Source organism: Parvimonas micra (assembly GCF_021300775.1).
In the GTDB taxonomy this organism is placed as follows: domain Bacteria; phylum Bacillota; class Clostridia; order Tissierellales; family Peptoniphilaceae; genus Parvimonas.
Window position 1 is genome coordinate 519044 of record NZ_JAJTJP010000001.1, and the last position, 57671, is coordinate 576714.

50 protein-coding genes (2 of these 50 running past the window's edge) are annotated in these 57671 nt (G+C 26.3%); 3 read left to right on the forward strand and 47 right to left on the reverse strand.

Going from position 1 to position 57671, the window contains the following annotated elements; all coding sequences use genetic code 11:
• A protein-coding gene (locus tag LW893_RS02565) for a S1 RNA-binding domain-containing protein (protein ID WP_233055658.1) crosses the window boundary here: on the reverse strand, positions 1 to 762 show its 5' portion. The gene continues 78 nt to the left of window position 1, outside the view; 762 of the gene's 840 nt are visible here — the first part of the coding sequence; its start codon is at positions 760 to 762; its stop codon lies off the left edge, out of view.
• A 235-nt stretch (positions 763 to 997) separates the two neighbouring features.
• On the opposite strand from LW893_RS02565, the gene LW893_RS02570 reads away from it, so the two are divergent.
• Positions 998 to 1834: a hypothetical protein gene (locus LW893_RS02570; RefSeq protein WP_233055659.1), complete on the forward strand. Its 837-nt coding sequence runs from the start codon at positions 998 to 1000 to the stop codon at positions 1832 to 1834.
• A gap of 75 nt (positions 1835 to 1909) precedes the next feature.
• On the opposite strand, the gene LW893_RS02575 is transcribed toward LW893_RS02570, so the two are convergent.
• The 3 genes from LW893_RS02575 to LW893_RS02585 all read right to left on the reverse strand — a co-directional run bounded on the left by LW893_RS02575 (position 1910) and on the right by LW893_RS02585 (position 3913).
• Complete coding sequence (locus LW893_RS02575) at positions 1910 to 2413, reverse strand: hypothetical protein (RefSeq protein WP_233055660.1); 504 nt, start codon at positions 2411 to 2413, stop codon at positions 1910 to 1912.
• A gap of 12 nt (positions 2414 to 2425) precedes the next feature.
• Entirely contained in the window at positions 2426 to 3409 is a 984-nt protein-coding gene (gene floA, locus LW893_RS02580; RefSeq protein ID WP_269836886.1) for a flotillin-like protein FloA, read from the reverse strand.
• Positions 3410 to 3511: 102 nt separating this feature from the next.
• Positions 3512 to 3913, reverse strand: a complete 402-nt coding sequence (locus tag LW893_RS02585; protein WP_233055661.1) for an ATP-binding protein — start codon at positions 3911 to 3913, stop codon at positions 3512 to 3514.
• A gap of 124 nt (positions 3914 to 4037) precedes the next feature.
• On the opposite strand from LW893_RS02585, the gene rodA reads away from it, so the two are divergent.
• The gene (gene rodA, locus LW893_RS02590) at positions 4038 to 5138 is read left to right on the forward strand and encodes a rod shape-determining protein RodA (RefSeq protein WP_233055662.1); all 1101 of its coding nucleotides are present in this window, start codon (positions 4038 to 4040) and stop codon (positions 5136 to 5138) included.
• A 64-nt stretch (positions 5139 to 5202) separates the two neighbouring features.
• Here rodA and alr read toward each other — a convergent pair whose 3' ends face one another.
• From alr to LW893_RS02765, 35 genes are all read right to left on the reverse strand, one after another.
• The gene (alr, locus tag LW893_RS02595; RefSeq protein ID WP_233055663.1) at positions 5203 to 6384 is read right to left on the reverse strand and encodes an alanine racemase; all 1182 of its coding nucleotides are present in this window, start codon (positions 6382 to 6384) and stop codon (positions 5203 to 5205) included.
• A gap of 4 nt (positions 6385 to 6388) precedes the next feature.
• Entirely contained in the window at positions 6389 to 7612 is a 1224-nt protein-coding gene (locus LW893_RS02600; protein WP_233055664.1) for an NAD(P)H-hydrate dehydratase, read from the reverse strand.
• The gene (locus tag LW893_RS02605) at positions 7612 to 8991 is read right to left on the reverse strand and encodes a GTP pyrophosphokinase (protein WP_233055665.1); all 1380 of its coding nucleotides are present in this window, start codon (positions 8989 to 8991) and stop codon (positions 7612 to 7614) included. Before LW893_RS02605 ends, LW893_RS02600 begins: the two co-directional genes overlap by 1 nt.
• Positions 8992 to 9085: 94 nt before the next feature.
• Positions 9086 to 10276: a MalY/PatB family protein gene (locus tag LW893_RS02610; protein WP_233055666.1), complete on the reverse strand. Its 1191-nt coding sequence runs from the start codon at positions 10274 to 10276 to the stop codon at positions 9086 to 9088.
• Positions 10277 to 10306: 30 nt separating this feature from the next.
• Positions 10307 to 11485 carry a methionine adenosyltransferase gene (gene metK, locus LW893_RS02615; RefSeq protein ID WP_233055667.1) on the reverse strand — a complete coding sequence of 393 codons (1179 nt, stop codon included), beginning with the start codon at positions 11483 to 11485 and terminating at the stop codon, positions 10307 to 10309.
• Between the two features lie 10 nt (positions 11486 to 11495).
• Positions 11496 to 11969 (reverse strand): 2-C-methyl-D-erythritol 2,4-cyclodiphosphate synthase, encoded by a 474-nt coding sequence (gene ispF, locus LW893_RS02620; RefSeq protein ID WP_269836887.1) that lies wholly within the window; start codon positions 11967 to 11969, stop codon positions 11496 to 11498.
• 2 nt (positions 11970 to 11971) lie between these two features.
• Entirely contained in the window at positions 11972 to 12658 is a 687-nt protein-coding gene (gene ispD / locus LW893_RS02625) for a 2-C-methyl-D-erythritol 4-phosphate cytidylyltransferase (protein ID WP_233055668.1), read from the reverse strand.
• Between the two features lie 155 nt (positions 12659 to 12813).
• Positions 12814 to 13224: a rhodanese-like domain-containing protein gene (locus tag LW893_RS02630; RefSeq protein ID WP_233055669.1), complete on the reverse strand. Its 411-nt coding sequence runs from the start codon at positions 13222 to 13224 to the stop codon at positions 12814 to 12816.
• A gap of 100 nt (positions 13225 to 13324) precedes the next feature.
• Positions 13325 to 14536, reverse strand: coding sequence for a glycosyltransferase family 4 protein (locus tag LW893_RS02635; protein ID WP_233055670.1), 1212 nt, complete (start codon positions 14534 to 14536; stop codon positions 13325 to 13327).
• Between the two features lie 161 nt (positions 14537 to 14697).
• Positions 14698 to 14970 (reverse strand): 30S ribosomal protein S20, encoded by a 273-nt coding sequence (rpsT, locus tag LW893_RS02640; RefSeq protein ID WP_233055671.1) that lies wholly within the window; start codon positions 14968 to 14970, stop codon positions 14698 to 14700.
• A gap of 133 nt (positions 14971 to 15103) precedes the next feature.
• Positions 15104 to 19399, reverse strand: a complete 4296-nt coding sequence (locus LW893_RS02645) for a PolC-type DNA polymerase III (RefSeq protein ID WP_233055672.1) — start codon at positions 19397 to 19399, stop codon at positions 15104 to 15106.
• Position 19400: 1 nt separating this feature from the next.
• Positions 19401 to 20456: a flavodoxin-dependent (E)-4-hydroxy-3-methylbut-2-enyl-diphosphate synthase gene (gene ispG / locus LW893_RS02650; protein WP_233055673.1), complete on the reverse strand. Its 1056-nt coding sequence runs from the start codon at positions 20454 to 20456 to the stop codon at positions 19401 to 19403.
• Positions 20456 to 21493, reverse strand: coding sequence for an RIP metalloprotease RseP (gene rseP, locus LW893_RS02655; RefSeq protein WP_233055674.1), 1038 nt, complete (start codon positions 21491 to 21493; stop codon positions 20456 to 20458). The genes ispG and rseP overlap by 1 nt, the downstream gene beginning before the upstream one ends.
• Positions 21493 to 22275 (reverse strand): phosphatidate cytidylyltransferase, encoded by a 783-nt coding sequence (locus tag LW893_RS02660; RefSeq protein ID WP_233055675.1) that lies wholly within the window; start codon positions 22273 to 22275, stop codon positions 21493 to 21495. The genes rseP and LW893_RS02660 overlap by 1 nt, the downstream gene beginning before the upstream one ends.
• Positions 22275 to 22991, reverse strand: coding sequence for an isoprenyl transferase (locus LW893_RS02665; protein ID WP_233055676.1), 717 nt, complete (start codon positions 22989 to 22991; stop codon positions 22275 to 22277). The genes LW893_RS02660 and LW893_RS02665 overlap by 1 nt, the downstream gene beginning before the upstream one ends.
• The gene (gene frr, locus LW893_RS02670; protein WP_233055677.1) at positions 22991 to 23548 is read right to left on the reverse strand and encodes a ribosome recycling factor; all 558 of its coding nucleotides are present in this window, start codon (positions 23546 to 23548) and stop codon (positions 22991 to 22993) included. The genes LW893_RS02665 and frr overlap by 1 nt, the downstream gene beginning before the upstream one ends.
• A gap of 2 nt (positions 23549 to 23550) precedes the next feature.
• A complete protein-coding gene (gene pyrH / locus LW893_RS02675; RefSeq protein WP_233055678.1) occupies positions 23551 to 24264 on the reverse strand; it encodes a UMP kinase in 714 nt (237 codons plus the stop codon).
• Between the two features lie 190 nt (positions 24265 to 24454).
• Positions 24455 to 25033, reverse strand: a complete 579-nt coding sequence (locus LW893_RS02680; RefSeq protein ID WP_233055679.1) for a hypothetical protein — start codon at positions 25031 to 25033, stop codon at positions 24455 to 24457.
• Positions 25034 to 25139: 106 nt separating this feature from the next.
• Positions 25140 to 27167, reverse strand: a complete 2028-nt coding sequence (gene recG, locus LW893_RS02685; RefSeq protein WP_233055680.1) for an ATP-dependent DNA helicase RecG — start codon at positions 27165 to 27167, stop codon at positions 25140 to 25142.
• 88 nt (positions 27168 to 27255) lie between these two features.
• Positions 27256 to 28878: a DAK2 domain-containing protein gene (locus LW893_RS02690; protein ID WP_233055681.1), complete on the reverse strand. Its 1623-nt coding sequence runs from the start codon at positions 28876 to 28878 to the stop codon at positions 27256 to 27258.
• A gap of 9 nt (positions 28879 to 28887) precedes the next feature.
• Positions 28888 to 29241: an Asp23/Gls24 family envelope stress response protein gene (locus tag LW893_RS02695; protein ID WP_233055682.1), complete on the reverse strand. Its 354-nt coding sequence runs from the start codon at positions 29239 to 29241 to the stop codon at positions 28888 to 28890.
• Positions 29242 to 29313: 72 nt separating this feature from the next.
• The gene (locus tag LW893_RS02700; protein ID WP_233055683.1) at positions 29314 to 30678 is read right to left on the reverse strand and encodes an MATE family efflux transporter; all 1365 of its coding nucleotides are present in this window, start codon (positions 30676 to 30678) and stop codon (positions 29314 to 29316) included.
• Positions 30679 to 30841: 163 nt separating this feature from the next.
• On the reverse strand, positions 30842 to 32860 hold the full coding sequence (locus LW893_RS02705; RefSeq protein WP_233055684.1) for a bifunctional 4-hydroxy-3-methylbut-2-enyl diphosphate reductase/30S ribosomal protein S1: 2019 nt from the start codon (positions 32858 to 32860) through the stop codon (positions 30842 to 30844).
• A complete protein-coding gene (locus LW893_RS02710) occupies positions 32841 to 33428 on the reverse strand; it encodes a lysophospholipid acyltransferase family protein (protein ID WP_233055685.1) in 588 nt (195 codons plus the stop codon). Before LW893_RS02710 ends, LW893_RS02705 begins: the two co-directional genes overlap by 20 nt.
• Entirely contained in the window at positions 33421 to 34077 is a 657-nt protein-coding gene (gene cmk / locus LW893_RS02715) for a (d)CMP kinase (protein WP_233055686.1), read from the reverse strand. Before cmk ends, LW893_RS02710 begins: the two co-directional genes overlap by 8 nt.
• 2 nt (positions 34078 to 34079) lie before the next feature.
• On the reverse strand, positions 34080 to 35300 hold the full coding sequence (locus LW893_RS02720; protein WP_332908903.1) for an NAD(P)/FAD-dependent oxidoreductase: 1221 nt from the start codon (positions 35298 to 35300) through the stop codon (positions 34080 to 34082).
• Positions 35301 to 35535: 235 nt separating this feature from the next.
• Entirely contained in the window at positions 35536 to 35742 is a 207-nt protein-coding gene (rpmB, locus tag LW893_RS02725) for a 50S ribosomal protein L28 (RefSeq protein WP_009372827.1), read from the reverse strand.
• 84 nt (positions 35743 to 35826) lie between these two features.
• Entirely contained in the window at positions 35827 to 36885 is a 1059-nt protein-coding gene (locus tag LW893_RS02730) for a hypothetical protein (RefSeq protein ID WP_233055688.1), read from the reverse strand.
• A gap of 17 nt (positions 36886 to 36902) precedes the next feature.
• Entirely contained in the window at positions 36903 to 38885 is a 1983-nt protein-coding gene (gene ligA, locus LW893_RS02735; RefSeq protein ID WP_233055689.1) for an NAD-dependent DNA ligase LigA, read from the reverse strand.
• 2 nt (positions 38886 to 38887) lie between these two features.
• On the reverse strand, positions 38888 to 41140 hold the full coding sequence (locus tag LW893_RS02740; RefSeq protein WP_233055690.1) for an ATP-dependent helicase: 2253 nt from the start codon (positions 41138 to 41140) through the stop codon (positions 38888 to 38890).
• A 57-nt stretch (positions 41141 to 41197) separates the two neighbouring features.
• Positions 41198 to 42442 (reverse strand): YbbR-like domain-containing protein, encoded by a 1245-nt coding sequence (locus tag LW893_RS02745; protein ID WP_233055809.1) that lies wholly within the window; start codon positions 42440 to 42442, stop codon positions 41198 to 41200.
• Positions 42423 to 43367, reverse strand: coding sequence for a diadenylate cyclase CdaA (cdaA, locus tag LW893_RS02750; protein WP_233055691.1), 945 nt, complete (start codon positions 43365 to 43367; stop codon positions 42423 to 42425). The genes LW893_RS02745 and cdaA overlap by 20 nt, the downstream gene beginning before the upstream one ends.
• Positions 43368 to 43473: 106 nt before the next feature.
• Entirely contained in the window at positions 43474 to 44418 is a 945-nt protein-coding gene (locus tag LW893_RS02755; RefSeq protein WP_233055692.1) for an ABC transporter ATP-binding protein, read from the reverse strand.
• On the reverse strand, positions 44390 to 46036 hold the full coding sequence (locus LW893_RS02760) for an ABC transporter permease (protein WP_233055693.1): 1647 nt from the start codon (positions 46034 to 46036) through the stop codon (positions 44390 to 44392). The genes LW893_RS02755 and LW893_RS02760 overlap by 29 nt, the downstream gene beginning before the upstream one ends.
• A gap of 41 nt (positions 46037 to 46077) precedes the next feature.
• Positions 46078 to 47124 (reverse strand): ABC transporter substrate-binding protein, encoded by a 1047-nt coding sequence (locus tag LW893_RS02765; RefSeq protein ID WP_233055694.1) that lies wholly within the window; start codon positions 47122 to 47124, stop codon positions 46078 to 46080.
• 219 nt (positions 47125 to 47343) lie between these two features.
• On the opposite strand from LW893_RS02765, the gene LW893_RS02770 reads away from it, so the two are divergent.
• Positions 47344 to 48738 (forward strand): MATE family efflux transporter, encoded by a 1395-nt coding sequence (locus LW893_RS02770; protein ID WP_233055695.1) that lies wholly within the window; start codon positions 47344 to 47346, stop codon positions 48736 to 48738.
• A 58-nt stretch (positions 48739 to 48796) separates the two neighbouring features.
• Here the strand turns inward: LW893_RS02770 and LW893_RS07185 are convergent, their stop codons facing one another.
• The 8 genes from LW893_RS07185 to LW893_RS02805 form a co-directional block, all read right to left on the reverse strand.
• The gene (locus LW893_RS07185; protein WP_420094853.1) at positions 48797 to 48901 is read right to left on the reverse strand and encodes an IS3 family transposase; all 105 of its coding nucleotides are present in this window, start codon (positions 48899 to 48901) and stop codon (positions 48797 to 48799) included.
• A 278-nt stretch (positions 48902 to 49179) separates the two neighbouring features.
• On the reverse strand, positions 49180 to 50250 hold the full coding sequence (gene tsf, locus LW893_RS02775; RefSeq protein ID WP_233055696.1) for a translation elongation factor Ts: 1071 nt from the start codon (positions 50248 to 50250) through the stop codon (positions 49180 to 49182).
• An 87-nt stretch (positions 50251 to 50337) separates the two neighbouring features.
• Positions 50338 to 51105, reverse strand: coding sequence for a 30S ribosomal protein S2 (gene rpsB / locus LW893_RS02780; protein WP_233055697.1), 768 nt, complete (start codon positions 51103 to 51105; stop codon positions 50338 to 50340).
• A gap of 196 nt (positions 51106 to 51301) precedes the next feature.
• Complete coding sequence (locus tag LW893_RS02785; RefSeq protein ID WP_004833235.1) at positions 51302 to 51580, reverse strand: HU family DNA-binding protein; 279 nt, start codon at positions 51578 to 51580, stop codon at positions 51302 to 51304.
• Between the two features lie 119 nt (positions 51581 to 51699).
• Positions 51700 to 52686, reverse strand: coding sequence for a peptidylprolyl isomerase (locus LW893_RS02790; RefSeq protein WP_233055698.1), 987 nt, complete (start codon positions 52684 to 52686; stop codon positions 51700 to 51702).
• Positions 52687 to 52761: 75 nt separating this feature from the next.
• Complete coding sequence (gene mfd / locus LW893_RS02795; RefSeq protein ID WP_233055699.1) at positions 52762 to 56268, reverse strand: transcription-repair coupling factor; 3507 nt, start codon at positions 56266 to 56268, stop codon at positions 52762 to 52764.
• Between the two features lie 36 nt (positions 56269 to 56304).
• Positions 56305 to 56892, reverse strand: a complete 588-nt coding sequence (gene pth / locus LW893_RS02800; protein ID WP_233055700.1) for an aminoacyl-tRNA hydrolase — start codon at positions 56890 to 56892, stop codon at positions 56305 to 56307.
• A protein-coding gene (locus tag LW893_RS02805) for a ribose-phosphate diphosphokinase (RefSeq protein WP_233055701.1) crosses the window boundary here: on the reverse strand, positions 56882 to 57671 show its 3' portion. The gene runs 173 nt beyond the window's last position; only the last 790 of its 963 coding nucleotides appear in the window; the start codon falls outside the window, past its right edge; the stop codon is at positions 56882 to 56884. The genes pth and LW893_RS02805 overlap by 11 nt, the downstream gene beginning before the upstream one ends.

A 57671-nucleotide genomic window follows, 5' to 3' on the forward strand; every position in this document is an offset into this window, starting at 1 on the left:
TGATTTACTCATACCGCAAATATCCTTAATTTTATCTGGATTACTTTTATCATTTAATTCCAAAAATCCATTTCTTTCTTTTAAAATTTTAAAAAGAATATCTGCATTGTCATTAATTTCTGCATGAGAAAAGTTTTTTAGTACTAAATTTAGACGACCATCTTTTTTCACTTTTGAAATCCTAAAATTTATAGGCTCACCAATTTCTAAAACACCTACAATATCTTTGTTCTCTATCATTGCATCATATTTCTTTTCAACTGCAACAAATGCACCATAATCTTTATGAATAGAATATATTATTCCATCAACCCATTCACCCTCTTTATATGGTGAATCTGATGTTAAGTAATCCCTAATTTTCATTGTTGCACAAAGTCTTTCAGACTTATCAATATATAACGCTACTAAATATTTTCTACCTTTTTCTAATTTCATAGTTTGTTCTTTAAAAGGTAAAAATAATTCTTTTTCTAACCCCCAGTCTAAAAAAGCACCAATTTTTGAAATATCCATAACTTCTAAAGTTTCTAATTTGCCCATAGAAATTTTTGGAATTCGTCTAGTTGCAACATATCTTGCTTGATTATCTTTATAAATAAAAACCTCTATTTCATCACCTAAGCTATCTTTTTCAAGGACTTCTTTTTTTGGTAAAAGTATATCCATTTTTTCATTCTTAATATCTTTTAGACCAATATATGCACCATTATTTTTAAAACGTTTAATTGTAAGTTTTTGAAACTCTCCTAAATTATACATAAATTCTCCTCTGTTTTTAAATTAAAAATATAAATAATTATATAATTAAAATTAATTTTTGAAATAAAATATTAATTATAATCCGATTATTATATTGTTTTTTAAAACTATAAATATTATATCATAATAGTTCAATTAATGTAACCTTAACTAATTAAAATTGTTAATTAAATTTGAAATCTATTTAAAATGTAGTATAATAATTATATACTATTATTATTTTAGGAGTATTATTATGTTTAATCTTAGAAAAAAAATTATTTTTTTATTTTTTTGTTTCTTTGTGCTTACTTCATGTAGTAAAACTGGAACAAAAAATGTAGATAAATTAAATAATGAAATTAAAAATTCTTCAACACAATTTTCACTTACAACTGAAGAAATTAATGTATTAAAAAAATCATACAGTGAATTTACTGATAGTGATAAAGAATTGTTTAATAAAATATTAGAAAAATATAACAAATTTAAAAATGAGTCTTCTAATGATAATGCTTTTGAAGCAAAAATTTTAGAAAAACTTCAGGAAATTGAAAATTTTTATGAAAAAAAATATATTAATTTTAAAAATGAATCATCAATTGATGTAAAAGTTGAGGAAAAATTATTAGATCAAAACAAAAAAATAGCACTAAACAAAATGGATCTTACAAATGAAAATTATTTAATTAAGTTAACTGAAAAAGGTAAGTTTATTTATAGTGTTGATAATAAAATTATTTTAGAAGAAGTTATGAAAGAAAATGATAAACCTAGATATGTAAGAATTAAAATTTTAGATAATTCAAATGTTGAATTTAATGGGGATATAATTGGAATTATTTTTAAAGACAATATTAAATATAATACTTTTAAAAATTTACCAAGTGGAATTTATGATATTGATAAAGATATAAATGGTGGAACATATAGAATATCCAATACAACAAAAGATACAAAGATAAAGATAATGAATAAAAATAACGAAATAACTGTTCTTAAACTAGAGGACTATAATGAAGTTAAATTAGATTCTGGAATGAAACTTATAATTTCTGGTGTTGATTATATAACGTTAGAAAAAATTGACTAAAAAAGGAGACTACATAGTCTCCTTTTTAAATTAACATTTTAATAATAATTTTTCTATTGAACAAAGATTGAAAAATTATTTTAATGATTTAGGTTTCCCAATTATTTCAGAGTATATAATAGCTTTTGAAAGACTTTCTTTCCCCTTCATAGCAAATTTTTTTGTTTTTCTTTCTATTAATTCATCTAAAGTTAAAAGATCTTTTCTCATTGATACTCTTTCAGTCTTTTTAGAATTGTACATTTGACTTTTTCCTTCAATAGAAGAATTCATAATACTTTGACCTTCCAAAGAAGTTGTCATTGCAGTTTTTCCTTCGTAAGAATAATTCTCTTGACTATTACCTTCTATGCTAGTAGTCATTACACTTGTACCTTCTGGACTTTCAAAATCATCATATGATTTTGAATATTTGTTGCTCTTATTCTTAGATTTTGACTTTGTTTTAGATTTTTTTGAACTATTTATATAATCTCTATTATAATCATCGGTACTCACTTCATTAATTTGACTTTTTATATTATTAATCTCAGATTTTAAATCTTCAATAAAAGATAAAAAGCTAGTTTCTTTTTTCATAGAAATTCACCTCTATTCTGAAAGTGATTCTCTCATTTTAGTATCAGATTTTAAATTCTTTAACTTTTCATATTCATACACAGAAATATTTCCTTCTTCAAAAGCTTTTGCAATAGCAAGAGGAATTCTACTTTCTGATTCAACAACTTTAGCTTTCATTTCTTCAATCTTAGCTTTATTTTCTTGTTCAACTGCAACTGCCATTGCACGTCTTTCTTCTGCTTTGGCTTGAGCTATTTTTTTGTCAGCTTCTGCTTGATCAGCTTGTAATTGAGCTCCAATATTTCTACCTATATCTACATCTGCAATATCAATAGATAAGATTTCGAATGCTGTTCCCAAGTCAAGACCTTTTTTAAGAACTGTTTCTGAAATTGCATCAGGATTTTCAAGAACTAAGCTATGTCTTTCAGCGCTACCTACAGTAGTAACTATACCTTCTCCAACTCTAGCTATGATTGTTTCTTCTCCTGCACCACCTATAAGTCTTGATATATCAGCTCTAACTGTAACTTTAGCAATAACTATAACTTCTATACCATTCATTGCAACTGCTGCAATTTTTGGTGTATTGATAACTTTAGGATTTACACTAACTTGAACAGCTTCCAAAACATCACGTCCGGCAAGGTCAATAGCTGTTGCCATTTCAAAAGTCAATTCAATATTTGCCTTTTGAGCAGCAATCAAAGCATCAACAACATTATTTACATTTCCACCAGCCAAATAATGCGCTTCTAATTCTGAAATGTTAATTCTAACATTAGCTTTTGTCGCTTTAATCAATGGATAAATAATCTTTGACGCTCTAACCCTTCTTAATTTCATCCCTATAAGATTTGATATCTTAACTTTAACTCCACTAAATAAAGCTGTAATCCAAAGACCTACAGGTACAAAATAAAAGAATCCAAACACCAAAACCACAACTAAAATAACAATAGTACTATTAGTATTTGGTAACAATTTCATAACTGTTTGCGGTAAAATTCTCATAATTAAACCCTCCAAAATATATTTACACCTTCGTGTATAATTTAATTATATCACTTTTTATAAAAATTTCAATAAAAAAAGAAATCAATTTTTTACTGATTTCTATATATCACTTGTTTCACATTTAATCTTAGCTCTTATTTCATTATTATTGATTTCAAGTTCATCTACTAGATGTTCAACTATTCTAAGTCCTCTACCTGAAGTAGTCATATTTATATCCCTATTTTCATTAAAGATATAATTAATACCATCACCTTCATCTTTTACATTTATATGAATACAGTCCATGTTTACACAAACTTTTAAATTAATTCCCTTTTCTCTATTACATTTATTTCCATGTTCATAACTATTAATTACAATTTCATTAATAACAATTCGGATATTAAACATTATTTCTTCATTTCTAATAACACTTGATAGTTTTTCTAAAACATAAGATACTGCTTTATCTATATCATCCAAATCGCTCTTAATAACCTTTATATATTCAAAGTCCATTTTTTTCTCCTAATTCTTAATAACTGATATATACCCAACCAAAAATAATTTTTAACATTTTTTCATTATTATTTGCATATTTAAATGATTTTTAATATAATATATACATTATGAGGTGATGAAGATGTTTTTTAAAAATAAAAATATATATAAAATTGATTTATTTATTCTTGTTTCTTTAGTTTTAATTATTTTAATAGGTTTACTTAATTTATATAGTGCTACAATTAGTTTAAAAAGAAATTTTATGTTATCACAAATAATTGCAACACTTTTAGGGTTCATACTAATGTTTGTGCTTATTGCAGTTAATATACAATTCTTAAAGAGGTTATATTTACCTATTTATATAATCTCTATAGGATTACTAGTTTTAGTACTTATAATTGGAACAGGAGATTCAGTTGGAGCTAGAAGTTGGATAAAATTTGGACCTATATCTTTTCAGCCATCAGAATTTGTTAAATTAGCAATGATAATTTGTTTAGCCACAGTTATTGAAAAAAATAGTTCCAAATTAAATGAGCCAAAAACATTAATAAAGGTTTTAGCTTTTGCATTTTTACCAGTTGGATTAGTCCTTATGCAACCAGATTTTGGTACTGCATTTGTATTCATTTTAGTTATTGGAACTATGTTATTTGTAGCAGGAATTAGCTTGCGACTAGTTGTGTATACATTACTAGCTGCTATAGCAAGTTTGCCTATTTTTTATTTTAGTTTATCTCCTTACCAAAAAAATAGAATTCTAAACTTTTTACATCCAGAAAGAGATATATCCAATACTGGGTATCAAGCTGTTCAGGGAAAAATCGCTGCTGGCTCTGGTAAATTTATCGGAAGAGGTCTCTTTAAAGGACCTCAAAATCAATTTAATTTTATACCTGAAAAGCAAACAGATTACATTTTCCCTGTTTTTGTTGAAGAAATGGGATTCGTTGGAGGAACTATACTAATAAGCTTATACACTATTATGTTATATAGATTTATTAAACTTTCAAAAAAAACAATTAACAAGTTCAATCAAATGTTAATTATTGGAATATTTGCAATGTTTTTAGCCCACATATTTGAAAATATTGGAATGACAATAGGTCTAATGCCTATAACAGGAATTCCATTGCCATTTTTGAGCTATGGTGGTACTTTTCAACTTGTAAATTTAATAGCTATGGGAATAGTATTGTCAATATCATGTGAAAAAACTCCGCTTGATTTTATGTAAAATATTATTACTATTAATAATAATTTATTTAACAATTAAAAAACTCGGTATATACCGAGTTTTTTTATAATTCATAATAATTTTTTTCAGTGGAAAGATAATCAACAACCCTTACAACTTTATCCCCCTCTAAATACACCCTAGGAATTCTCATATTTATTCTACAAATTAAATCATATACATTTGTATTTGCAATCTTAGCTATCTCAAAAATATCAAGTTTCATATCTTTATATTCTCCATACAGCAAGACTGTATCACCAATTTTTACGTCATCAATATCAGATACATCTATCATTGTTTGATCCATACAAACTCTTCCTAATATTTTAGCTTTTTTATTATTAATTATAACATATCCTTTATTACTTAATTCATATGGATATCCATCTGCATAACCTACAGAAATTGTTGCTACTTTTATTGTTTTATCAGCACAAAAGGCTCTACCATATCCTACTGTATCACCTTTATGAATATATTTTATATTACTTACAGTACTTACAAAGCTTACAACAGTATCCATTTTAATTTTAGAATTATCTTTTACATACTCTGAAGGATAATGTCCATAAATACCAATTCCAACTCTTACCATATCATAATAATAACTATGAAGAAGCGAACCTCCGTCATTAGCAATATGTAACATAGGAACTTTAAGTTTTTCATTTACTAAAATATGTTTAACTTTTTCAAATCTTTCTACTTGTAATTTAGTAAAAGAATAATCTTCAATATCAGAAACACATAAGTGAGTAAACATTCCTTTAACTATAATATTTTTCATAGAATAAATTTCTTTTAAATAATCTTTAAGTTTCTCGTCAATTAAAAAACCAAGTCTATTCATTCCTGTATCAATTTTTATGTGAATCTTACATTTTTTTCTACATTTAGCAGATATTTCGTTTAGTTCTCTTATCATTCCTATATTATAAACAGTTAATTCAACATTATTTTTAATTAACTTTTCAAATAGAGCATTTGGAACATAACCTAAAATTAAAATTGGCAATTTAATTTTCTTTTTTCTAAGCTCCATAGCCTCTGAAAAATTTGCTACACAAAAATAGTCAGCACCTTGTTTTTGTAAGAATTCTGCAACGGTACAAGCACCAAGACCATACGCATTTGCTTTTAAAACAATGCCAACTTTAGCACCATTACATTTCTCTTTAATTTTTAAAAAATTGTCCTTTAATTTATCTAAATCCACAAAAATTAATGATTGATTTTCATACATAATATCACTTCCTAATAAATTTAATTGCCTTTGGTAAATACTTGATTATATCTGATGCCACTAAAGAGTCTTCTCCTATTTCTTCTTCAGCAAAATCTCCAGATAAGCCATGTAAAAATACACCCAGTTTAGCTGACGCAAACGTATCTAATCCTTGACCTAAGAAAGATAAAATAATTCCCGTCAAACAATCTCCGCTACCTGCAGTTGCCATTCCAGAATTACCAGTTTGATTAATAAACATTTCTTCACTTGATTTAACAATTGTATTCTTACCTTTTAAAACTAGAGTAAAATTTGTATTATTCTTATAAAACTTATTAACACAATCTTCTCTATTTACTTTAATTTCATTTAAATCGTATGAGGAGAACCTTGAAAACTCAGCTTCATGAGGAGTTATAATAATATTATTTCTATTTATAATATCAAAATCTATATCTTTTAAAAAAAATATTGCATCAGCATCTATTACGATTGGTTTTTTATATGTTTTAAAAATGATTTCTAATAATTGTAAATTTTCTTTATTTCTACCCAATCCACAACCTATTGCTATTGCATCTAAATTACTAATTTTATAAAGTATTTCGTCAATATATTTTAAAGTAAAACATCCTTTATTATCATCAGAAATTGGTAATATAATATTTTCAATTGCTTTTACTTCTAAAATATCTGAAATAGATTTAGGACAAATATTATAAACAAGCCCACTTCCAGTTCTAAGAGAAGATTTGGCGCACAAGTCAACACTTCCGCTCATTCCAATACTTCCACCAATAATTCCAACTTTCCCAAAGTCACCTTTATGTCCATCTTTATTTCTACTTGGCATGAGTTTCTTTATTTCATAAACATCTATATTTTCATATTTAACATTTAAAAGTTTTACTTCTACAACTGCAATAGCATAATCTCCATCATGAGAAACTGAACATGAAATACCTTCAATTTTTTTAACTATTTCATTGTGAATAATTAAATCAGGTTTTCCGGAAAAATTATGTATAATTTCAACATCTATAGGGCTAACACTTCCAAAGCCAGTTCCAATAGCCTTAACAAATGCTTCTTTTAAAGAAAATATTCCAGCAATAGTCTCATCCCTACTTCCAGTATTTAATATATAATTAGTTTCATCATAAGTAAAATATCTATCTAAAAACTTGTCTATATTTTTCATATTTGAAAATCTAGAAATATTACAAATATCTATACCTATCATTATTCGAAATCATCCACTTCTTTTTTTACAAAATTATTTTCTAAAGAATTATATAAATCTTCATAATTTAAAGCTAATATTTCTTCAGGTTGATCTACATTTTTTAAGAAATATCTTATTTTATTCTCAATTTCTTTCATACTTTTAAAAGTAATTAAGTTTGGAGAATAGGAATTACAAATAAACTCCATTACTACATAAGAAATATCCCATTTTAATTTACTCTTATCTTCATTTGATATAGTTAAATCATCTACAGCTCTTTTTACTCTCTTTACAACTGCATAAACTATAAATTCAGAAAACAATACAAATTCTTCGGAAAAATCATTCTCTTCAATATCTCGAATTACTGAGAAAATTAAATTCCATTTAAAATCTTTATTAACTAGATCTAAAAGACCTAATCCAAATTTTTCACATAAATCATTTTTAAATTCAATAGTATTAACAATTTCAAAAGTTTCTCCAATTATAATTGTCCTAGAATTTGCACCATTCAATCTATTTAAAAATTTAACAAAATAATCTTCGTATTTCATTGAATTATAATACTTGTTCTTAGAAAATATATAATCAACAATGATATCAGCACAGTCTTTAAAGTCTACAACAAATCCTGTACTTTCCTTTATTTTAACAGAATATAAATCATGTAACATCTTCGATACAATTGTTTTTAATTGAATTTTTGAAGAATCATAGTTACTCTTATCTTCAACATTTTTTAAATGATTGTATACACTTTGAAGTTGATTGTCTATCATCGACAAATTTGCCTTAATAGAAAACATAATAGAACGAATAAAATCTTCTGTAATCATATAATTAAAATTCTTATATAATACTCTGTGATCTATCTCTCCCCAAAATATATTTACTAAAGATTTTATTTGAAGTTCAAAATTTACAAAATAGTCACCTTCAACAACGTAACGGCCATCTATTTTATAAATCTCAAAGCCATTTTTTTGAAATGTTGGCTGTTTTTCACTTAAATTCAATTCTATATTAGAATTTAATTCACTCCTAAAATAACCATCTTCTAATTGAATAGTAAAATTTTTAGAAATTTCATCATAAATTTTCTGTTCATCATCAATAAATCTACATTCAACTCTAATTCCTATTAAATCAGGTAGATTTTCAATTGCAACTTTATGATTTGGATATTTGTAATAATAATTATTTCTTAATAATTTTTCCCTAATACTATCTTCACTCTTAATTCTAGCGGTTGTATTTATAAAAAAATCGCAATTCAAAAAAATATCATTAAAAAATTTTTTTAATGCATCTGAAGAAGTGGTTATAAATTCAATATTATTATCCATATGTTCTATTGATTTTTCTAAAAATTGAAATATTTCAAGCTTCAAAAAAACACCTCCAATCACAAAAATATTTTACCATAGATTATTAATATTTACAATGATATACCTTAAAAAAAAGACTGCATAAGCAGTCTTAATTTTATAAAGTATCTACAACTTTTTTTAACCTATTTAATCCATCAATTAACATTTCTTTATTACATGCTATATTCATTCTAAAGAAAAGTCTTGCATTTTCTCCATAGTTTATTCCGGAGTTAAGTAATAATTTACCTTCATTTATTAGTTTTTGATGTAATTCGTCATGATCAACATCAAACTCTCTAAGGTCTAACCACAATAAGAAACTAGCTTGAGGTCTTTTTACTTTAACTTTTGGAATTTCTCTTTTAATAAAATCAATTGCAAAATCAATATTATCCTCAATATAACTAATACATTCTTCAAACCATTGTTTTCCATAAGTATATGCTGCAACAAAACCTACCGCTGAAAAACTTGCCATATGAAAAATTCCATACCCTACAAGACCTTCAATAAAACTATTTCTTAACTCTTCATTAGGTATAATTGCAACAGATTGAGAAAGTCCAGCAATATTAAAAGTTTTACTAGGTGCTGTTAAAGTAACAGTATTATTTAGAAAATCTTCATTAATGGAAGCTATTGGAATATGCTTATAGTCTTTAAGGATTAAATCGCCATGGATTTCATCTGAAACCATTAATACATTATGTTTTCTACAAATTCTTCCATATTCTTCTAACTCTTCTTTAGTCCATACCCTTCCTACTGGATTATGAGGACTACATAATATACTTAACTTAACGTTATTTTCTATTATTTTCTTTTCAAAATTTTCAAAGTCTATTACATATTTATCTTCTAATTCAACTAGTTTATTTTCAACAACAATTCTTTTATTTAATTCAATTACATTAAAGAAAGGAGGATATACCGGGGTATTAATAATAATTGCATCTCCTTCTTTTGTATTTTTTAAAATTGTATTTGCTATCCCTGGAACTACTCCGGGAACAGGAACTATCCATTCTTTTTTTATATCCCAGTTATTTTTTTCTTTTTGCCAATCTATAAATGATGTAAAAAATTTTTCACAAGGACAATCATATCCTATTACACCATTTGAAATTGGTTTTTTTAAAGCATCTAAAATTTCATTACAACATTTAAACTCCATATCTGCAATAGACATAGATAAAATTGAATGATCATTTTTTGGAGCTCCTGCTGCTATCATATTATTCCATTTTTCAGCATGTGAATTTTTTCTATCTACATATTCGTCAAAATCATAACATTTGCTCATAATATCATCTCCTGTAATAAATATGCTTAACTATATCAATTTTTTAATTTCTTCTATCTTATCTAATCTTTCCCAAGGTAAATCTAAATCAATTCTTCCAAAATGACCATAAGCTGCAATTTGACGATAAATAGGTCTTCTTAAATCTAAAATATCAATAATTGCTGCAGGTCTTAAGTCAAATACTTTCTTTACAATTTCTATAATCTCATCATCAGAAATTTTTCCAGTTCCAAATGTATCTACATAAATAGAAAGTGGTTTAGCAACACCAATAGCATATGAAATTCCAATTTCTAATTTTTCACAAATTCCACTAGCTACAATATTTTTAGCAATATACCTAGCCATATATGCACCAGATCTATCTACTTTTGTTGGATCCTTTCCTGAGAAAGCACCACCACCATGTCTTCCAAATCCACCATAAGTATCAACAATTATTTTTCTACCAGTTAATCCAGCATCTCCCATAGGACCACCAATTTCAAAACGACCAGTAGGATTCACATAAATTTTTGTATTTTTATCTATTAAATTAGACGGAATAACTTCATTAATCACTACTTCTTTAATATCTTTTTCTATTTGTTCTGTTTTAACAGATGGGCTATGTTGAGTTGAAACAACTATTGCTTCTATTTTATTTGGAATTCCATCAATATACTCAACTGTTACTTGACTCTTACCATCTGGTCTTAGATATGGTAAAATATCATTTTTTCTAACATATGATAATCTTTTTGATAGATTATGCGCTAATGTTATAGGTAATGGCATAAACTCTTCAGTTTCAGTACATGCATATCCAAACATCATTCCTTGATCTCCTGCACCAACTGAATTATATTTATCTTCATTTCCTTTTTTGTATTCTAATGCACTATCTACTCCTAATGCAATATCTCTTGACTGCTCATTAATACTTGTAACTACAGAACAAGTTGAAGCATCGAATCCATATTTAGCTCTTGTGTATCCAATATCTTTTAAAACATTTCTAACTATACTTTGTATATCAACATATTCAGAAGTTGTTATTTCACCAACAACCATTACAATTCCAGTTGTGGTTAAAGTTTCACAGGCAACTCTTGCTACTGGATCTACTTTTAAAATTTCATCTAATACTGCATCAGAAATTTGATCACAGATTTTATCAGGATGACCTTCAGTTACAGACTCTGATGTAAATAAAACTTTTTTCATCTTTACCTCCTTAAATTTTTTCTAATAAAACTACTGCATGAGAAGAAATTCCTTCTTCTCTACCTTCAAATCCTAAATGTTCAGTTGTAGTAGCTTTAATACTTATATTTTCAATATCAGTTTCTAAAACCTTCGAAATATTATTTCTCATTTCTAATATAAAACCAGCAAGTTTTGGCTTTTGAGCACAAATTACACTGTCAACATTACCAATTTTATATCCTTTTTCTTTCATCAATCTAACAACTTCTTTAGTCATTATCAATGAGCTTATATCTTTATACTTAGGATCATTATCAGGAAATAATTTTCCTATATCCCCTAAACATAATGCACCAATTATTGCATCATTAATAGCATGAACTAAAACATCTGCATCACTATGTCCTAAAAGACCTTTATCATGTTCTATTTTAACTCCACCTATTATTAACTCGCGGCCAACAACCAATTCATGAACATCAAATCCAAGTCCTATTCTCATAATTAAATACCTCTTTCTAATAATACTCTAGCATAAAAAATATCTTCTTTAGTTGTAATTTTTATATTTGAATATTCTCCTTCGACAAGTTTAATTTTAACATTTAAATTTTCAACAATTGAAGAATCATCTGTTGCAAAACTATTATCTTTAAAAAATTTCTTGTATCCTTCTAAAATAACTTCCTTACTAAAAGCCTGAGGAGTTTGAATATTATATAAAGATCTTCTATCAGGAGTAGAAATTACCTCAAACTCATTAGAAACAACTTTAATTGTATCTTTTGATTTAACTCCTGTTATTACAGCTTTATAATTATCTAGTTCATTTATTACATTTAAAATAGTTTTTTTACTGATTAGAGGCCTTGCACCATCATGACATAATACAAAATCTGAATTATTAGATACTTCTAAAAGACCATTAAAAGTAGACTCCTCCCTAGAAGAGCCTCCCTCAACTAATTTTATGCTTAAATAGAATTTTTTTAGTATATTTTTGAAATCTTCAAAAAACTCTTTTCTGGTTACTAAAATTATTTCATTAATCTCAGGTATATCTATAAAAGCGCTAATAGTTCTTTCAATAACTGTTTTTCCGCACAAATCTAAAAATATTTTATTTGTATCTAAACCCATTCTATTTGAGGAACCCGCAGCAACAATTATAGCAGAAATTTTTTTTGTCATAATTCCACCTCGACCTATATTGTATCATATTTTAAGTTTCTTTTCTATATTTAAAAGCAAATTTTCAAAAAGTAATATTAAATAAATTTAGAAAGATTTACTAAGTAAAAAATATAAAATATAAAAAAGCGATGAATAATCACCGCCTTTTAAAATTATTTTACAAGTTCATATTGATATTGTTTAACACCTTGTGCATTAAATACATTAGTATAACCTAATTTTTTTAATTTTTCTAAAGCTTTACCACTTTTATTTCCAGTGTTGCAATAAAGAATAATTTTTGTGTCTTTTTTAGGGAATTTAGCTTCAATTTCCTTTTCAATTACATCCTCTGGAATGCTAAGAGCATCTTTAATATGTCCTTCACTGTATTGTGCAGTAGGTCTAACATCAATTACTGTAGCACCTTTTTTTTGTTCTTCTAAAAGAGTTTCTCCTTTCATAACTTCTGTTTTACTTTCAGCTTTATTGTCAGCTGTTTTGTTATCACTCTTTGCTCCACAACCAACTAAAGTAGTTGCTGTAACTAATGATAAAAGTAACATTTTAGATAATTTTTTCATAATTTTCCTCCTAAAATTTATTCATATAGATAATAACATATAATAAGTTATAAGTAAAATAGTATTTTCTTATAATCTACAAAATTTTTATTAAAAAAACTTATTCAACTATATTTATTATGTCATTACATATATTTTTCCAGCTATATTTGATTATTTTTGCTGTAAAATCTTTTTCATATTGGTAATTATACAAATTATTTATCTGTTTTTCTAAACCTAAACTTAGCCTATTAATATAATCTTCAACTTCAGTTTCTAATATTTTATCTGTATCATAAAGAACTGGCATTTTTACAAAAACTATGTTATTTGATTCTGTAATTTCCTTTCCAACAAAATCAATGAAATTCTCTAGTTCATTCATTACTACCTTCAAACCACATGCTAAAGCTTCTATTGTTACAAGTGAAAGTCCTTCATAAAATGAAGGCATAACAAAAATGTCACAATCTCTAAACAAATCGGAAATCTCTCCTTTGCTCATATATCCATAAAGTTTGACCTTGTCTTTTAACTTATTTGAATAATCTATGATTTCTTCAAATTCATTACCTGTTCCACTTCCTGCTAGTATTAATTCTATGTTATATTTATCTTTAATCTTTTCAAAAGCTTTTAGTAGATATATTATTCCTTTTGATCTACTAAATTTACCAGCATATATAAGTTTAATTTTAGAATTTTTATTATATATCTTATCTTTTCCTTTATAGCAGAAATCTATATCATAACCTCCACCTATAACATGAATTTTATCTGGACTGTAATTAAAAACATTTATAATCTCAATTTTTTGTTTTTCAGATAAGCAAAAAATTCCATCTAGTTTTGGTAAATTATTGTATATAAATTCTTTATGAATATCATTTTTATATAACTGTCTTAAATCAGTACCATGACAAAATCCATAAACTTTACATTTTAGTTCTAAACTAGCTACAATTGATGACATTATGTACAAATGATTTGTAAAAATAATATCAGGATTAAAACTTTCAATCACATCCTTAATTCTATTTGTAAAAACATCTATATATTTTTCCAAACTTTCACCTATTAGATTAGAAAATAAATACGACTCATATGGCATTACATCGCTCATTCCCACAACAGGAAATGGTAAATCATTAGTCTTAAATTTTATAATCTCATAATCATCAAAATTAGTCTCAATAATATCATCATCGTTCATACAACATACTACTTTTTGAATAAAATTCATTTTTTTTAAGTTTTTATAAACTTCAGTTAAATATATTCCACTTCCAGTTTTTGAAGGATATTGACTAATCAAATGTAAAACTTTCAATATAATAATTCTCCTTACACCACAACAATTTTATTTAATTTAAAAATAAATATCAACTTATCTCTTACTTGCTAATTATAACACATAAAATAATAAAAAAAAAGCAAAAAAAAAGCTCCAAACGGAGCAAATATAATGTGTTGGATCCATACACACTATATTTACGCTTGTGTTGAAGCATCATGTAATTTTTTACTTAATTTGCTTACCTTTTTAGATGCGGCATTTTTATGAAAAACACTGTTTAAAGTAGCTTGTTTAAGTCTCTTATCAATCTTTCTTAATAACTCATTGGCAACTTCTAAATTATTTTCTTCTAAAGCTAATTCGAATTTTTTAATATAAGTTTTTATTTCAGATTTTCTACTTTTATTTTTAAGAGTTTCTTTTTTAGTAACATCTATTCTCTTAATTGCTGATTTTATATTTGCCATTTATTTCACCTCCTCAAAAATAACAGTAATATTATACTATAATAAGATATTTTTTTCAAGTCTTTTTTGTAAAATATTTTATTCAGTTACTATAAAAATAAAGAACTGTGAAAATGAATTCACAGTTCTTTCATTACATTAAGTCAAATAAACTAACTTGATTAGTTTGCTGTAAATCATTTAAAACTCCATGTTCTTTTAAAGATTCTAAAGCATTTTTATTAATTTTTGTTCTTTCTTGAAAATCTTCTATTGAAATAAAAGGTAATTTCCTAACTTCATCATATATTGAACTTGAGTTTACATCACTAACAAAATCTAATGCTCTAAACGGCGGCAAAATTTTCCCTTTACCATCTATTAAAAATCTAGAAAAATGAGATTTTTCTAAGTCTACTTTACTTGCAACTATTCCTCTAAGATACATTTCTTCAGCAACTTCAAGAATATCATAAACATCTTGATCTTTTTTTGAAGCTGACTTTCCTAATTCTAAAATTTCTTTCATTTTTGATTGAATCGCATTAAGTCCTTTATATATAAGATTTCCCGGATAGTTATCTATTTTTGTTGTAAAATAAGTAGCATAAAAAGCTTCAGGAAAATGTACTTTAAAATAAGCAATTCTATAGCTCATCATTACATAAGCAACAGCATGAGCTTTTGGGAATAGATATTTTATCTTTTTACAAGAATCAATATACCATTCAGGTATCCCATTTTGTCTCATATATACTTCAGTTTCTTCATCAAGACTTTTTCCTTTTCTAACAGTTTCCATTATTTTAAATGAACGTTTATTATCTAAACCGTTAAAAATTAAATATGTCATTATATCATCTCTAGTACATATTGTTTCATTAAGTGGTATCCCTTTTCTTATAAGTTCTTGAGCATTACCTAACCATACATCTGTACCATGAGAAAGTCCAGAAATTCTTATAAGTTCAGTCAAAGTTTTTGGTCTAGTATCAAGCAACATTTGTCTTACAAAATTAGTACCATATTCTGGAATTCCAAGAGTTCCAACCCCATCTTTGTTTTTATCATCTACAAACTTTAAACTTTCTGTTGAGTAAAAAATATTTAAAGTTTCTTTATCATCCATAGGAATATTTAATGGGTCTACACCTGTCAAATCTCCTAGATGTTTAATTATTGTAGGAACATCATGACCCAACAAGTCAAGTTTTAATATTCTACCACTTATAGATTTATAACTAAAATGTGTAGTCATAGTTTGAGAAGTGGGATCATCAGCAGGATACTGAATTGGAGTAAAATCATAAATCTCTTTATCGTGAGGAACTATCATTACTCCGCCAGGATGTTGACCACTCGTTCTTTTAACCCCTACAATTTTTCTTGCAAATCTTCTTATATTACCAGCAGTCATATTTAATTCTTTTTCTTCTACAAATTTTTTAACATAACCAAATGCTGTTTTATCTGAAATTGTACCAATAGTTCCAGCTCTATAAACTTTGTCAGCACCAAATAATTTTTCGGTATACTTATGACAAGTTGATTGGTATTCTCCTGCAAAGTTTAAATCTATATCAGGTTCTTTATCTCCATCAAATCCTAAAAATACCTCAAATGGGATATCATGTCCTTCCTTAATCATATTCGTTTTACAATGCGGGCATTCTTTATCAGGCATATCTACACCGGATTGTCCACTATATTCTTCATGAAATTCTGAGAATTTACATTTTGGACATATATAATGTGGAATTAAAGGATTAACTTCAGTAATACCTGCCATTGTTGCAGCAAATGATGACCCAACAGATCCTCTAGAACCTACTAAATATCCATCATCATTAGATCTCCAAACCAACTTTTGAGCGATTATATATAATACTGCATATCCATTCTTAATTATTGAACTTAATTCTCTTTCTAATCTATCATTAACAATTTTTGGTAAATTATCTCCATATATTGACTTAGCTTTATCATAACAAATTTTTCTTAATTCATCATCTGAACCTTCAATAAATGGTGGAAAAGTTCCATTTGGAATTGGTAAAATGTTCTCTAACATATCCTTAAATACATTTGTATTTTTAACAACAACTTCGTATGCTTCATCTTTTCCTAAATAAGAAAATTCTTCAAGCATTTCTGTGGTTGTTCTAAAATAGTAGGAACCTTCCTTTTCTAAGTTTCTATTACCTTGTCCATATAAAATTACATTTCTAAAAATATAATCATTCTTATCGAGATATTTAACATTTCCAGTAGCAACTACTAACTTATTCAGTTTTTTCCCTAACTTGAAAATTCTGTTATTTATTTCCTTTAAATCGTCAAGTTCTAATACTTTTCCTCTATAATATAGATGTTTTAAATTTGAAATTGGTTGAATTTCAAGAAAATCATAAAATTCAGCAATATTTAAAATTTCTTCCTCACTTTTTTCATCAACGAAAGCTCTAAATAGTTCTCCATCCCAATTTCCTGAACCTATCAAAAGTCCATCTCTATATTCTTTTAATCTAGACTTAGGAAATCCACCAACTTTTCTAAAATATTTCATCAAACCTTCAGAAATCATTTTATAAAAACCACTTAATGCTTTCATTTCCTTTACATATATTATTGAATTAAAAGAAATATTCCTTGATACAGGCCAACTTGTTTCAATACTGTTTATATTCTTATCAAATATTTTACCATCTTTTTCAATTATTTTAATTAACTCTAACAAAATTCCAGAGCAAGCTTCAGCATCGGAATCTGCTCTGTGATGATTTAATAATTTAACTCCCAACTCTTTAGATAATGTATTAAGTTTATGATTTTTTAGATGTGGTAATACTGCTCTAGCAAAACCCATTGTATCTATGAATGTAGGATTAAATTCAATATTTAATCTTTTACAATTTGTTCTTATAAAAGAAATGTCAAATTCAGCATTATGTGCTACAAAAACTGCATCTTCAGCAAATTCAATAAATTTAGGTAAAATTTCACTGATTAAAGGTTTATCTGCAACCATTTCATTTGTTATACCTGTTAATTCTATAATTTCATCTGAAATTTCTTGTTCAGGATTTATTAATTCATTAAATCTACGTATAAGTTTTCCATCTTCAATTAGAACCGCTCCAATTTCTGTTATATTATTCTTTAAGTGAGAAAGGCCTGTTGTTTCGATGTCAAAAACTACAAATTTATTAAATTTTGTTCCTTCCTTGTAATTATACAAAATTCTTGGATTATCTTCTAATAAATTTAATTCAATTCCATATAGCGGTTTAATTTCTCCATTTCCAAATAAATCCATAATTTGTGGATATGCTTGAACAACACCAATATCTGTTACTCCAATTGCTGTATGACCCATATCTTGTAATCGAGTTTTTAATAATTCTAGATTTACACATCCATCAAGACCGCTCATCTGAGAATTTAAATGCAGTTCAACTCTCTTTTCAGTTGAATTATCACTATAAACAATTTTAGGTGCTTTTTCAATTCCATCAATCATCATAGCAATACATTTTGAATATTGATCGTATTCAACTCTACCTGTGACAGTTATATTAATTCCATTTTCTATGGACTTTGAATTTATATGTTCATTAAAAACAGAAAATTTTTTATCATCTAAGAAACACTTACAACTCATGGCAGAAGTCTCATCTTCTAAATCAAATAAAGCTAATTTTTTTCCATTCTTTAAATCTCTTATTTCTAAATCATATACTCTTCCTTGAATTTTACAATAACCACTGTTTTGATCTAATTCAGAGATATTCAAAAGAGGTTCTTTATCTGATATTTTTTTTCCTATTTTAAAAATATCAGCATCTTTAGTATTATCTTTAATAACTTTAACTTTATCTACTTTTACTTCATTTACTTTTATAATTTCTTTTCTTTTATCTTCAAGTTTGTTTTCAAGCTTTTCAATACTCTTTTCATCTTTTGTAAGTAAACTATTTAACATAAGTACTTCTACTTCATCATTAAATTTTTGTGAAATAAATTCTTTTATATCATTTAAAAACGAATTAGAAAGTAGTTTGAATCTACAAATAGAATTTGATATATAAATCTCTATATAATCTTCTAAAAAATTTATTCTATCATTGTTAGTAAGAGAAAAACCGTGATTTTTCAATAGTTTTTGAACTTCATTAATAAATTCATCATATTTTATATAATAGAAATATCTTTTTGGATAATTCGAATCTATAATATTTTGAACCGAAAAATTTACTTCTCGTCCATTAAATATTTCATGAAGTTCTTTATCTAAAACGATAAGCTCATCTATTCCTATATCATTAGAGTCAGTAAGTAATTTAAAATCTATTTTATCATCACCAAAAATAAACTCATCTATAATAAAATCTTCTGACAAGCTATAATTTTTACGTTGTGAAAAATAAAAACTTTTTAAACTCCTATACATACTATTCCTCCAATTTATTTATTTCATTAATTAGCTCTTTTAATAAGTCTTTCTCATCGACTTTCTTAATAATTTGTCCTTTTTTAAAAATAAGTCCTTTACCATTACCTCCTGCAATTCCTAAATCTGCCTCTTTTGCTTCTCCAGGTCCATTTACAGGACAACCCATAATAGCTATTTTTAAATTTTTCTTTACATGTTTTAATTCTTTTTCAGCTTGCTCAACTATATTAATTAAATCAATCTTTGTTCTAGAACAAGTTGGACAAGAGATTAAATCAATTCCATCCTTAAGAATACCTAAAGAACGTAAAATTTCTTTTCCTACTTTAACTTCTTCTACAGGGTCTCCTGTCAAGGATACTCTGATAGTATCTCCAATACCTTTTGCCAATATAATACCAAGTCCAACAGAAGACTTAATTGTACCTCTAAAGCTAGGACCAGCTTCAGTAATTCCTAAATGCAAAGGATAATCACATAAACTACTTAAAAGTTCATATGATTCAACACAAATTGGTACATTACTTGATTTTATTGATATTTTAATTTGATCAAAATTTAGTGATTCTAAAAATTCAACTTGATCTAATGCACTATAAACAATTGATTCCTTATTAACACCTTTATATTTATCTATAAACTTTTGATTTACAGAACCCGAATTAACCCCTACTCTTATTGGAATGTTATGATATTTACAACATTCTACTACCTCTTTTACCTTTTTTCTTCCTCCAATATTTCCTGGATTAATTCTTAAACAATCAGCTCCATTTTCTGCAGCCATTATCGCTAGTTTATAATCATATTGAATATCTGCAATAAAAGGTATTGTAGTTAATAACTTTATTTTCTTTATAGCTAAAGCGTCATCTAAATCATTTACCGCAGAGCGGCTAATATTACATCCTTCTCTAGCAAATTGATTAATTTGATTAACCGTTGAAATTACATCTTTTGTAATTGTATTTGTCATTGATTGTATAGAAATAGGAGAACCACCTCCAATAGGTACGTTCCCCACATAAATTTTCTTAGTTATTTTTCTTTCCATTAATTTGCTCCAAATATTCCTAATCTTATTACATCTTTAAAGGAAACAAATAAAATAAGTCCCATTAAAAATATAAATCCTATCGTATGAATTAGACCTTCTTTTGATCTTGAAATTGGTCTTCCTAAAATTAATTCTATAAATAGGAATACTAGTCTACCTCCATCTAAAGCTGGTATAGGTAATAAATTAATAAAACCTAAATTTACACTTAAAAATGCTGTTATATATAGTAAAGAATACAAACCATTACTAGCAGCATTACTTATTGCACCAACTACTCCTATTGGACCAGATAATTGTCCAACCCCTACTTTACCTGTAAATAATTGTCTTAATATATCAAACATTGAACTTATAAAATAAAAAAATGTATTTATACTTTCTCTAAGAGAAACAATTATATTTCTCTCCAGTTTTGAAGTTACTCCTAACACTTTTTCTTTTGAATCCTCAAATTTAACTTTGATTTCCTTTTCTTGTCCATTTCTTAAAACCTTGACTACTGTATCTTCTTTATCTAATTTTGATAATGAAGTTTGTACATCTTTCCAAGATTCAATTTTATAATTGCCTATATTTACAATAACATCTCCTGATTCAATTCCATATTTTTGAGCGATTGAATCTTCTTTAACACTTCCAATTGTAGTTGTTTGATGTCCTCTAATTCCAAATAATGCAAATAGAATCACAAAAGCTAATATAAAATTGAATAAAGGTCCAGCAAAAATAGTTAAAATTCTACCTCCTATTGATGCACCATTAAAATGTCCTCTTTTTGAAAAGTCTAATTCTTCATCATTTTCTCCTTCAGATTCATCTTCACCTTCCATGGCACAAAAACCACCTAGTGGTAATGCTCTGATTGAATACAAGGTATCTCCTTTTTGCTTTCCAATTATTTTTGGACCCATACCTACTGCAAATTCATTTACTTTTATTTTAGCTCTTTTAGCGAATATAAAGTGCCCAAATTCATGGACTACAACAACAACCATAAACACTAAAAGTGCAACTATTATTTTTAAAATCATTAAATACTACCTCCAAATATACTAAAAAGAATATATACTAAAGGAGTTACAAAAATAATACTATCAAATCTATCTAAAAATCCACCATGTCCTTTTATAATGTTACTAAAATCTTTTATGCCTATTTCTCTTTTAATTTTAGATGCAAACAAATCACCTATTTGTGCAACAATTGAAAGTAATATTCCAGAAACTATTATAAAAGTAAAATTATATTTTAAAACAAAAATATTAAATAAAATTAAAAGTAACAGAGAACCAATTATTCCTCCTATTGAACCTTCAACTGTTTTTTTAGGGCTAATACTTGGATACAATTTATGTTTCCCAAATATCATGCCAAATAAATAAGCAAATGTATCTGTACCCCAAGAAATAAAGAAAACAACCCATAGTAGATATGTTTCTCCTAGTCTTAAAAAAACACCCATAGGTACAGTAATATAGATAAATGAAAATATTAATTTCCCTAAATTTACAATATTAATTTTATTAAAAAACAAATAATAAATTGATACTACAAGAAAATATAATGAAAATGAAGTTAATACTAAATTTTTGTTTGAAGTTCCTATAAAATATAACACAACAATGGAAAATAAAATGCTAGTACATTCAATTAATATGTCGTTTAATTTAAATGTTTTAAACAACTCAACTAAACATAATAATGCTATTGCTATACTATAAGCAATAAGTGCAGAACCTTTAATATAGATACAAATAAAAGATATTACTAACATCAAAGCTCCACTTATAGTTCTGTTAATAAAACTATTCATTATATTCCCCCAAATCTTCTATTTCTATTTTGAAAATCATAAATAGCATCATATAAATCATCAGCATAAAATTCCGGCCACAAAACATCTGTAAAATAGAATTCAGAATATGCTAATTGATAAATTAAAAAATTACTAATTCTTTTTTCATTTCCTGTTCTTATCATTAAGTCAACATCTGAATTTTCTTTAGTATACAAATAATTTTTGAAACTTTCTTCATTTAATTCATCTAAAGAGAATTTTCCTTTTTCAATATCTTTATATAAATTTTTTATAGATGAAATAATCTCTGCTCTTCCACCATAATTAAGTGCAATGTTTAATACCATTCCATTATTATCTTTAGATTTATCAATACTATTATCAAGTAGCTTAACAATAGAACTAGGTAACTTGCTATAATCACCAATAACTCTAAAAATTATATTATTTTCTAAAATACGTTTCAATTGAGAATTTATATAAATAACTAAAATATTCATAAGACCATTTACTTCTTCCTCTGGTCTTTTCCAATTTTCAGTTGAAAACGCATATAAAGTTAAAGTTCTAACTCCAATTTTACAACATTCTTCAACAATATCAACTACTCTATTCATTCCTTCTTTATGTCCAGCAATTCTAGGCAAAAATCTATTTTTTGCCCATCTTCCATTACCATCCATGATTATACCTATATGTTTAGGTATATTTGTAAAATCTATAACTCTCATTAAATTTCCATTAATTCTTTTTCTTTAGACTTTGTAATATCATCTACTTCTTTGATAAATTTATCTGTAACTTTTTGAACTTCTTCTTCAGCTTGTCTTAATTCATCTTCACTAACTTCTTTATCTTTTTCTAATTTTTTTAACTTATCTATAGCATCACGTCTTAAGTTTCTAACAGCTATTTTTGCATTTTCAGCATAGCCTTTAACAACTTTAACTAACTCTTTTCTTCTATCTTCAGTTAATGCTGGGAATGGTAATCTTATAACTTTTCCATCATTAGAAGGTGTAATTCCTAAATTTGATGCTAAAATAACTTTTTCTATTGGAGTTATTAATGATGCATCCCACGGTTGAATAACAAGTAATCTAGCTTCAGGAACTGAAATTGAAGCAACTTGTTTAATAGGTGTATCAGTTCCATAATAATCTACACTAAACTGATCTAGAATTGCTGGATTTGCTCTACCAGCTCTAACAGTTGTTAATTCCGTTTCATAAGCTTCTATAGATTTTGACATTTTTCTTTCTAATTCTTTTATAATTTCTTTATGCATTATTATTTCCCCCTAACTATTGTTCCTACTTTTTCACCTTTTGCAACTGCAACTAAATTTTCTGGATCATCAATTCCAAAAACTATTAATGGAATATCATTATCCATACAAAGTGAAGTAGCAGTAGCATCCATTATTCCTAAACCTCTATTTAAAATTTCTATATATGATAATTCTTCAAATTTTTTCGCGTCTTCAAATTTATTTGGATCTTTATCATATATACCATCTGTTCCTGTTTTACCAAGTAAAATTACGTCTGCATGCATTTCAGCAGCTCTTAAGGCAGCTGTGGTATCTGTAGAAAAATATGGCATTCCTGTACCCGCACCAAAAATTACGATTCTGCCTTTTTCAAGATGACGTTCAGCCTTTCTTTTTATGAAAGGTTCTGCAACTTCATGAACATTTATTGCTGTCTGCACTCTAGTTGGCACACCCATATTTTCTAGTGTAGCTTGTAACCTTAATGAATTTATTATTGTAGCAAGCATACCCATGTGATCTGAAGTTGATCTCTCAATTTTTTCACTAGAACGTCCTCTCCAGAAGTTACCACCGCCAACTACTATACATATTTGAATTCCTAAATCATATACATCCTTTACTGATTTACATATTTTTTCTATAGTTTCATCATTAAGGCCATGTCCGATTCCTCCTGATAAAGCTTCTCCACTAAGTTTAATAACTACCCTTTTAAAATCTAAATCCATAAGACAGTCTTTCTCCTTTAATTTTATACAATAAGTGTATCATTTTTTCGAAAATTTTTCAATATTTTAAATTTATTTATAAATATATAAACTTCAAAAAATATATTAAAATTAAATTTTGTATTTAAGAATTTAAAAAAAGATTGAAATATAATTCCAATCTTATCTTATTTTTTATCAGTAAAATATTTTATTTTTTATCGTTTTTCATTTCTCGTTCTATTTCATCTTTAACTTTTGGAGAAAGTTCATCTTTATTATTCTCCATACCTTTAACTGTATTTTTATATTGATCAACTAAATCCTTAGCTTCTTTATAAGCGTTTATATATTCGTTGCCATCACTCTCTATTCCATATTTACTCAAATTATCAACATATTCTATCCCCAAAAGTGTATCTAAAATCGTAAATTCATCTTTGATTTCAAATCTATAATTTGGATAAAACTTACTATCAGAATTTATATATTTTTTCCCGTTCCTTACTTCTATTTTTAGGTTAAAGGCTTCAAAGAAGGCTTCTTCTCTGTTTGGTTTTTTAAAAACTTCTCCATTCTTATCAACTATAACACCTGAATTTTTGTTCCAACAATAGTCAGGATATTTTATATTAACTTTATCCATATGAAATACAATACGTCCATTGTCATTTGCTAAAAATACTTTATTTCTAAATTTATCTATACTAACTTTAGAACTTTTACAAGAAGAAAAAAGAATTAAAAAGCAAAAATTAAAAATTAAAATTTTAAAAAATCTTTTCATCATTTTTTATATCTCCATAATTTTCTCTTTTGTTATATCACATTAAATTAACGAATTCAATAATCATTACTATAAATTATATAAAAAAAGACAAACAATAATATTTATCTTAATTCATAATTATATTTTCACTTAGATTTTGGATAAACTCGTCAACATTTCTTTTTACAACTTGATTTTCTTCTTTTTCAAAATTAAAATCATCCTTCAAAAGCTTATCAACATATTTTATAGCAGATTTTAAAAGGTCATAATCTTTTTGGATATTTAAAATTTTAAATCTTGCTTCACCTGATTGACGATATCCAAGTATATCACCATATCCTCTTAGTAAAAAATCTTGTTCTGAAATATAAAACCCATCATTTGATGAACACATTATATCCATTCTCTTTTTTACACTTGTACTTTTATTATTGCTAACTAAAATGCAAAAGCTATCGTAATTTCCTCTTCCAATTCTTCCTCTAAGTTGATGTAACTGACTCAGTCCAAATCTTTCAGCATTATAAATTACCATTATATTAGAATTAGGAACATTAATACCTACTTCTATTACAGTTGTAGCAACTAGAACTTTTATTTTTCCGTTTTCAAAATTTTTCATTATCCTATCTTTGTCAACAGGTTTTATCTTTCCATGTATAAACTCAATTTCAATGTCTTGAAAATATCTTTCTTTTAAACGTTCATATAAATTTATAACTGACTGTAACTCCAATGTATCACTTTCATCTACAAGTGGACAAACTATATAAGCTTGACGTCCTTCTGATATATGTTTTTTTATAAAATTCATGTATCTATCTTCATAATTTTCATCCACAAAATAAGTATTTACCTTTCCTCTTCCGCTAGGTAACTCATCAATAGTAGAAATATCTAAATCACAAAACATTACAAGTCCTACTGTTCTAGGTATAGGTGTTGCACTCATAACTAATATATCTGGATTTTTTGATTTTTTAGAAAGTAAAAGTCTTTGTTTAACTCCAAATCTATGTTGTTCATCTGTAATAACAAATCCTAAATTCTTATATACGACTTTTTCTTGAAATACAGCATGTGTCCCAATTATGATATCAACTTGTCCATTTTCTATTTTTTCTCTTATAGTTTTCTTTTCTGATTCTTTCAAACTTCCTACTAGTAATTCAACTTTAATATTATGTTTTTCAAAAAGTTCTATAGCATTTTCAAAATGTTGTCTTGCTAATATTTCAGTAGGAGCCATTAAAACAGATTGAAATCCATTTTTAACAACATTAAACATTGCTATAAATGAAACTATCGTTTTACCACAACCAACATCCCCTTGAATTAATCTGTTCATTTGTCTATCAGAAGACATATCATTAAAAATATCCTCTAAAACTTTGTTTTGTGAATTTGTCAATTTAAAACTTAAAGAATTTATAAATTCTAATGTTTCATCTTTTATTTGAAAACTAATAGCATCATCATTTTTCTTTTTAAATTTTTTCATAGATAGTTGAAAATAAAAAATTTCATCAAAGGCTAATCTTCTTTTTGCTCTAATAAAACTTTCATTATCTTTTGGAAAATGAATGTTCCTAATTGCATTGTCATAGCTTTCTAAGTTTAATTCATTTAGAATATTACTAGGTAGTTTTTCTTCAAAATATGAATTCTTTTTTAATAAATTTTGAATAATCTTAACTAAGTCTAAATTTGAAATCCCTTTGCATAAATGATATTGTGGAATTACACTACCAATTATATTTACTTTGTTTTGCATAGTTGGAGATTGTATTTCAACATTTTTTCCAAGCAGTTTAGCTCTTCCATACATTTCATATACATTGTTAATCTTTAAATTTTTTGAAATAAAAATATTATTAAAATATACTATTGTACAATAATTCATTTCTTCATCCATTGCCAAAAATTTTGTAACTCTAATATTCTTTTTCTTTCTATTTTCCATTAAAGAAATTATCTTTAATCTATATGAATAACTTCCTTCTTCAGTTATTTCAGAAATTTTTTTGAATTTTGTAGTATCTATATAAGAATATGGAAAATACTCTAATAAATTATTAACTGTAAAAATTCCAAGTTTATTTAAAAGAGCTAATTTTTTCTCTCCTATTCCTTTAATATCTTTTAATTCCATAATTATCCTTACAAAAAAAGTCCTTTCGGACTTTTTAATTTTTTAAAATAAAAGTAAAATAATAAATTATTATATACTATTAAGCTTATTATTCTACTGAGATTAAATAATAATATAGTGGTTGGCCACCATATACTAATTCTACTTCAATATCTTCATATTTTTTTTCAACTAATTTTGCTAATTTACTAGCTTCTTCTTCTTTAACATCTTCTCCGTAATATATACTTACTATAGAAGAATCTGCATCAACTAGTTGATCTATAAGTTTTTCAAATGTATCTTCAATTTTCTTTTCTGAAATTGTAATCTTGTTTTCATTTAAACCCATAAAGTCGTCTTTTTCTATTTTTACACCTTCAATTTCAGTATCTCTAAGTGCATATGTGATTTGTCCAACTTTTACATTTGAAATCGCTTCAGTCATAAGCTCAACATTTTCTTCTACAGATAAAGATTCATCGAAATTAAATAAACAACTAAAAGCTTGCGGTATTTGTTTAGTCTTAATAACATGAAGTCTTTTTTCTGAAATTTTTGCAGCTTGTTCTGAAACAAGTATTATATTACTATTGTTTGGAAAAACAAAAATATCGTCAGCGTTAATCTTTTCAACTGCTTTTAAAATATCTTCAGTTGAAGGATTCATTGTTTGTCCGCCAGTTATAATTTCATCTATTCCCATACTTTTAAAAATCTCATCTATACCTTCTCCAGTTGATATAGAAATAAAACCATATTTTTTATTTTCTTTTGCTTCTTCAGAACTTTTAGCTTCTTCAACTTCTTTATCAGTATGATGTAAATGATTATGTTGTCTTCTCATATTATCAATTTTTAAGTCATGTAATGGTCCAAATTCTAATGCCCATTCAATTGCTTGTCCTGGGTGGTTAGTATGAACATGTACTTTTATAATATTATCTCCTTTAACAACAATTAAAGAATCTCCAATACTTGCAAGCTTATCTCTTAAAACACCATATTCTTCTGAATCACTAGTAACCATAAACTCAGTACAGTATCCAAATTTAATATCTTCATCTTGTTGTGCTGCTAAATGTTCAATTCTTGCTGGTTTATTAAATTCATATGTGTTTTTAATTTCTACAATTTCATCTCCTAATGCACCTTCTAAAAGATACATTAATCCACGTCCACCAGCATCAACTACTTCAGCTTCTTTTAAAATAGGTAGAATTTCAGGAGTTTTTTCCAAACTTCTAAAGCCTTCCTTTAAAATTTCTTTACAGAACTCAACTTCATCATCAAATCTAGTATAATTAGCTTCGGCATATTCTCCCATTTCTCTAATTACTGTAAGAATTGTGCCTTCTGTAGGTTTAATTACTGATTTATAAGCTACTTTATAAGCATTTACAAAACACTCTTTAATTGTTTCAACATCAAGAGTTACACTTTCTTTACTTCCCAAATAAAATCCTCTTAAAATTTGAGATAAAATAACTCCCGAATTTCCTCTTGCACCCATCAAAGCACCATCACTTATTGCTTTTGTTACGTCAGCACAAGTATTTATTTTTGAATTTTCTAAATTTTTTATTGCAGACTTCATAGTCAATGACATATTAGTACCAGTATCTCCATCTGGAACTGGAAATACATTTAAGCTGTTAACTATCTCTTTATTGGATTCAAGATAATTACGAGCCCTTACAAATGCCATTTGCAATTGTTCACTATTTATCATAAGTTCCTCCTAATTATCTTCTAATTTAATTCCATGAACATTAACATTAACCTTTTTAACAGTTAATCCTGTTAAGTTTTCAACATTATATTTTACATTTTCTATGATATTTTCACAAACAGTTGATATTTTTATTCCATATTGAATAACTATATGCAAATCTATAAAAATACTATTTTCTTTAAGTACAACATGAACACCTTTACTAGAATTATCCCAACCTAAAAGTTGATAAATTCCATCTTTAGGAGAAACATTAGCTAATCCGCAAACTCCATAACTTTCTCTTAAAACATTAGCTACGATTGTTTTAACCACAACAGGATTAATAGAAACTTTACCTAATTCATTATTAAATTCCATATAAATACCTCCTAATTTATACATAAGTATATAGATTACTATATCAAATTTTAGAAAAAAAATCAATATATTTTACAAATCTTTAATTGCTGATTCCCATTTTACTCTTAATACAAAAAAGAAAAATATAAATGCTGCCATACAATTAGAAAATAAATTACCCCAAAAAATAGAATACACTCCTAAGTACTTTTCTGTAAAAATTATAAAAATATATCTTAGAAGCCAAACTCTCATTATACCTGTTAATAATGGCATTTTTGTTCGTCCAAGTCCTATAAATACTCCTTGTTCAACAGTAAATATTCCAAAACCAATAACCGAATACATATATATTGTAAGAGCTTTATTTGTTATTTTAGTAATCTCTGGATTCTTTTGAAATAAATCTACAATATATGGGTTTAATGGTGTAAAAATAATTATGATTGAAAAGACAATCAATAATGAAAACAATATTCCATAATAAAAAATCTTTTTTGCATTTTTAGAATTGCCATTCCCTATGTTCATACTTATCATTGTAGTAACAGTTGTTCCTACACTGGTTGGTAAAACAAAATAAATAGAATTTATATTTGATGCAATTGTAGAAGCATTTAAAGCAATTGAACCATATTTAACTACTTCTTTATTAATTAAAAAGAATCCAATATATACTAAAATATATGATATTACACTAGGAATAGCTAACTCCATTGTTTTTTTTATAAATTCTAAATCAAATTTAAATTTACGTAAAGATAATTGCATATCAGATTTCTTTAAAAAAAGATCATAATACATCCAAATCCCTATTAAAAGATATGACATAAATGATGCTGATACTGCACCAATAACTCCTAGATTTAGTATAGAAAGAAATATAGTGTTAAAAATTACTTTTAAAACTAATAATATGATCATTCTTAAGAATGGTGCTTCAGGATGTCCCGTACCATTTTTTATAGAATTAAATATAGCAGCCATAAATAAAAATGGTAATACAAAAGAATATAATCCCAAGTATTGAAATACATGGGTTGAAAGCTCTTCATTTACACCTCTCGAAATTATATACGAAAGAATCAAGCAAATTGGAGAAAGTAATAATCCAATTATAAAAGATAAAACTAAAATTTGAACCGAAGCTTGTTTAGTTTTTTCAATATCTCCTTTTCCATATAGTTGTCCTATTATTGCAGAAGCTGCAACACTGAGTCCTTGAGAAAAAGCATTTAAAATATTTATAACTGATTGTGAAAACCCAATAGCCCCAGCTATGACATAACCAGCTTTATTATTTAAGAATAAGCCATCAGAAATAGGAATTAAAGATTGAACAATACCCATCATAAATACTGGTATAGTTAATAAGAAAATAGTCTTCATTACATTTTCACTTAAAATCATTTCTCTTCTTTCTTCAGAACTCTTGTTAAAAATTTTTGTATTCATAAAATCACTCCAATTAAATTATATACCTTAATAAAAATAATTTCAAATAAGAACCCTACACTTCCAAGATGCTTCGCATCGGATTGGTTTTCGGGAACCTTGTTGTTTCACAATAATAAAAAAGCTATCGATTTAACGATAGCTTTTAAAATATTTTAAATTTTTATAATTCTATATCAAGCAATGCTCCAATTGAATTGTCTAATTCTTGATTTTCAAATTTTGCTTGTTCTTGTTCTTCTTCTATAACAACTTCTTCTTGTTCTTCTTCTACAACTTCTACTACTGGTTTTTCAAGAAGCTCTTTAATAGATAAAGAAATTTTTTGATTTTCTTCATCAATATTAATTATTTTAACTTCAACTTCATCTCCAATATTTAAAACATCAGCTGCTTTTTCAATATGATCATGAGAAATTTGAGAAATATGAACTAATCCTTCAACATTTTCTTTTAATTTAACAAATGCACCAAAATCAACTAAATTAATTACTGTTCCTGATACAACATCACCAACTGCATTATTTTCTAAAAATAATTCAAAAGGTTTCTTTGTCAATTGTTTTAATCCTAAAGAAATTCTATTTCTTTCTCTATTTAATTTTAATACAACTACTTCTACTTCATCTCCTACAGATAAAATATCAGAAGGTTTCTTAATTCTATTCCAAGATATATCTGATACATGAATTAATCCATCAACATCTCCTAAGTTAACAAATGCACCAAAGTCAGTTAATTTTCTAACTGTTCCAGTTAAAACATCATCAACAGATAATTTGCTCCAAGCTAAATCTAATTTTTCATTAAGTTCTTTTTGTTCAACTTCTCTTCTTGAAAGAACAACTTTTTTCTTTCTTTCATCTAAACTGATTATTTCACATTCAATTTTCTTTCCAATATATGGTGTAAAATCTTTTACGAAGCTAGTTGTAATATGACTTGCAGGAATAAAAGCATTAATACCATCAACAGTAGCTAATAGGCCTCCTTTAACTTCTTTTACTACTTCAGCTTCTACCAACTCTTTATTATTGAATTTTTCAACAAGATTTTGCCAATCTTTTAGAGATTCAACTCTTTTAGTTGATAAAACAACATTACCTTCTCCGTCATCAAGTTTAATTACATAAACATCAATTTCTTGACCTTCATGGAATAAGTCCTTAGGTTTTTTAGTAATGTCAGAAGATAACTCATCAAGTTTAATAATCCCATCACTTCTATAACCTATATTTACCATAACTTCAGTTTCAGTAACATAAATTATAGTACCTTTCACTATGTCTCTTGGATAAATTTTCTTAATACTCCCTTCTATTTGTTCCATAAATTCATCCTTGCTTAAAATTTCCATACCTTCAACTACCTCCTCTATTAACCAATCCGGAGTTGAAGCGCCGGCGGTTAATCCTATTTTCTTATATTTTACCATATCTTTCAATGGTAAATCTAAAAATGTCTCAATTCTATATACATTTTTACAATGCTTTTTAGCTACATCATAAAGCTTATTTGTATTTGAGCTACTGTATCCCCCAATAACTATCATACAATCTACTTTTTTAGAAATTTCTTCGCAAGAATTTTGTCTTTTTGAAGTTGCATCACAAATTGTATTTTCAATTATAACATTTTCATTTCTATCTTTTATTATATCAGAAAATTGAAAAAATTTCTCTACTAAATTTGTCGTTTGTGAAATAATATATAAATTTTTTTTATTTTTTATCATTTCAGCTTCTTCTTTGGTATTAATTACACAATATTTATCACCACAATAGCCAACCATTGCTTTTATTTCTGGATGATTTTCATCTCCAATAATAATAATTTCATAACCATCTTTTACTTTTTTTTCAATTTTTCTGTATATATTTAATAAAACTGGACATGTACAGTCAATACATTTATGCCCTAAGTTTATCATTTTTTCCTTAATACTTGGATGTATTCCATGAGAACGTAAAACTATAGTTCCTTTATCCTCTTTTTCATAGTCATTAATAATCTTAAGTCCTTTTTTATCAAATTTTTGAACAACTTGAGGATTATGAATTAACTCACCATAAGAATACACCTTTTCATTATTTTTATTTTCATTTAAAGTTTTTTCAGCTAATTTTACAGCTCTTTTAACTCCAAAACAAAAACCAGCATTATTAGCTATTAGTATTTCCATATTTTACTTGATAAATTTGATTGAATAATTCTTCTGTTAATTTATCAATTGCCTCCGAATCTTCCATATTTTCAAAATTATTAATTTCAATCATAGGATATATATCAACAGTTATTTTAGAGAAAATTCTATAGGTACCTTCTATATGAATCGGTAAAATATTAACTTTATTTTTTAAAGCAATAAGCGCTACTCCCTTTTTCATATTATTTATATCAATTGTTTTAACTCTAGTTCCTTCTGGAAATATACCAAGAATATTTCCATCTCTAATGACTCTAAAACAAGATTTTATAGCTTTTATATCAGTATTATCTCTATCTATAGGAATTACTCCCAACTTCCCAAAAAACTTAGCAAATAATTTTTTTTCAAAAAGTTCTTTTTTTGAAAGAAAAAATATTTGTCTCTTAGTTAATGTTGCTAGGATAACCGGATCAAAAATATGAATATGATTTGCACTAATTATAAAAGGTTGATCATCTTTTAAATTTTCAATTCCATTAATTTTAACCCTATAAATAAGATTAACTAAAACGGAAACTATTGAAACTAAAAACCTATACATTATTTTCGCCTCTTATATATGATAAAAATTCTAAAATAGTTTCTTTTAAAGTCTTATTTGTAGAATCTATTTCAATTGCATCTTTTGCCTTTTTTAAAGGAGAAGCAGATCTATTCATATCATCAAAATCTCTTTTTTCAATACTTTCTCTGACTTGCTCTAAATTAAGACCTTTTTTTCTTTCACTTTGTAAAAATCTTCTTTTTGCTCTCTCTTTTGAAGATGCAGTTAAATAAAATTTAAAATCTGCATTAGGAAAAATTACTGTACCAACATCTCTACCATCTAATACACAGCTTCCTTCCATACCAATTTTTCTTTGAAGTGAAACTAAATGATTTCTTACATAATCATAACTTGAAACAACTGATGCTCCCTTAGAAATTTCATCAGTTCTAATTTCTTTACCAAGCTTTACTCCATCTACATAAAGATAATTAGATTTATAAGTAAAATCTGTATCTTCAAGTATCTTCTTAATCTTATCATGATCATCTAAAGAAATATTATTAGAAATAACCTTGTATGCAATAGCTCTATACATAGCTCCAGTATCAATATAATTAATTTTTAATATCTTAGAAAGTTTTTTTGCTATTGTACTCTTTCCAACACCTGATGGTCCATCTATTGCTATAATATAATCCATATTTACTCTCCTTCTATACAAGAAACTCCTGCTAAATGTCCAGTTGAAAAAGCAATTGTTAGGTTGTACCCACCAGTATTTGCATCAACATCTAAAAGTTCCCCTACAATATATAAATTTTTAATTAGTTTGCTCTCCATAGTTGAAGAGTTGACTTCTTTAACTGAAACTCCCCCAATTGTTATTATAGCTTCACTTAAAGGTCTTAAACTATTAAAATTAAATTCTAAATTTTTAATTGTTTCTACTAATTTCTTTCTATCATCTTTGCTTAGTTGATTTACACTAATTTCACCATTAACAGCAGATTTTTCTAGTACTAGCTCAACCATTGCACCAATTAATACATTAGATAATACATTTTTTAAACACTTATTCTTATTTTGATCAAATTCTCTAAGTAATCTTTGATCTAAAGTATGATGATTAATCTTAGGTTTTAAATCAATAGAAACAATAGAATCTTTTGAATTATCAAAATACTTACTTGACTTTAAAACAATTGGTCCACTAAATCCAGTATGTGTAAAAAGCAATTCACCAAATTCCGAATGAATTAGTTTATGATTTGTATTATATATCTTAAAATCTACAAATTTTAAACTAACACCTGAATATTTTCTAACTTTTTCTTTTACATCTATACCTACTAGTCCTGCTTTTAAATCAGTTATCGTATGACCTAATCTTTTTAAAATCTCATGACCTTTACCTCTAGAACCAGTAAATGGATAAGATTTTCCACCAGTTGCAAATACAACTTTATCGAAAAGGCCATAATCTTTATTACAAACTAATTTAAATTTTTCTCCTACAAGTTTTACATCCTCAATTTCAGTATTTAAAATTATATTTACACCTTTTGAGTTTAACGCTTTTTCTAAGGCTTTATTTACATCGCTAGATTTATCAGAAAGTGGAAAAACTCTTCCTCCTCTTTCAACCTTTGTTTCTAAGCCATTATCGTTAAAAAATTTTAGTATATCTTCATTAGTATATGAATATAAACTACTATATAAAAAATTTTTATTACTATTAATTTCATCAAAAAACTCATAAATCTCTTTTGAGTTTGTTATATTACATCTTCCCTTACCGGAAATATATATTTTCTTTCCAATTTTTTCATTTCCATCAAATAAGAATACATCGTTATTCTCATTCTTCGAAAATATCGCACTCATAATACCTGATGCACCTGCACCAATAACTGCTATTTTTATAAAATCACTACCTTGAACTTAATAATTTAACTCATATAAGTATAAAATATTTTTTGCAATTAGTCAAATTTTTTTGTTATTTAATTTTTGAATTTTTACATTTAATATATTTTTAGTAAAATGTAAAAATATGTTATATATTATCATATAAAATTTCTCTTGTAAAAATTTTTTATATTTATAACTAAACAAAAAAATAGGAAGATAAATATCTTCCTAAAAATTTTATAAATAATTATTCAGCTGAAGTAAATGAAGGTCTTTCAACAAAACCACTCTTCAAACATGTAGTACAAACATTAATTCTCTTTACAGAACCGTCAACAACAACTCTAACTTTTCTGATGTTTGCTCCCCATGATCTACTGCTCTTTCTATGTGAGAAAGTTACTTTATTTCCAAATAATTTTGTTTTATCGCAAATTGCACATCTTTTTGACATTTTCATACCTCCTTTTACATACTCATATTTAACATTAGTATTATACCATAGATGACTTGCATTTGCAAGTCTTAAAAAAATTATTTAGTCATAATATTTATTTTCAATATACAAATTATTATCTTTATAAACAAGTTCTATTGGCTCATTATACATTTTTGCTATTTTTCTAAGTCTATCTGAAAAAACTTCTATTCCACTAAACCTATTTACATTTATAAAATTATCAACCATATATTGTACTTTTTTATCATCTGATATATTAAAAAAATCTATCGAACTGTTAATTTTTTTACTAAATTCATTGAAAATTTCCGAAACTTTTTTACCTATATAGTTATCTTTATCAATAATATTCTTTACATCATCATAATGTTCACCATATATATTTTTATATTCTCTAGATTCAAATTCTATATTTTTAATATGTTCATTAAAATATTCTAAATTAACATTTTCAATAAATAAAATTTTTAAAAATAAAGAAAAAGAATAATTATATAGTGCTAACCTGTATGCTCCAAAAATTCTATTAATTTCAAAAATTTTTTCATTAAGACTCATTTTTTTCTTATTTGCAAAAAAATCTTTTATTTTCCATTTATAAAATGAAATATCTTTACTTGAATTTCTATAAATATCATTAATCATAATAATTTCAGAATTTTTAAATATTTCTTTATCATAATTATAATAAAAATCTTTTAAACTTTTTAATAGAATATCTGAATCTGCTTTAAGTTGTGATATCTTATCCTGTTCTAAAAAATTTAATATTTCTTTTTGAGTTCTTTGGATAGTATCCAATTTTTTATCAATACACTTTAAAACAATTGCAACAAATATAATTGTATAATTTATATTTGATGGAATTAATCTAGCCTGTTCTACAATTTTACCATCCTTTAAAACAGACCCATAAAATCCGCCTTCTTTTGCTTTCATCAATTCTCCACCAGATTTCATAGTAACTCTAAATAGTCCTTTTTCTCTTATTGAAGAAGCAATAATACCGGCTATTGATATATCACTTAGAGAAATCTTTGAGTATTTCCCAACATCAAAATATTTATTTTCTTCTTCTGAAAACTTTTTAATATCTAGCAAAACTTTTGTAATTTCGTTTTTGTTATTTTCATCCATAATAACCCTCCCTATTTTTATCTTATCTTCTCCAAAAATATTTCAAGTTCATCTTCTGATATTATATTTATTCCAAGTTCTTGTGCCTTCTTTAATTTTGAACCCGCTTTTTCACCAACAACTAAAAAATCTGTGGACTTTGCGACAGCAGATTGCACTATAAGTCCATTTTTTGAAAAGACATCTTCTAAATCTTTCCTCTTATAATTTTCAAAAGTACCAGTGATTACAATTTTTTTATCTGTAAATTCTGTTTTTGAAACTTCTTCATACAGAATTACTTCTATTCCTTTATCAAGTAATTTATTCAAGGCATCTTTGCTATATTCATCATTAAAAAATTCAAAAATAGAATTGGCTACAACGTCTCCGATATCATTAATTTGTAAAAGTTCTTCAACAGTTGTTTCCCTTAAGTTATCTAAATTTATAAATTTTTTAGCTAAATCTTTTGCAGTTTTTATTCCAACATTTTTAATTCCAAGCGCATAGATAAAGTTCTCAAAATTTACATTTTTACTCTCTTCTATTGAGTTTAATAAATTATTAACTTTCTTATCCTTAAATTTTTCTAGAGTGATAAGTTCACCATATTTTAAATCATATATTTTATACACTTTATCCACTCCCAATTTATCGTATAGTAGTTCAATAGTCTTTTCGCTCAGTCCTTCGATATTCATTGCATTTTTGCTTGAAAAATGAACAAGCGAAGAAGTTAATTGTGGGGTGCATGCAAGAGTATTTGTACAGAAGAAATGCACTCCATCTCTAATTAATTCACTATTACAAAACGGACAATGTGTAGGCATTTTAATTTCTCTCTCATTTCCATTATCTTCATCCATTGTTCCAAGAATTTCTGGAATCACATCATTTGAACGTCTAATTAATACTCTAGAATTTATTTTTATTTTCTTTCTTAAAATATCATCATAATTATTTAACGTTGCTCTTTGAACAGTTACATCACCAATTTCAACTGGCTCTAAGATTGCCGTTGGAGTAACTTTCCCAGTTCTACCAACATTCCATACTACTTCTTTTAATATTGTTGTATATTCTTCTGCTTCAAATTTATATGCTATTGCAAATCTAGGAAATTTATTTGTATATCCAAAAAAGTCTCTAAGCTCAAAATCATTAACTTTAATTACAACACCGTCAGTTAAGTAATCAACTTTTTTTCTTAAAACTTCTATCTCATTTATTTTATCTTTAATTTCATTTATATTTAGACATTTTTTTTCATATCCATTTACTTTGAATTTATTTTCTTTTAAAAATGAAATCATCTCTTCTTGAGTTTTGAATTGTTCATCGGACTTAAAGCCAACATTGTAAATAAAAGCATCTAAATTTCTACTTGCAGTTTTTTTTGAATCAAGATTTCTAATTGCACCTGCAGCAGCATTTCTGGCATTTTTTAAAGGAACGTCAGCGGTTTCATTATATTTAGAAAGTGCTGAAAGAGGCATAATAGCTTCTCCTTGAATTTCAACTAAGCCCTTGTACTCAATTTCAAGAGGAATGCTCTTTATAGTTTTTACTTGTTCTAAAACTTCTTCTCCATATACGCCATTACCCCTAGTTGATGCGGAAACTAAAACACCATTATTATATGTTAAATTAATTGTTAGCCCATCAAATTTAAACTCAACAAAATACTCTAAAGTTTTGTTAGTATTATTTATAGAATTATATTCGTTTAATAGTTTAGTACATCTATTATGAAACTCCTCAAGTTCTTCAAAACTTTGAGCCTTTTGTAAACTATATAATTCTTTTAAATGTGTATGTTTTTCAAATTTTTCCAATACTTCACCACCAACTCTTTGTGTAGGCGAATTTGGTAAAATTATACCTGTTTCTTTTTCCAATTTTAGAAGTTCATCATATAATTTATCATATTCTGCATCACTAACGGTAGGCTCATCCAATGTATAATACTGATAAGCCCACAGATTTAACTTTTCAACAATATTTTTCATTTTATCCATATTTAAACCCTCTTTATACGTTTATCTTTTTTTAGGTCAAATAGTTTTATTCCTTCACCATCAAATGCAACCATAAGCATTACTTTTGATCCAGCTTTGTCACATTTAATTACAGTTCCTAAACCATATTTTTCATGCATGATTTTTTCTCCAACTTTATATAAATCCTTAGAAGCGGTCTTATTAGTTTTTTCATAGTGATTTAAAGGTTTATCTAATTTTGTTCTTCCTATATCTGAGTTTGATATATATGTTCTAGAGTAATCCGTATAAGCATCATTTCTTATTCTAGAAGTAGAAATCCTATCTTCATCATAATTATTATCTAGGTTAATTGTTTTATCATCTACAAAATTTATAATTTCATCAACAAAACTTGAAACTCTATAAAGATTTAATTTTCCATACATAGTCATGCTTTTTGTTGATGATATAAATAATTTTTCTTTAGCTCTAGTAATAGCAACATAAAAAAGTCTTCTTTCCTCTTCAAGTCCATCATCTCTTTCCTTTATTGATCTTTCACTAGGAAATATTCCCTCATTCATTCCTATTATAAAAACTACCCTATATTCTAGCCCTTTCGCAGAGTGAATAGTTGTTAATGTTACTGTTTCATTCAAATCTTCAGTCTTATCAATATCAGATAAAAGGCTATTTGTTTCAAGATATTCCAATAGTTTAACTGCTTTATAATTATTTGATATTTCTTCTAAAAATAAGGCAATATTTTCAGCTTTTTTTTCATATTCTTTACTTTCATTTTCTCTTAAATACTCAAAAAAATTAATAGAATCTAAAAGTTCCTTAACTAAAATTTCAATATCTGTATCATTAACACAAGTAATAAATCCAAAAATTAAATCTCTAAAATTTTCAAATTCTGTTCTTAATTTATTACTTATAGATTCTAGAAATTCATTTCTAAAAAGTCCATCAAAAAGACTTATATTTTCTGAATAGCAAAAATCTTCAAGTTTTTGTAAACTAACATTACCTATAGAACGTTTTGGATAGTTAATTATCCTTCTAAAAGCATTATCATCTTTAGGATTAGCTATTAACTTAAGATAAGCTAGTATATCTTTAATTTCTTTTCTATCGTAAAATTTAAGTCCACCAACCATTTTATAGGCAATAGAATTTTTCCTTAAAGCATTTTCAATAGCAAAAGATTGAAAATTTGCACGATACAGAATAGCAATATCAGATAAATTATAACCTTCGAATATTAACTTAGATATATTTTGGGCAACTTCAATAGCTTCATAGTTTTCATTTTGGTAACTTTTATAAACTATCTCGTCACCACCCTCTTTTTTTGTCCAAAGATTTTTATCTTTTCTATTTATATTATTTTTTATAAGCTCATTTGCACAATCTAATATTTTCTGTGTTGAACGATAATTTTCTTCAAGTAATATTATTTTTGAGTTTGGAAAGTCATTTTCAAAATTTAATATATTTGAAATATTTGCACCTCTCCATCCATATATTGATTGATCTATATCTCCCACTGCACAAACATTTTTATACTTTGAAGCTAAAAGTTTTATTATTTCGTATTGAGCATCATTAGTATCTTGATACTCGTCAACATATATATATTTAAATTTTTCTGAGTAATATTCTAATACTTCTGGAGATTTTTTGAATAGCTCAATAGTTTTAAAAATTAGATCATCAAAATCTAATGCATTATTTTTAGTCAAAATTTCTTCATATTTCTTATAAATTTTTTCTACCACATCAGTATTGTTTCCAAAAGAAAAATATTTTGAAAACTCATTAGGATTAATATTTTTAGCTTTAGCATCACTAATTATTCCTATAACGGCATTTTTATATTCTCCTAGTACAGTTTCCCACGTTGGATTTTGTTTAAAAATTTCTTTTAAAACTAATTTTTGATCATCTCTATCATAAATTGTAAAGTTATTTGAATATCCTATTTTTTCTATATTAAATCTTAAAATTTTAGAACAAATTGAGTGAAATGTTCCAATCCACATATTAGAAATATCTCTGTTAAAAATATTTTCTATTCTTTCTTTCATTTCTTTTCCAGCTTTATTTGTAAATGTTATAGCTAAGATTTCATATTCACTAACATTTTTTTCTAAAACTGCATAAGCAATTTTTGTTGTTAGTACTTTTGTTTTTCCACTTCCAGCACCAGCTAAAACTAATAACGGAGAACCAAAATGTTCAACTGCCTCCAATTGCTTGTTATTTAAACCTTTTAATAAATTCATATATACCCTCATTAACATCTATAAAAAAGCAATGGAATTACCATTGCTTAATTAAAATTATTTTCCAACAGCTTGAACAATATCATTTGAAATTCTTACAATTTCAATATTATCTATATTCTTAGCTTTAATCTGAACATTTTTACCAATATCTTCTTTTTTTACAGAAACATAAAGTTCTAGATTATCTGATCCAAAATTAGCTAAATCAGACTCATATCCTTTAACTGTAACTTTGACTTTGCCTACCAAACCTCTTAAAATAATATCTCTGCCAGATTCATTTTCAATTGCTAATTTTGATGTATCGACTTCCAATACTTTTTCAATCTTTTTATCAACATCAATATTAACAACTATCTTTAAATCATTGTTAACTAATGCTATATCAGTAGGTAATTCTAATCCAACACTAAACGATCCTGATTCTTTTATTTGAGATAGATCAAACGGCTTAGTCTGAATTTCAGAAATTTGTTCTAAACTAGATAAATTTCCAACAATAGAAACAGTGTTCGGCACAATATTTTTCTTCGTAATTCTTACATCACTATGAGGAGAATTAATCTCTATTAATTTAAGTGGAACTTCTTTAAAGTTTCTAAATCCTATGGAAACATTCGTATCTGTCTTACTAATACTAACTTTTTTTACTTCTTGATTAGTTTCATCAACAGGAATAATTTTTGTTAATACAACTTCATCACTATCCTTATTCGTTACATCTACAACTCCAAGAACTTTCTTTACTTTATTTACATAAGATACAGGTCCACTAACAACAACTTCAGTATCAGCTGGTTCCTTCTTTGAGATAACCTGATTTTTATTTTTAATCTGGCCAACCGTCTCAACTTCTACTTTAAATGTCTTACTTATTTCCTCATCCAAAGTTACTAATAATTCACTTTCAGATGACGATTTAAATTGTACATTATATGGAACTTTAAAATTTATAGAAATTCTATGAGCTCCAGATGTTGTTGCATTTTGTAAATTAACTTCAGCAACAATATCACTTTTATTTACAGAATAAACATCACTTCTTTTTCCTGTAATAGTAACTGTTACCGTTGGATTTTCAGGACTAATTCTTATAAGTTTTTTTGACTCTAAAACCGATTGATTCTTAAAACTAATAGGAACATCATAAAAGTGTCTTGTTACCACAGGATTTACTCCTCCAATCACAAGAAACCACATCACAACTCCAACAGCCAATGAAATTAATTTTAATTTAAAATCTTTTTTAATTGATTCTACTATTTTTTTTAAATTTATATTATTTAACAACTTTATCACCTTGATTTTCAACTATTTCATTAACTTCTTCTTTTATATCTTCCATTATTTCTTTCTTAACTTCTTGTTTTAATTCTTCTTTATTTACAATTTCTTTAGTCTCAAATAAACTTTGAATCATTTCTTTAAATGAATTAGTTGATTTTTCTTCAACTACAAAATTTTCAACTAAATAATTTAATAAGAATTCTTTTGAAACATTTCTATTTATTGATGATTTTTCACAGATAGAAACATGACCAGTTTCTTCACTAACAACAATAACAATTGCATCAGATTTTTCTGATATCCCTATCCCAGCTCTATGCCTTGTTCCAAGTTCCATTGAAATTTCCTTACTATCAGTTAGTGGTAAAAAACAAGATGCTGCAATAATATGATCATGACTTATAACAACAGCTCCATCATGTAAAGGAGTATTTGGAATAAATATATTCATTAATAATTCGTAAGATATATCAGAATTTAACAAAATACCTGTTTCAATTATATCTCTAAGACCTGTCTTTCTTTCTAAAACCATTAAAGCACCAATTTTTTTATCTGCTAAGGAATAAGTTGCTTTTACAAGTTCTTCTATTCCTTTTGCATTTCCTGTTGCTACCTCAAAATTAACTGGCTTTAAAAGCTTATTATTACCAATATGTTCCAAAATTCTTCTAAGTTCTGGTTGAAATACTATTAATATAGCTATAAACCCTACAGTAACAGCATTATTTAAAATCCAGCTTATAGTATAAAGCTTAAAAAATTCACTTAGTTTAGAAGCGATAAAAATAAATAATATACCTTTTATAAGTTGTGTTGCTCTAGTTCCTCTAATTAAAACAAATAACTTATAAAACATAAAACTAACTATAAATATATCTAAAATATCTGATATCCTAATTGTAGATAACAGAAAAAATAATTTATCAAACCACATAAAATCACATCTTCCTAATTTTAATATTATACATAATAATTATAATATAATATCAACTAAAATTCAACATTTGATTATTATTAAGATTCAATAAAAAAACTTTCAATTAATTTGAAAGTTTTTGTAATTCATATTCAATGTAAACATTGTCTCCAATATTTTTTTCTTTACCTGTATTTAACTCAATAACTTTTAAAATATTGGATTTGTTATTTAATTTTAGTTGATATTCAATAAAAGATCCTCTAAATTGTTTAGAAATAATTTCTGCAAAATTATCTGTTTTATAATCAACTATTTTTATTTTTTCTGGCCTTATAAAATTATCATTATCTAGTTTATTTGAGTTACCAATAAAAGATAGAGAAAATTCACTATTAGGAGAATTGTATAATTCTGTAACAGTAGAATTTTGAATAATTTTTCCTTCATTCATCAAAATAACTCTATCAGCCATAGTAAAAGCATCTTCTTGATCATGTGTAACAAGTATTGTAGTCATTTTAAAATATTTTACTAATTTTTTAATTTCATTTCTCATTGTAATTCTTAAATTTTTATCAAGATTTGAAAATGGTTCATCGAGTAAAATAAGTCGTGGACTTATAACTAAACTTCTAGCTAATGCAACTCTTTGCCTTTGCCCTCCAGAGAGTTCATGAACTTTTCTATATTCATAACCTTCTAGACCAACAATCTTAAGAATTTCTAGTGATTTATTGATTCTATCTTGTTTTTTTACACTTCTAAATTTTAAACCATAAGCAACATTTTCTAAGACATTTTTATTTGTAAATAATCCATAAGATTGAAAAACTGTAGATATATTTCTATCTTCTGGATTTAAAGAGCTTATATCTTCTCCATTTAAAAAAATTTTCCCAGAATTATTTTTAATAAAACCTCCAATGGAATTTAAAATAGTTGTTTTTCCACAACCTGATGGTCCTAATATACATAGAATATTTCCTTCATCTAAAGAGAAATTAACATCTTTTAGCACTTCTTTTTCACCATAAATTTTATTTAAATTTTTTACTTCTAAAAACATAAAAATCTCCTAATTTATCTAAAATATAATTTATAAACATAAATAGCAAACTAAAAATTAAACAAATAAGTATAATAATAATTGCTAAAACTGATGCTGTATTATATTTTCCACTGTTTATAACGTCAAACATAACTAAAGTCAGAACTTTCTGTGCAGGATATACAATAAAAATAATTGAACCTACTGTTGTCATAGTACTATTAAATCCATTTATCATACTTATAACAAAATTACTTCTAGTATGTGATAATATTACATCTTTAAAAATAAAGAATTCATTAGCACCTAAATCTTTTGCACTTAAAATCTGATTCTTATCTATAGTTTCTAAACTTGAACTAAAAACTTTTGTTGAAAAAGGTAACTGTTTAAAAGTAACATTTAAAATTACAATCAGTGCAGTACCTGTAATATAAATTGGATATTCATTAAAAGCTAATATATAACCTATTCCAAAAAATGTACCTGGTAACATATATGGCATTGTGGCTATAAAGTCAAATAACCTTAAAAATTTAACTTTTCTTATATGAATATAGTATTGAAGTAACAAACCAATTAAGCTTCCAAAAAAAGCAGAAATAAGCGAATAATAAATACTTCTAAAAACTGTCTTATCTATATGATCCCTAATATCAGCAAAATGTTCAAAAGTAAAATATAATTTACCCTTTGAATAATCAGTAAATGCAGAAATAATAATTGAACTATATTGTAAAACTAATAAAATTAGGAAAATTGAAGATAGAAAAACAGCTAAATAAAAAACTGTTCCCTTTTTTTCAATTCCAACCTCTGAAAGATTTGATCCAAAGTTTGTATTCGAAACAATTTTTGAATTTTTTATATAAAAAATAAATGTAAAAATAACAGGAATACAAAGTACTATATTCATCGCACCCGCTTGAACTATATTTCCATCAGAAATAAATACATTGTAAGATCTTGAAGCTAATGTTTCAAAAGATCCACCTATAATTAATGGTGTTGAAAAGTCAGCTATACTTCTTATAAAACTTAATATTGCAACAACCTTAATACTTGGTAATAATTGAGGTAACATTATATCTAATATTATATTATTAGTTTTAGCCCCTAGAGATCTAGCACTATTAATTTGTTCCTTATCTATACTATCTAGAGTTGAAATAATCATAAGAGCACTAAGTGAAATTAATCCAATACTTTGCATTAATATAATTCCAAAAGAACCATATGCATTTAATGATAAATTAAAAATATCATGTGTAATAAATCCCCTACGTCCAAAAAGTTTTATATACGCTAGGGAAGAAACAAACGGTGGTGAAATCATCGTAATCATTAATACAAATGAAATTAATCTCTTTATACTATTCTTAATGCTAAAACAAAAAATACCTATAGAAACAGAAACAATAGTTGTAATAATAGTAGCAAAAAAAGCTACAAATATAGAATTATATAATAATTTACTTTGTGTTTTTAAAAAAGAAAATCCTTCTAAAGTAAATTTACCATCATAAAAAAATGTCGAAACGAAAACCTTTAAAAAAGGATATAAAATAAAAGTAAATAAACAAAAAACTAAAGTAAAAATTATAAGTCTATCTATAAATTTAAAATATTTTTTCATAACTTATATTAATTAAAAAGGGAGATTACTCTCCCATTTTTTTATTTTCCTTGTGTTAATTCTGCCCATCTTTTAAGGATAGCATCTCTTTGTTTTCCAAAACTTTCAATATCTTCTTTAATGAATTTATCTTTTGGTAATCCTAATTCAAAACCTTTAGTACCATCAATAACCATTTGAGCTCCATCTTTTCCATCAAGTTCAGCAATTAATTGTTGATTTTCTGGTCTTAAGATAAAATCTTCAAAAGCTTTTGCAAGTTCAAGGTTTGGAGTATTTTTAAAAATAGCAACACCTTCTGGTACCCAACATAATCCATCTTCTGGATAAATTGCTGTTAAATTATTTTTTTCAGCAACATCAAAAGCAGATTTATCAATTGGAATAATACCAATTCCAAATTCTCCAGCTACAGTTTTTTCTTGAGGATCTTTTCCTCTTTTACCATAGAATTTAACATTATCATTTAATTTTTTGAAATATTCCCATGCTTTTTCTTCGCCATATAAGTCAATAAGACCTTTAACATTTGCATAACTTGTTCCTGATACAGCAGGATTTGCCATGATTATTTCATCTTTATATTTTGGATCTGCAATTTCTGCCCAAGTTTTAGGAATTTCAAGTCCTTTTTCTTGTAAAATTTTATTATTTACTAAAAATCCTACAACAGTTACACCTTTAGAAATCCAATATCCTTCATTATCTTTGAATCCTTCTTTAATTTTATCGAATCCTTCTGGTTTATACATTTCTAAAAGACCATCTTCTTTTGCTTTCATAAAAGCATCAATTCCACCACCGAACCATACGTCAGCACTTGGTTTTCCACCTTCTGCTTTAATCTTAGCAATAACTTCCCCACTTGACATTGAAAGAAACTCAACTTTAGCTTTAGTTTCTTCAGCAAACTTATCAAAAAGTTTTTTGTATTTTTCTGATGTTGCAACAACATTTAATGTTTTACCTTCGAAAGTTTTAGTAGCTTCTACTTTCTTTTCTTCTTTCTTTTCTTCAGCTTTTTTTGGTTGACAACCAACTAACATTAAACCAGCTAGTGCCAAAGATAAAAATCTTGATTTTTTCATAATTCCCTCCTTAATTTTTTTCATAACTATCTTTACTATGAAAAATAAGCTGTAAAAAAACAACCAATAATATTATATCATAAATTTAATATTTATCAATATTTTTTTATGCTTAAAAATATAAATATGATATAATATAAATATATATTTTAATAAAGTTGTTTTATTATATATTTTTTGTGGAATATAATAAAGGAATATTTTTTAGGGAGGAATTATATGAAAAAAGAACGTAGTGAAATGATCTTACACGGAAATATCTACAAAATAATTGCAATAATATCCATTCCTATTATATTAAATAATTTTATCCAACAATTATACTCATTGGCTGATGCTTTTTGGCTTGGAAAATTGGGTACAGCAGAATTTGCATCGACTAGTTTTACATGGCCAGTTGTATTTTTATTTAATTCAATAGGTATTGGGCTTTCAATTGCTGCTATATCTTTGATTTCACAATTACTTGGAAGAAAAGATTATACTAATGCACAAAAATATGCAGATACATTAATAAATATTTCATTAATATTTTCTATTATGTTTATGATATTAGGATTTGTAAGTGCAGAACTTATTGTTAATTTAATGGGTGCAACTGGAGACCTTGCTAAATATAGTATTATTTACTTACAATATAGTTATTTAGGAATTCCATTTATATTTTTATATTACATATATTCTTCAGTATTGTCTGCTCAAGGAAAAAATGCAATTCCAACAATGATAAGTGCAATATGTGTAATATTGAATATGATTTTAAATCCAATTTTTATATTTGATGTAATTCCATTCACTTCAATACCAGGTTTAGGTCTTGGAGTAAAAGGTGCTGCATTAGCAACTGTTTTAACTCAAGGTATTATGTTTGTAGTTGGATTTATTCACTTAAGATTTAATAAAGATTTAATTAAATTAAATCTTAACAGTCTTCTATACATAAAATGGGAAAGATCAATATTAAAAAGAATTTATAGAATTACTCTACCTTCTGTTTTGGGACAAGTTGGAAGTTCAATAGGATTTATAATAATGAACTCATTCATTCAAAGCTATGGAACTGAAACTGTTGCAGCATATGGAATGGTTAATAGAATAAGTGGTCTATTAAATATACCACCTGGCGGAATAGGTTCAGCAATAACTTCAATAATTGGTCAAAATATTGGAAACCACAATATTGAAAGAGTTAAAGAAACATTTAAAAAGGCATCAATTATAGTTATTATTATGTCTATAATAATTGCATTTATAAGCTTTATATTTAGATTCGAAATTTTATCATTCTTCATAAGCGCACCAAAAGACTCTGTCCTTATGAAACAAGCAGATAGTTATATGTTCTACACCTTAATAACTCTAGTAATGTTAAATATGTTTTTTGTTTATCAAGGACTATTCCAAGGATCTGGAAATAGTAAATATTCAATGCTTATTGACATGATAAGACTTTGGATAATAAGATTACCATTAATTTTAATTTTTAAAAATTTCACTGGATATGGAGCAACTGGCATATGGCTTGCAATGGCAATTTCAAATGTTTTAGTATCAATAATTGCTCATTTCATATACTTACAAGGTGGATGGCAAGAAGGTTCATTTTATAGATAAATATAAAAAAAGGTTAGGAATATTGAAGTGAATCCAAAAATACGGATAGTTAAATAAATTATTCAAAGGAATGTAATCTATAATTAATAGGATACATTCCTTTTAAATTCTCCTTAATTCTTTTCGTATTATACCATTTAATATACTTTTTTATATCTTCTATTTATTTTTCATACGAAGAATAATTTTCTCCATAAAACATTTTTATCCAATTTGAAATAGTTGTTTGTGGTATCTTATATTTTTTTGGTAATACAGATTGGCTAATATTTTTTTATATTCTTTAATTACTTTTATTTTTATACTTGTATCATATTTTGACATTCAAAAAATCCCAAATCCTTTGTCCGGATTTAGGGGTTCATATCATATTCATAACCTTTTAATTTTTATACAGTATAATAAAAAAAGGCAGTGATTTTCCACTGCCTTTAAAAGATATTATAATCCCATTTGTTTAGCAACTTCTTCAGCAAAGTTTTCTTCTTTCTTTTCTAGTCCTTCACCTACTTCGAATCTAGTGTATTCTACTATTTCAATATTTCCACCTAGTTCTTTAGCTTTATCATTAACAGCGTCTAAAACTGTTTTGCTATCATCTAAAACATATTGTTGGCTGAATAAAGCATATTGTTGGTCAATTAAAGTATTGTCTTGGATAAATCTTTCGATTTGTCCTGGTAAAATTTTATCCCAAATTTTTTCTGGTTTTCCTTGTCTCTTTAATTCTTCTTTTAATTCTTCTTCTTCAGCTTTTAAAACTTCATCAGTAATTTGAGACATTGAAGCATATTTTGGAATTCTCTTTAATTGTTTTCCTAGTCTTACTAATTCTTCATTTTCTTTTTCAATTGAACCTTTTAGAGCTAAATATTCTTTTTCAACGAAATCAGCATCTAAATCTTTATAGCTTAAATATTGTGGTTTCATTGCTGAAATATGCATACAAATATTTTGTAATAATTCTTTTGCACCTTTCTTTGTAGCTTCGCTATCACAATTAGCTTTAAGAATAACACCAACTTTTTTATTAAAGTGAACATATCCACATACAATACTATTTTCACAACAAGCTTTAGCAAATGCTAATCTTCTAACTACAATATTTTCTCCAATTGATGATATTTGTAATTTTAAGAATTCTTCAAAATTAGTTCCATCTATATTTGATGCATTTAATTCATCTATGTTCTTTAATTCATTATCAAAAACATGTTCTGTTACTTTTTTTGTTAATGCTACAAAGTTTTCATTCTTTGCAACGAAATCTGTTTGAGAATTTACTTCAGTAAGAGCAGCTTTAGTGTTGTTTTCATCAATAACTAAAGTTATTAAACCTTCAGCAGCAACTTTGCTTGCTTTTTTTGCAGCTTTAGCTAATCCTTTTTCTCTTAAAAATTCAATAGCTTTTTCCATATCTCCACTAACTTCTTGTAGTGCCTTTTTACATTCCATCATTCCAGCACCAGTAGTTTCTCTTAAATCTTTTACCAATTTTGCAGTAATTTCCATAAAACCCTCCTATAATATTATATAAAAATAAGGTAAGGATAAATATTAAAAATTTGAATCCTTACCCTTTAAAATTCTAATTACTAATTATTCAGCTACTTCTTCAAAAACTTCTTCAACTTCTACAGTTTCTTCAACTACAGCTTCTGATTCTTCAACTTCTACTTGTTCACCTTGTTTAGCTTCAACAATAGCATTTGCAATTGTACCAGTTAATAATTTAACAGCTCTGATAGCGTCATCATTTCCTGGAATAGCAATATCAACTTCATCAGGATCACAGTTAGTATCTACAACACCAACAACTGGAATACCTAATATTTTTGCTTCATTAACAGCAATTTTTTCATTCTTTGGATCTATTACGAAAAGTACATCTGGAAGTTTTTCCATTTCTTTAATTCCGCCTAAGAATTTTTCTAGTTTTTCAGTTTCTCTTCTTAATTTAATAACTTCTTTCTTAGGTAATCTTTGGAAAGTTCCATCTTCTTCCATAAGTTCTAATCTTTTTAATCTTTCAATTCTTTTTTTGATAGTTTTGTAGTTTGTTAACATACCACCTAACCATCTATGACTAACATAGAATTGTCCACTTCTTTTTGCTTCTGTTTCAACAGCTTCTTGAGCTTGTTTTTTAGTTCCTACAAAAAGAACTCTACCACCATCAGCAACGATATCTCTTACAAAATCATATGCTTGTTCAATTTGTTTTACAGTTTTTTGTAAATCTATAATATAGATTCCATTTCTTTCTGTAAAAATAAATCTTGACATTTTTGGATTCCATCTTCTAGTTTGATGTCCAAAATGCACTCCTGCTTCTAATAAATTTTTCATTAAAATTACTTGTGACATTTTCTTACCTCCTGTTTTTCGCCACCCATATTCATCATCTTGACAAGAACCTCTTTGGGCAACACTTGTTCAATCAGAATATGTGATTATTCACCTGAATATTATAACATAACAGAATATTTTTTTCAATATATAATTTTTATTTTTTACAAAAAAAATCAGACCATAGGTCTGACTTTTTATTAGTAATCAAAAATTATTTGTTTACAATTTCTTTTAATGATTTTCCAGCTTTGAAAACTGGTGCTTTTGATGCTGGAATCTTGATAACTTCTTTAGGGTTTCTTGGGTTTCTTCCGCTTCTTGCTTTTCTTTCTCTAGCTTCGAAAGTTCCAAATCCAACTAATTGAACTTTTTCCCCTTTAACTAAAGTTTCTTCAACAGTTTGAATGAAAGCATTTAATGCTCTTTCAGCATCAACTTTAGTAATTTTTCCTTTTTCAGCCATACTAGCTAATAATTCAGATTTGTTCATTAAAATTTCCTCCTAAATACACTACTATATTTAATAATTGCCTATATAAATGGTCACTTAACCATTCTGCATTATTATTATATATTAATTTTCAAAAATAATCAAGCTATTTAGCTAATTTATTTGAAATTTTTAATTGGATAGTATCCAATTTCTTCTTGAATCTTTTTAAACTCCGTTTTAAACTTTTCAGCCATTATAGTTCTTTTTAAACTTTGTTTAATATTTTCTTTACTTTCATCAGAAAATTGTGCATAATCGTCAACAATTTTATTTACTTTTATTATATGGTAACCAAATTTAGTTTGTACTGGTTCACTTATTTCTCCTTCTTTTAATTTAGAAGCAGCATTATAAAACTCTTCAACCATAACACCTTTAGTAAATGTACCTAATTCACCTTTATTAGTTTTAGCAGATGGATCTTTAGAAACTTCAACAGCTACATCTTCAAATTTTTCTCCAGCATCTAAACGACTTTTAACATTTTTTGCTTCTTCTTCTGTTTCAACTAATATATGGCTTGCATTAATTTCAGGTCCATCAAATTCACTGCCTTTAAACTTATTAGCGATTTCTTCATCTGTAGGTGAAAAGTTATCTGAGAACCAAACTTGAAATTTTTGTGAATATAAATTATCTTTAATCTTTTCTTTTAATTCTTCTTCTGTTAGTTTTGATTTTTCAAGTTCTTCATTGAATTTATCGCCTAATTGCTCTTTAATCTTTTCAATTTGTTCACTAACTTCTTTATCCGTTACAGTAACTTTTGAAATTTCTTCTTCTGATTTTCCTGCATCCTTATATTCTTTCTCTAATTTAGCAAATTTTTGCTTAACAACTTCTATATCAGAAAATGCCTCTAATATATTTTGTTTTAAATTAAGAGAAGCCATTTTTCCTTCATCAGTTGATTCATCATATTTTGCTTTTTGCTCATCTGAATAAGAAGACATTATTTTATCATATTCTTTTTTAACTTGTTCTTCAGTAATATATTTATCACCAATTTTTACTAAAGCATCTTTAGGAGCTTTAGCACAAGCTGTAAAAAGTATTGCAGATAGTGCAATTGCACTTGCAAATTTTACAAATCTATTATTCATATTGCTCTCCTTTTTTGATTAATATTTCAATCTTTTGATATTATACATTATTTTTTTAGTAATGTCAAAGCTTTTTTAACTTTTTTGCTTTAAATATTGTAAATTTTCAACAAATTCTATACTTTCAGTTAATTTATTCTTCTCATAATTAAAAATTAACTCTGCATTTTCATTCATATTGAAGGCAATCCTCTTGAAAAATTTATCCGATATTCTGCCAATTAACTCTAATATATCTCTATTTGTCTGTTCAAACTTAAATACTACTGACTTATCTCTATCTATTATTTTAATAAAACTCAAATTAGTAGAAATTGATTTCAAATATGAAACATTCATGACATTTAATACTGTTGTAGGAACATCTCCAAATCTATCAGTTAATTCATCATATATTTCATTAAAATCTTCTCTAGAAGAAATTTCTGCTATTTTTCTATACATATCAATTTTTTGATTACTATCTCCTATATAGCTTGATGGTATATATGCATCTACTGATAACTCAATTGTTGTTTGATTTTTAATCTGTAAAGTTTCTCCTTTTACTGTTCTTATACTTTCTTCCAACATTCTTACATACATTTCATAACCAATTGTCTCTATATGGCCAGATTGACTTTCACCAAGAATATTACCAGCTCCTCTTAGTTCTAAATCTCTCATAGCTATTTTAAACCCTGACCCAAACTCAGAGAAATCTCTAATAGCCATTAATCTTTTTTCAGATATTTCAGTAAGAACCTTATCTTTTTCATAAGTAAAATATGCATACGCTCTTCTAGTTGATCGTCCAATTCTACCTTTTAATTGATAAAGTTGAGATAATCCCATTTTATCTGCATCATATATAATCATGGTATTACAATTTTTTATATCCATTCCAGTTTCTATGATTGTTGTGCAAAGTAATATATCATATTCTCCTTCTTGAAAATCATACATGATATTTTCTAATTCTTTATTAGTTAATTTGCTATGAGCCATTGCAATTCTTGCATCTGGGACAAGTTTTGATAGTTCAACATACATTTTATCCATATCTTTAATTCTATTATAAACAAAATAAACTTGACCACCTCTATTTAATTCTTTATAAATAGCTTCCCTAATCACAGAATCATTATATTCTAATACGAATGTAGCGATAGTTACTCTTTCTTCAGGAGCATCATCTAAAATACTCATATCTCGAATTCCTACTAAACTCATTTGCATAGTTCTAGGAATAGGAGTAGCAGATAAAGATAAAACATCAATATTCTCTTTAATCTTTTTTAAAGCTTCTTTATGTTTAACACCAAATCTTTGCTCTTCATCAATAATCAAAAGTCCCAAATCTTTAAATTCCAATTTGTTTGATAGTAGCTTATGTGTTCCAATCAGTAAATTTACCTTCCCATTTTTTACATTTTTTAAAATTTCTTTTTGTTTTAAAGGACTCCTAAACCTACTAATCATTTCTACTTCAAGAGGAAAATCTCCAATTCTTTCACGAGCAGTATTGTAATGCTGTTGAGCTAGAATTGTTGTTGGAACTAGAAAAGCAACTTGCTTATCATCCATCATAGCTTTAAATGCAGCTCTTAAAGCAACTTCAGTTTTTCCGTATCCGACATCACCACAAAGCAATCTATCCATTGGCTTAAATTGCTCCATATCTCTTTTTATTTCATTAATAGCTCTTAACTGTGAATATGTTTCTTCATAAATAAAACTGTCTTCAAATTCTTTTTGCCAAGATGTATCTTCAGAGAATGCAAATCCTCTTATCTTATCTCTTTTCGCATATAATTGAACTAAATCTAAAGCAATCTCATCTAAAACTTTTTTAGCACGAGTTTTTGTTTTAACCCATTCACCAGATCCTAATTTATTTAATTTAGGTCTATATCCATCTTTTCCAATATATTTTTGAATCAAATTCATTTGATCTGTAGGAATATATAACTTATCATTTCCTTTATATAGTATCAAAATATGATCTTTAACTATTCCATCAACATCAATTTGTTCAATTCCTCTATATTCACCTATACCATGATTTTCATGTACAACAAAATCTCCCACATTTAAATCAGTATAGTCTAATAAATTTTCTTTACTTTTTTTCTTTGATTTTTTAGAAGTCTTTTTAACTGTTCCATAAATTTCTTTATGAGTTAAAAATAAAATTTTTTGAATAGGATATTCAAATCCAGACTCTAAATTAAGAGTTGAAATTCCAAGAATGGAACTTTTTAACTCAAATTCTAAATCCTCAAAAATATTACAATTAATATTTTCAGAATTTAAAATTTCTTTTAAATTATTTGCCTTTTCGAGTGAGCCAGCAAAAATAATTATTTTATAACCTCTTTGAAGTTTATATTTTAAGCTTTGAAACAGCATATCAAATTTTCTATTAAAAACCTCTGTTTCAATAGTTTTTAAATTTACAATACTTTTTGGATTAATAATCTTTGTTCTCTTTAAAAGTTGTGTAAAATTAACAATGCTAAATTCTTTTATTCTATTTAATATTTTTTCAAAAGGAATTAATATATCTTTATGTGAATCTAATATTTCAGCATTTTCAATTGAAAAAAGTACATTTTCATGAAATAAATTTTCTATTTCTAAATTTCTATCATATATTTTTAATATATCTTCAGTACATACTATAGAATCTTGACTCAAATAATCTAAAAGAGTGGAAAAACTTCCTTTTTTTATATAAGGTGATATTAAGTCCATATTTGAAATATGATAATTCATCTTTAAATCATCATATATCTTATAAAATTTTTCAGTTGACTTTTCTATATCTTTACCAAATAATTTCAACTTCTGTAATTTTTCTATATCTTTTTTTAGCCCAGTTAGTATATTATCAACATCTGTTTTTGACAATACCATTTCCTTTGCAGGTATTAATTCAACACTTTGTAATTTTTCAACAGATCTTTGACTATTAATATCAAAACTACGAATAGAATCAACATCATCTCCAAATAACTCTATTCTAACAGGATTTTTAAAATTTACAGGGTATATATCAAAAATTGAACCTCTTATTGAAAACTGACCTTTTGCTTCAACAAAATCCACCCTATCATAATGCATCTTTATTAATCTTTCAGTTAATTCATTAAGATTAACTTCAGAATTTTCGTCAATATAAATATAATGTGATTTAAAGAATTTTGGGGTGCTAAGTTTTTTCGACAAAGCACTAGCAGTTGTAATTATTATGAATTTTTCATTAGAAATAAGCCTATTCATTATCTCTATTCTATGATTTTCGAGATTAGTTTCCAAACTATTAATATTGTGAAATCTAATTTCAAAATTTGGATAAACAGCTACTTTATCTCCAATCAAGTTTTTTAATTCATCACAAAGTTCATTAGCTCTAGCTTCACTTTCAACTAATAAAACTAGATTTTTATTAGGAATCTCATTAAATATAGAATATATTAAATGGAATAAACTTTCTTTTATAAGTCCATTACAATAAATAGGAACATTATTTGATTTTAAATTTGAAATCATATCTAAATATGATTCATTATTTTTTAAAAAATCAATTAAAAAATTCATAACTAACTCCTTGTTTGTAAAAAATATAGAGGAATATTATTCCTCTATATTAATTCCATTAAATTTACACATTGTTTTATCAATATCACTTTTAATAATTTCTTCAACAGCATCTGCAGAAATTTCTAATTCTTTCTTCAAAATTTTCTCTTCAGAAGATGAAAACTTACTTAAAACAAAATCTCTTAAGTCCATATAAGAAGGACATTTTCCAACGCTTACTCTAATTCTAGGAAAATTTTCTGTTTCTAGATGGTAAATTATAGATTTTAGACCATTATGTGTTCCTGCACTTCCTTTTTTCTTAATTCTAACAGTTCCAAAAGGAATGTCTATATCATCTACTATAACAATAATATTCTCAGGTTTTATTTTAAAATAATTAACTGCATCAATTACAGCCTCTCCTGATAGATTCATATAAGTAAGTGGTTTTAAAAATATGCATTTTTTCCCGAACATATTTATTTGACCGTAATAAGATTTGAATTTTTCTTTGTTCATGTTGATATTATATTTATCTGCTAAAATGTCAACAACACCATATCCTACATTATGTCTTGTTCCAACATAATTTTTACCAGGATTACCAAGGCCAACAATTAAATAAATATTATCTTCCATCAAACAGCATACTCACTGGTCTATTATTATTTATTCTATCAATAGCTTTTGCAAAATATTGAGCAACTGAAACAACTTCAATTTTTCCACCTAAGTTCTTATCTTGAGGAATTGTATCAGTTACAACACATTTTTCAACTTTAGAATTAGTAATATTATCCAAAGCCTTTCCTGAAAATACTCCATGACTTGCAGTAATATAAACTTTTTTTGCTCCCTTAGCAATTAAAGCATTAGCAGCATTAGTTATTGTTCCTGCTGTATCTATAATATCATCAACAATAATACAAGTTTTTCCTTCAATATCACCAATAACATTCATTACTTCTGAAACATTTGGACGAGGTCTTCTCTTTTCTAAAATAGCTATTGGTAAATCTAAATAATTTGAGAATTTTCTAGCCCTTGTAACTCCACCCAAATCAGGAGATACTACAACCATATCATTTTTATCTTCATCCTTTAACTCTTCTTTGAAGAAATCAGCAAGTGGCTTTATAGCTGAAAGATGATCTACAGGAATATCAAAATATCCTTGAATTTGTCCTGCATGTAAATCCATTGTTATAACTCTATCAGCACCTGATTTTTCAATCAAATTAGCAACCAATTTTGCTGTTATTGGTTCTCTAGCTTTTGTCTTTCTGTCTTGTCTTGCATATCCATAATATGGAATTACAACATTAATTCTACCAGCTGAAGCTCTTTTAAATGCATCAACCATAATTAATACTTCCATAAGATTGTCATTAGTTGGATTACAAGTAGGTTGTATAATA

What these genes read in the sequence shown, in the direction of transcription:
- LW893_RS02570 (WP_233055659.1), top strand. Translation starts at nt 998, where the DNA reads ATGTTTAATCTTAGAAAAAAAATTATTTTTTTATTTTTTTGTTTCTTT.
- LW893_RS02575 (WP_233055660.1), bottom strand. Translation starts at nt 2,413, where the DNA reads ATGAAAAAAGAAACTAGCTTTTTATCTTTTATTGAAGATTTAAAATCT.
- floA (WP_269836886.1), bottom strand. Translation starts at nt 3,409, where the DNA reads ATGAGAATTTTACCGCAAACAGTTATGAAATTGTTACCAAATACTAAT.
- LW893_RS02585 (WP_233055661.1), bottom strand. Translation starts at nt 3,913, where the DNA reads ATGGACTTTGAATATATAAAGGTTATTAAGAGCGATTTGGATGATATA.
- rodA (WP_233055662.1), top strand. Translation starts at nt 4,038, where the DNA reads ATGTTTTTTAAAAATAAAAATATATATAAAATTGATTTATTTATTCTT.
- alr (WP_233055663.1), bottom strand. Translation starts at nt 6,384, where the DNA reads ATGTATGAAAATCAATCATTAATTTTTGTGGATTTAGATAAATTAAAG.
- LW893_RS02600 (WP_233055664.1), bottom strand. Translation starts at nt 7,612, where the DNA reads ATGATAGGTATAGATATTTGTAATATTTCTAGATTTTCAAATATGAAA.
- LW893_RS02610 (WP_233055666.1), bottom strand. Translation starts at nt 10,276, where the DNA reads ATGAGCAAATGTTATGATTTTGACGAATATGTAGATAGAAAAAATTCA.
- metK (WP_233055667.1), bottom strand. Translation starts at nt 11,485, where the DNA reads ATGAAAAAAGTTTTATTTACATCAGAGTCTGTAACTGAAGGTCATCCT.
- ispF (WP_269836887.1), bottom strand. Translation starts at nt 11,969, where the DNA reads ATGAGAATAGGACTTGGATTTGATGTTCATGAATTGGTTGTTGGCCGC.
- ispD (WP_233055668.1), bottom strand. Translation starts at nt 12,658, where the DNA reads ATGACAAAAAAAATTTCTGCTATAATTGTTGCTGCGGGTTCCTCAAAT.
- LW893_RS02630 (WP_233055669.1), bottom strand. Translation starts at nt 13,224, where the DNA reads ATGAAAAAATTATCTAAAATGTTACTTTTATCATTAGTTACAGCAACT.
- rpsT (WP_233055671.1), bottom strand. Translation starts at nt 14,970, where the DNA reads ATGGCAAATATAAAATCAGCAATTAAGAGAATAGATGTTACTAAAAAA.
- LW893_RS02645 (WP_233055672.1), bottom strand. Translation starts at nt 19,399, where the DNA reads ATGTATAGGAGTTTAAAAAGTTTTTATTTTTCACAACGTAAAAATTAT.
- ispG (WP_233055673.1), bottom strand. Translation starts at nt 20,456, where the DNA reads ATGGAAAGAAAAATAACTAAGAAAATTTATGTGGGGAACGTACCTATT.
- rseP (WP_233055674.1), bottom strand. Translation starts at nt 21,493, where the DNA reads ATGATTTTAAAAATAATAGTTGCACTTTTAGTGTTTATGGTTGTTGTT.
- LW893_RS02660 (WP_233055675.1), bottom strand. Translation starts at nt 22,275, where the DNA reads ATGAATAGTTTTATTAACAGAACTATAAGTGGAGCTTTGATGTTAGTA.
- LW893_RS02665 (WP_233055676.1), bottom strand. Translation starts at nt 22,991, where the DNA reads ATGAGAGTTATAGATTTTACAAATATACCTAAACATATAGGTATAATC.
- frr (WP_233055677.1), bottom strand. Translation starts at nt 23,548, where the DNA reads ATGCATAAAGAAATTATAAAAGAATTAGAAAGAAAAATGTCAAAATCT.
- pyrH (WP_233055678.1), bottom strand. Translation starts at nt 24,264, where the DNA reads ATGGATTTAGATTTTAAAAGGGTAGTTATTAAACTTAGTGGAGAAGCT.
- LW893_RS02680 (WP_233055679.1), bottom strand. Translation starts at nt 25,033, where the DNA reads ATGATGAAAAGATTTTTTAAAATTTTAATTTTTAATTTTTGCTTTTTA.
- recG (WP_233055680.1), bottom strand. Translation starts at nt 27,167, where the DNA reads ATGGAATTAAAAGATATTAAAGGAATAGGAGAGAAAAAATTAGCTCTT.
- LW893_RS02690 (WP_233055681.1), bottom strand. Translation starts at nt 28,878, where the DNA reads ATGATAAATAGTGAACAATTGCAAATGGCATTTGTAAGGGCTCGTAAT.
- LW893_RS02695 (WP_233055682.1), bottom strand. Translation starts at nt 29,241, where the DNA reads ATGGAATTTAATAATGAATTAGGTAAAGTTTCTATTAATCCTGTTGTG.
- LW893_RS02700 (WP_233055683.1), bottom strand. Translation starts at nt 30,678, where the DNA reads ATGAATACAAAAATTTTTAACAAGAGTTCTGAAGAAAGAAGAGAAATG.
- LW893_RS02705 (WP_233055684.1), bottom strand. Translation starts at nt 32,860, where the DNA reads ATGGAAATACTAATAGCTAATAATGCTGGTTTTTGTTTTGGAGTTAAA.
- LW893_RS02710 (WP_233055685.1), bottom strand. Translation starts at nt 33,428, where the DNA reads ATGTATAGGTTTTTAGTTTCAATAGTTTCCGTTTTAGTTAATCTTATT.
- cmk (WP_233055686.1), bottom strand. Translation starts at nt 34,077, where the DNA reads ATGGATTATATTATAGCAATAGATGGACCATCAGGTGTTGGAAAGAGT.
- rpmB (WP_009372827.1), bottom strand. Translation starts at nt 35,742, where the DNA reads ATGTCAAAAAGATGTGCAATTTGCGATAAAACAAAATTATTTGGAAAT.
- LW893_RS02730 (WP_233055688.1), bottom strand. Translation starts at nt 36,885, where the DNA reads ATGGATGAAAATAACAAAAACGAAATTACAAAAGTTTTGCTAGATATT.
- ligA (WP_233055689.1), bottom strand. Translation starts at nt 38,885, where the DNA reads ATGGATAAAATGAAAAATATTGTTGAAAAGTTAAATCTGTGGGCTTAT.
- LW893_RS02740 (WP_233055690.1), bottom strand. Translation starts at nt 41,140, where the DNA reads ATGAATTTATTAAAAGGTTTAAATAACAAGCAATTGGAGGCAGTTGAA.
- cdaA (WP_233055691.1), bottom strand. Translation starts at nt 43,367, where the DNA reads ATGTGGTTTGATAAATTATTTTTTCTGTTATCTACAATTAGGATATCA.
- LW893_RS02755 (WP_233055692.1), bottom strand. Translation starts at nt 44,418, where the DNA reads ATGTTTTTAGAAGTAAAAAATTTAAATAAAATTTATGGTGAAAAAGAA.
- LW893_RS02760 (WP_233055693.1), bottom strand. Translation starts at nt 46,036, where the DNA reads ATGAAAAAATATTTTAAATTTATAGATAGACTTATAATTTTTACTTTA.
- LW893_RS02765 (WP_233055694.1), bottom strand. Translation starts at nt 47,124, where the DNA reads ATGAAAAAATCAAGATTTTTATCTTTGGCACTAGCTGGTTTAATGTTA.
- LW893_RS02770 (WP_233055695.1), top strand. Translation starts at nt 47,344, where the DNA reads ATGAAAAAAGAACGTAGTGAAATGATCTTACACGGAAATATCTACAAA.
- tsf (WP_233055696.1), bottom strand. Translation starts at nt 50,250, where the DNA reads ATGGAAATTACTGCAAAATTGGTAAAAGATTTAAGAGAAACTACTGGT.
- rpsB (WP_233055697.1), bottom strand. Translation starts at nt 51,105, where the DNA reads ATGTCACAAGTAATTTTAATGAAAAATTTATTAGAAGCAGGAGTGCAT.
- LW893_RS02785 (WP_004833235.1), bottom strand. Translation starts at nt 51,580, where the DNA reads ATGAACAAATCTGAATTATTAGCTAGTATGGCTGAAAAAGGAAAAATT.
- LW893_RS02790 (WP_233055698.1), bottom strand. Translation starts at nt 52,686, where the DNA reads ATGAATAATAGATTTGTAAAATTTGCAAGTGCAATTGCACTATCTGCA.
- mfd (WP_233055699.1), bottom strand. Translation starts at nt 56,268, where the DNA reads ATGAATTTTTTAATTGATTTTTTAAAAAATAATGAATCATATTTAGAT.
- pth (WP_233055700.1), bottom strand. Translation starts at nt 56,892, where the DNA reads ATGGAAGATAATATTTATTTAATTGTTGGCCTTGGTAATCCTGGTAAA.